The following is a 57,671-nucleotide window of genomic DNA, read 5'->3' as shown; positions in this document are numbered from 1 at the left end:
GCCTATGTCAGCAACCGCGACAGCGGCACCCTGAGTGTCATCGACATCCCGGAAATGCGCCTGGCCAAGACCATCAAGGTTGGCCCGCACCCGCTGTCGGTCAGTTATTCGGCGTTGTCCCAGGCGGTGTACGTGGTCGATGGCGAGGAGGGCAGCGTGCGCGTGTTCGATGCCCGCAACCACCAGCTGCGCCACACGGTCCAGGCCGCCCAGGGCCTGGGGCCGATGCGCTTCAGCAGCGATGGCCGCTACGGCATCGTGCTCAACACCCTGGAGAACCAGGCCCTGGTGATCGACGCCAGTACCGACAAGCTGATCCACCAGATCCCGGTGGCGGCCGAGCCGTACCAGCTGACCTTCACCAAGGGCTATGCCTACGTGCGCGGCCTGGCTTCGCCGAAGGTGAGCATGATCAACCTGGCCAGCCTGGGCGAAGGGCGTTCGCCGATCATCCAGGGCTTCGAGGCCGGCCCGGCGGCGCCACGCCAGGCCGGTGACCTGCCGCTGGCCCAGGGGCTGTCGGTGTCGCGTGACGACAATTCGGTGTTCGTGGTCAACCCGGTGGACAACACCACCTACTTCTACGCCGAAGGCATGAACGCACCGATGTCCGGCTACAACAACCGTGGCCACCAGGCCCGCGCCGCCATCGTCGTCGACCGCAGCCTGCGCGAACTGGCGCCGGGCGTGTACGGCTCGACGGTGAAGATGCCCGCCGCCGGCAAGTTCGACGTGGCCTTCCTGCTCAACCAGCCGCAGATCATCCACTGCTTCAGCACCGATGTGGCCGCAGCGCCGAGTGCCGGCAGGCGCAAGGGCGCCCACGCCGAGTTCATCGGCCTGGACCGGCCGTTGTCGCAGCACAGCGCCGTTACCGCGCGGGTGCGCATCGTCGGCGACGACGGCCAGCCGCGCCTGGGCCTGAGCGACCTGAGCCTGCGCTACTTCCTGGCGCCTTCGTCGATGCCGCAGAACCTGCAACTGGAGGAGGTGGGCGAGGGCATCTATCAGGCAGCCCTGACCCTGCCCGAAGCCGGCGCCTGGTACCTGCACGTGCAGTCGCCGTCGCTGGGGCGCAGGTTCGCCGAGGAAAACTACACCAGCCTGCGCGTCCTGCCGGCCGCAACGTCCACCGTTTCCGAGAATGACGTGAGGAACCTGCGATGAACGCCAAGCATGCTTGCAAACTATTGGCCCTGAGCCTGGCTTTTGCCGGCAACCTGGCCCAGGCCCATGGTGGCCACGACCACAACGGCCACGCCGAACAGCCACCGGCGGCGCGCCAGGAAAAGGCCAGCGTGCGCTTTGCCGATGTCTCGCTGCTGAACCAGGACGGCATGCCGGTACGCCTGGAAAAAGACCTGGTGGGCGACCACCTGGTGGTCATGGGCTTCATCTACACAAGCTGCACCACGGTGTGCCCGGTGGTGTCGTCGATAATGGGCAAGGTCCAGCAGCAGCTGGGTGGCCGGGTAGGGCAAGACATTCATCTGGTGTCGATCAGCGTCGACCCGCAACGTGACGATGCCAAGCGCCTGCAGGACTACGCCAAGGCCTTCCAGAAGGGGCCGGGCTGGAGCTGGCTGACCGGCACGCCGTACGCCATCAGCGAAACCCTCAAGGGCCTGGGCAGCTTCAGCGCCGATCTCAGGCAGCACCCGCCGCTGATCTTGGTGGGTGACGGGCGCACCGGGCACTGGACGCGCTACTACGGGTTCACCGACCCGGCAGTGCTGATCGACGAAATCAACCGCCTCGGCGCCCGCCGGGTGCATGCCAAGAGCACGGCCATTGCCGACCATCACGAGGTGCAACCATGAGCCAGGTAAGCAACCGCCGCGTTGCCATGCGCGGTTTTGACTGGCTGGTGCTGGGTGGCTGCCTGTGGATCCTCGCCTCGGTGGCGTTCGCCCATGAAGGCCATGCCCCGCAGGCGCCAGAACCGCAGCCGGCCCCGCAGGCGATGACCAGTGGCGGCGGCACCCGCGATGCCCAGACCTGGTTCACCGACACTGTGCTCAAGGACCAGAACGGCCGCGAGCTGCGCTTCTACAGCGATGTGCTCAAGGACAAGGTGGTGATGCTCAACGTGATCTTCACCCACTGCACCGACGCCTGCCCGCTGATTACCCGCAAGTTGCGTGAAGTGCGCGAGACCATGGGGCCGCAGCTGGCCAGCCAGGTGACCTTCGTGTCGATCAGCAGCGACCCGCTCAACGACACCCCCGAAGTGCTCAAGGCGTTTGCCGAGAAGCAGGGCGTGGATGGGCCCAACTGGGTGTTCCTGACGGGTGACAAGGCCAATGTCGACCTGGTGCTCGGCCGCATCGGCCAGTTTCTGCCCAGCCCCGAGCAGCATTCGACACAGCTGATTGCCGGCGACGTGGCCGGCAAGCGCTGGAGCAAGATCCGCCCGGATGCGCCGCCTGCGGCGATTGCCCAGCGCATGCAGTTGCTGGCACTGCCTTTGGCAGGGCGGTGAGCATCATGCGCAGTACTTCGCCAATGCCGGCGCCAAATTTGGCGCGAATCCCGGCGCGAATCCCTGTAGGAGCGGCCTTGTGTCGCGATCGGGCGCGCAGCGGCCGCAGGACCGGCGAATGTGTTTCATCAGGTACTCCGGGTATGCCGGTTTTACGGCCGCTGCGCGCCCGATCGCGACACAAGGCCGCTCCTACAGGGATTCGCGTCCGTATTGAAGCAGTGCTGCGCTATCTGGCATTCGCATTAGGCATTGCCATGTGCAGCGGTGCACTCGCCCTGGACCTGACCGAACATGAACAAGCCGGCAAACACCTCTACCGCCAGGGCGTCTCCAGCAGCGACGCACAACTGCAGGCCCGGGTCGGTGTCAGCGACATGACGGTCCCCGCCAGCGTGCTGCCCTGTGCCAGCTGCCACGGCAACGATGGCCGCGGCCGCGCCGAAGGGGGGGTACGCCCGCCCAGCCTCGACTGGCAGCGCCTGGCGCAAGGCCAGGGCGAACGCGAGGTCAACGGCCGCCGCTATCCGGCCTACACCGACAGCAGCCTGGCCCGGGCCATCCAGCATGGCGTCGACCCGGCCGGTAATCGCCTGGACCCGGCCATGCCACGCTTCGAGCTGACCCTGGCCGACCAGCGCAACCTCACGGCCTACCTCAAGCGCCTGGCCCAGGAGCGCGACCCCGGCGTGGAGGAGGGCGTGCTGCGCCTGGGCACCTTGCTGCCGGCATCCGGCCCGCTGGCCGAGGCCGGGCAGGTGGTGCGTGCGGTGCTGGAAGACGGCCTGACGCAACTCAACCAGCAGGGTGGCATCCACGGGCGACGCCTGGAACTGGTGGTGCTCGACCCGGGCGCCGACCCGGCCAGCGCCGAACGGGCACTGCAGCAGTTGCTGGAGCAGGAACGGGTGTTCGCCCTGATCGCGCCATTGGTACCCATGCTCGACCAGCGCCTGGCAACCTTGCTGGCGCCACACAATGTACCGCTGATCGGCAGCACCCCACGAAGCGGCGGCAGCCCACAGATTTTCGACCCGTTGCCCGGCTTGCCCGCGCAATTGCTGAGCCTGGCCGGCCACGCCCGCGCAGCGCTGGGCCTGGCAGCGGGCGACCTGCGTGTGGTGTATGCCGGCAATGAACATGCGGCGTTGGCCGAACAGGTGCGCGAACGCCTGCTGCAGCAGGGCTGGGCAACACCTGCGGCCCAGGCCTTTGCAGGAAAAGCCGTGGACGGGCAGGGCATTGTCTTCCTTGGCCGTGCCCAGGCCTTTGCCGAACTGGCTTCGGCGCTGCAGTCAGCCGGCCGCCAGCCATACCTGTTTGGCGCCTCCAGCCAGGTGACCGGCGCCGTGGCGCGCTTGCCCGAGTTCTGGTCGCAACGGGTGTTCCTGGCTTATCCCTACGTGCCCGAGGACTGGACCGAACAGGGCCTGGCGACCCTGGCCGGCCTGCAGCAGCGCCAGGGCCTCGACCCTCGCCAGGCGTCGTTGCAGGTAAACACCCTGTGCGCCCTGCGCCTGTTGAGCGAAGCGTTGAAGCAGACTGGCCGTGACACCAGCCGCGAGCAGCTGATTGCCGCGCTGGAGGGCCTGCATGATGTGTCCACCGGCCTGACCCCGGCCCTGGGCTTCGGCCCCGGTCGCCGCCAGGGCATGGCCGGTGCCCATGTGGTGGCGGTGGCCCTTCCCGGGCCGCGCTTTACCGCGGTCACCCCGTACCGGCCACTGCCGGACAGCCCTTGAGCGGAGGTTGCCATGCGTGTTCTGTTGTTGTGCCTGTTGCAGGTGCTGGCCAAGGCAAGCTGGGCCGATATGCCGGCGGCACGGGTCAACGGTGTGGAGATCGAGACGATGCGCCTGGAGCGCTATTTCAGCGAATACCTGGACGCCCAGGGCCGCGCGGTGGCCAGCATCCGCAACCCGAACCTGTACCAGCGCCTGCGCGATCAGGCCCTGGATGAACTGATCGACAAGGAGCTGTTGTGGCAGGAGGCCCAGCGCCTCGGCATAGCCATCAGCGACGAGCAGGTGTCGGCGCATGTGGGCGAGATCGAGGCCGCGCTTGGCAGCCCGGCAATTTTTGAGCGGCGGCTGGCGGAAGCGGGTTTCGATAGGGCACAGTACAATGAGTACACCCGGCGCGAGCTGGCCGCGCAGCAGGTGTACGCCCAGCTCAGCGCGGTCGCCGCGCCCAGCGAGGCCGAAGTGGAGGCATTCTATGATGCCAATTCGCAAAACCTGCAAGGAGTGCAGCAACAAAGTGACGAGCCTTCGGTCATACGCGAACAGGGCCTGGTCCTGGCCAGGGCCACGCTCATCGGGCAGCGGGAGGCGCAGGCGCGCCAGTCCGTGCGCCAACGTTTGCGTGCGTCCGCTACCGTGGAGATCGCCGACTGAGGCCCCTGATGGCGTTTCCCCAATGCTGGGGAATAACGAAATAGCAGTGTGCCATCGCTTTCCCCGCATGTGGGGAACGGGGCTGGTGCGCCTGCCCGCCGCGTTGCGGGTAGTGATCGGTGCCCCTGCAAAATCAATGAGTTACGGTTATTCAGCATGACTATTCACGCCTGGCACGAAGCCTGCTCAAGCCTGTACAGGGGCGCACTTCGCAGACCGGGTTACCGGGCAGTTCTTGGGAGTCGACCTTGGTGAACAGAGTATTGGTAGTCGATGACGAACAGACTCTTGCGCAGAACCTGCAAGCGTACCTGCAGGCGCAAGGCCTGGAAGTTCATGTTGCCCACGACGGTGCCAGTGGTATCGAGCAGGCTGCAAGCCTGGCACCGCAAGTGATCGTGCTGGATTACCGCTTGCCCGACATGGAGGGTTTTCAGGTTCTGGAGACCGTACGCAGGAACAGGCAGTGCCACTTCGTGCTGATTACCGCCCACCCCACCGTCGAAGTGCGTGAGCGGGCCGCCGAGCTGGGTGTGAGCCATGTCCTGTTCAAGCCGTTCCCGTTGGTGGAACTGGCCCGTGCAGTCTTCGACCTGATGGGCATCGAGCGCCGGCGCAGGGCCACGGACAACCCGGCTGAAGGGTTCGTCGAACGACGCCAGAACAGGAACGAATCGTTCCCCCTGCAGTTGTACGATGGAAGCTGGGTTTTGGCCGACCGCCGCCGTAACGGCGCCAAGCCCCCAGGGCCCGACGACGATCAACTGCTCACAGGGGAATAGCGGCGCCCGCACCCCTGGCCGAGCCAGCCTGCGACGCGCCCCTGAGCGGAGTCGCAGGCCATGCCAGAAGCATTCGATGCAACCCAGGACGCTCCACCGCCTGCACCGGCCTCTTCGCGGGTAAACCCGCTCCCACAGGGGCACTGCAATCCTGAAGATATCGAAAATCCTGTGGGAGCGGGTTTACCCGCGAAAGGGCCGGCACAGGTAAAAGCATATTCTGCCTACCCCCGCGACCTGCTGGCCCAGGCCCGCCTGCAAACCAGCGACGAACGCCTGCTCACCCGCCTGGAACAGCTGGCCGGCGACACCCCCGACACCTTCACCCAGCGCCTGGGCCTGACCCTGCATTACCCGGTGCTGGGCAGCCACACGCTGCTGGCGAGCACCCCACGCTTCGACAAGGTCAGCCTGGCGATGTGCCTGAAGCGTGAATTCGTGCTGATCGAGCAGGGCGGCCAACTGCTGGGCGTGTTCGCCGACCCCTTCGACCACGCCCGTCTGGCCTGGATCGACGACGTGCTGCAAGGCGCACCGCTGTACCTGGCCCACGCCGCCGACCTGGCCACCTTCCTGGCCCGCCACGAAGAAAGCTTCCACGCCGTGGACGCCCTTGACCACGACGCCGAAACCAGCAGCGAAAGCGACCCGCTGCAGCGCCTGTCGCTGGCCAGCATCAGCGAAGACCAGAGCCGCGTGGTCAAGCTGGTCAACTCCACGCTGTACGACGCCCTCAAGCTGCACGCCAGCGACATCCACCTGGGCATGACCGGCCAGGGCCTGACCATCAAGTACCGCATCGACGGTGTGCTAAACGGCGCCGGCAAGGCCAGCGGCAGCGCCTTCGCCGACCAGGTGATCTCGCGCATCAAGGTGATGGCCGAGCTGGACATCGGCGAAAAACGCGTGCCCCAGGACGGCCGTTTCAAGGTTGCCGTGGGCGACCGGCAAATCGACTTCCGGGTATCGATCATGCCCAGCATCTTCGGCGAAGACGCGGTGCTGCGGGTGCTCGACAAGCAGGACCTGTCCGACCGGGTCAGCGGCGTGCAGCTGCAGGCCCTGGGCTTTGCCGAGGAAACCCTGCGCGCCCTGCGCCGGCTGGCCGCCGAACCCTACGGCATGATCCTGGTCACCGGCCCCACCGGCAGCGGCAAGACCACCACCCTGTACGCCATGATCAGCGAGATCAACCACGGCGTGGACAAGATCATCACCATCGAGGACCCGGTCGAATACCAGCTGCCCGGCGTGCTGCAGATCCCGGTCAACGAGAAGAAGGGCCTGACGTTCGCCCGCGGCCTGCGCTCGATCCTGCGCCACGACCCGGACAAGATCCTGGTCGGTGAAATCCGCGATCCGGACACCGCGCAAATCGCCGTGCAGTCGGCGCTCACCGGCCACCTGGTGTTCACCACCATCCACGCCAACAACGTGTTCGATGTGATCGGCCGCTTCAGCCAGATGCAGGTCGACCCCTACAGCTTCGTCTCCGCGCTCAATGCGGTGCTGGCCCAGCGCCTGATCCGCCTGGCCTGCCCGCACTGCGCCACGCCGTGCGAAGTCGACGACGACACCCTGTACGGCGCGGGCCTGACCCGCGAGGGCGTGGCCGGCTGGAAGTTCGTCCGCGCCCAGGGTTGCGGCCAGTGCCGCGGCAGTGGCTACCGCGGCCGCAGCGCCATCGCCGAACTGCTGCACCTGGACGACGACCTGCGGCAGATGATCGTCGAGCGCCGCCCCCTGTCGCAAATAAAGAACCTCGCCTGCCAGCGCGGCCTGCGCCTGCTGCGGGCCTCGGCCCTGGACCTGGTCCGGGATGGCCGTACCACTCTCGAGGAGATCAACCGTGTCACATTCATCTGATCGTGGCGCTTACAGATACAGTGCCGTACTCGGCGCCGAAGGCGTGGGCCTGGGTAGCTGGCACGCCAATCACCACCAATGGCTGGGCAGCCGCGACTTTACCTGTGATGCCGCCCAACCGGCCTGGGAGGCTGCCGTCGATGCCCTGGCCACCCTGCTGGCCGAGCATGCCGTGCGCGGTGCCCAGTTGCGGGTGCTGCTGTCGGCCCGCTACAGCCGCTTCTGCCTGGTGCCCTGGAGTGATGCCATCAGCCACCCGCGCGAGCTGGACGCCTACGCCCGGGCCTGTTTCGAAAACCTCTACGGGCAGCCGCTGGACGACTGGCGCATCGTGCTGTCGCCCGAGCCGGCCGGCGCCGCGCGCATCGCCACGGCGCTGCCCGAAGCCCTGCTGCAGCGGCTGCAGGCGCTGGGCCGGGAAAGCCACCTGAGCCTGCGCTCGGTGCAGCCGTACCTGATGGCCGCCTACAACCGCTGCTCGGCACAGCTGGAGCAGGGCGACTTCCTGTTCGTCCTGGCCGAACCGCGCCGCAGCGTGCTGCTGCTGGCCGCCGGCGGGGCCTGGCAGCAAGTGCTGGCGCAAGGCTGCGCCGACAGCGACCAGGCCCTGCAAGCACTGATCGAGCGCACTTGCGAGCTGTACGGCGAACACCTGCCACGGGTCTACCTGCATGCCCCGGGCCGGGGCGAGGTGCCGCAACTGGCGGCGGTGCAGCTGTGCCAGCCGGCCAGCGACGCCGACCCGCTGTGCGCCATGTGGCGGGCGGTGGCCTGACATGCGCCGCCTCGACCTGGAATTCCAGCCCCGGCGCAACAGCCCGTTGGCCTGGTCGCTGCTGGCCGTGGCGAGTGCCATGGTCGCCGGCCTGGTGCTGCTGCAACAAAGCTTGCAGGCCGAGCAGGTCGAAGTGGAGGCCAGCGTGCACAGCCTGGAGCAGCAACTGGGCCGTCGCCCGGCCACTGTCGCACCGCTGGGCAGCGCCGCCAGCCGCGAACAGGCCGAGCGCCTGGCGCAGATGCAAAGCGTGTCGCAGCAGCTGCAACGGCCCTGGCAGCAGCTGTTCGCCATGCTTGAAGCGCAACCCCAGGACGACGTGGCGCTGCTCAGCCTGGCCCCCGACGCGCGCAAAGGCCAGCTGCGCATCACCGCCGAGGCGCGCAACCTGGAAGCGATGCTGCAGTACCACCAGCGCCTGGAAGCCAGTGCCGAGCTCAGCGATGTGTCGCTGCTCAACCACGAGGTGCTGGCCGCGCAGCCCGAGCACCCGGTGCGCTTCACCCTCACCGCCACCTGGGAGACCGGCCATGCGCGCCCGTGAATCGCTGAACAGCCTGATCCTCCAGGAACGCCTGCGTCGCGTCGGCCCGGTCGGCCTGGCTGCAATTGCGGTGGGCCTGCTGGCCGTGGGCGTGCTGTGCGCCGGGGTGTTGCCGCAATGGCAGAACCTGCGCGAACTGCGCGCCGCCGAAGCGGACGCCAGCGTGCAGGTCGAGCGGGTCAGGCGTGGCGAGCTGAAGATCGCCATCAAGCCCGAGCAGCAGGCCCTCGACAGCCTGCGCCAGCAACTGCCGGGGCAGCCCCGGGCCAGCGAGCTGATCGAGCGCCTGTACCACTTGGCCAGCGCCGAGCATATCAGCCTGGCGCGTGGCGAATATGCCCTGGGCATCGACCCCAGGACGCAACTGGCGCGTTACCAGATCGTGCTGCCGGTGCGCGGCAGCTACCCGCAGATTCGCGGCTTCCTCAGGGGCCTGCTCAAGCAGTTGCCGACCCTGGTGCTGGAAGACCTGGAGCTGCAACGCAAACGCATTGGCGACAGCGAGCTCAACGCGCGCCTGCGCATGACCCTTTACCTGTCGAGGTCGTGATGAACACACAACGTGCTGTCATCTGGGTTGGCTTCCTCGGCGTGAGCGCGGCGCTGGCCTGGGCCCCGGGCCATTGGTTCGGCCAGGAAGACAGTGTTGCCCCCTTCGCGGGCAAACCGACTCCCACAAAATCGGCGGTATCCACGGTCCCTGTGGGAGCGGGTTTACCCGCGAAAGGGCCGGAACAAGCCTCAAGAGATCTCTTCCCAACCCAGCAATGGACCAAACCCCAGGCCCTGGCCACCGTCACCGAACAACCCGTGGTCACCGCACCCGCCGTAGCCGCAGCCCCGACTGCACCGGCCCTGCCATTCCAGTTCATTGGCCGCATCGGCGACCGCGACGACCTGCAGATCTTCCTGCAGAGCGGCGAAAAACTCTACGTCGTGCGCCAGGGCGACGTGATCGAAGACACCTACCGCCTCGAACGGGTATCGGCCAGCGAGCTGCACCTGGTCTACCTGCCTTTGCATCAGTCGCAGACTTTGTCTGTAGGGAGCGCACCATGAAGTCGTCAAAGCTGTGCAAACCGGCTCCGTTCCTGCTAATGGCGCTGTGCGTGGCCATTGCCGGCTGCGGCTCCAGCGCGGTACGCAAGGACAGCGACCAGCTGATGAAGGAGGGCCAGTACGAAGCCGGCATCGCCCGCCTGGAAGAAGCCCTGCGCGAGGACCCGCGTGACACCGAGCTGAACATCGCCCTGGCCCACAGCCGCCAGGCTGCGGTCGAGGCGCTGCTGACCCAGGCCGACGCCGACCGCATCCGCCACGACTTCGCCAGCGCCCGCATGGGCTATGGCCGGGTGCTGACCCTGGAGCCGAACAACCGCCGCGCCCAGGAAGGCATCCGCCAGCTGGAGCTGATCCGCACCCTCGACGAGCGCGTGGCGCTGGGCCAGGCGGCGCTGCGCCAGGGCGACCTGTTCGGTGCCGAGCGCTACATGCGCGAAGTGCTGCGCCTGGACCCGCAGAACCAGAAGGGCATTGCCCTGCGCAGCGACATCGAGAACGTGCAGGCGCGCACCGCGCAGCCGTTCCCGCAGCTGCGCAGCAAGCTGGAGCGGCCGGTGACCCTGGAGTTTCGCGATGCCAACCTGAAGACCATCTTCGAGGTGCTGTCCCAGGTCGCCGGCATCAATTTCATCTTCGACAAGGACATGCGCCCGGACATGAAGGCCACCATCTTCGTGCGCGAGTTGCGCATCGAGGACGCCGTGGCGCTGCTGCTGGAACAGAACCAGCTGCGGCAGAAGATCGTCAACGAAAACACCCTGATGATCTACCCCGACTCGCCGCAGAAGACCAAGGACTACCAGGAACTGGTCATGCGCACCTTCTACCTGACCAGCATCGACTCCAACACCGCGCTGAACATGGTCAAGACCATGCTCAAGACCCGCGACGTGTTCGTCGACGAACGCCTCAACACCCTGACCATGCGCGACACCCCCGATGCCGTGCGCATGGCCGAGAAGCTGCTGCAGTCGCAGGACCAGTCCAACCCCGAGGTGGTGCTGGAAGTGGAGGTGATGGAAGTGGCCACTTCGCGCATCCTCGACCTCGGCCTGCAATGGCCCAACACCTTCGGCGTGCTGAGCTCCGACGGCCAGCCGGTGAGCGTGCTCGACCAGCTCAAGGGCATCGACTCCAGCCGCATCAGTATCGCGCCGGCACCGCAGGCCAAGATCAACGCCCAGGACAAGGACATCAACACCCTGGCCAGCCCGGTGATCCGCGTCAGCAACCGTGAGCAGGCGCGCATCCACATCGGCCAGCGGGTACCGATCATCAGCGCCACCTCGGTGCCGTCCACCCAGGGCCCGGTGATCACCGAAAGCGTCACCTACCTGGACGTGGGCCTGAAGCTCGAGGTGCAGCCCACCGTGCACCTGAACAACGAAGTGGCGATCAAGGTAGCCCTGGAGGTGAGCAACGCCACCCCGCTGGAAGCCACGCGCCAGGGCACCATCCCGGTCCAGGTCGACACCCGTAACGCCCAGACCACCCTGCGCCTGCACGATGGCGAAACCCAGGTGCTGGCCGGGCTGGTGCGCAACGACCACAACGCCAGCGGCAACAAGATCCCGGGCCTTGGCGACATCCCCGGCCTGGGCCGGCTGTTCGGCAGCAACAAGGACGACATGAGCAAGTCGGAGCTGGTGCTGGCGATCACCCCGCGCATCGTGCGCAACCTGCCGTACCAGAGCCCGTCGGACATGGAGTTCGCCACCGGCACCGAGTCGGCCATGCAGGTGCGGCAGATAGCGCCGTTGCCGCCGGCGGATGTGCCTGGCAATGCCCCGGCCACCGATGCCCCGGTGGTGGAAAGCCAGATGGCGATCGCCCCGGCCAAAGGGAGCCCGCGGCCATGATCGCGCAGCGCCGCATGCAGGGCTTCAGCCTGATCGAGGTGGTGCTGACCCTGGCACTGCTCGGGCTGCTTGCCAGCATGGCCGCGCCGCTGACCGAAACCGTGGTTCGCCGCGGCAAGGAACAGCAGCTGCGCGAGGCGCTGTACCAGATTCGCGACGCCATCGACGCCTACAAGCGCGCGTTCGATGCCGGCTATATCGAGAAGCGCCTGGACGCCAGTGGCTACCCGCCGAACCTGCAAGTGCTGGTGGACGGCGTGCGCGATGTGCGCAGCGCCAAGGGCGCCAAGTTCTACTTCCTGCGGCGCATCCCGCACGACCCGCTGGTGGCGGCCAAGGGTGAGGACGAAGGCGGGTGGGGGCTGCGCGCCTACGACAGCAGCCCCGACAACCCGCGCGAAGGCGAAGACGTGTTCGACGTGTATTCCAAGGCCCGCGGCAAAGGCCTGAACAACATCCCCTACGGGCAATGGTGACAGCCATGAAACGCAGCAAAGGCTTCACCCTGATCGAACTGCTGGTGGTGCTGGCGATCATCGCCACGCTGATGACCATTGCCATGCCGCGCTACTTCAACAGCCTGGAAAGCTCCCGCGAAGCCACCCTGCGCCAGAGCCTGGCGGTGCTGCGCGAGGCGCTGGACCACTACTACGGCGACACCGGCCACTACCCCGACTCGCTGGAGCAGTTGGTGGAACAGCGTTACCTGCGCAACACCCCGGTCGACCCGATCACCGAGCGCAGCGATGCCTGGCAGCTGGTGCCACCGCCCGAAGGCGTGGCCGGCGGCGTGGCCGATATCAAGAGCGGTGCCACAGGGAGGGCGCGCGATGGCAGCCTGTTCGCGGAATGGTAAGGCCGACGCCGGCTTCACCTACCTGGGCGTGTTGCTGCTGATTGCGGTCAGCAGCGTGGCCCTGGCCGCCACCGGCACGCTCTGGGCCAGTGCTGCCCAGCGTGACCGCGAACGCCAGCTGTTGTGGGTGGGCAGCCAGTATGCCCAGGCCCTGCGCAGCTACTACCGCGCCTCGCCGGGGCTGGCCCAGTATCCGCAGGAACTGGCCGACCTGCTGCAGGACAACCGCTTCCCGCAGGCCAGGCGGCACATTCGCCGGCTGTACCCAGACCCCATCACCAACAGTGACGATTGGGGCCTGCTGCGCTCGATCGATGGCCGCATCACCGGCGTGCACAGCCGCTCGGACGCCACCCCGTTCAAGCGCAGTGGCTTCAGCGCCGAATGGAGCGGTTTCGATGGGCTGGAACATTACAGCGACTGGCAGTTCGTCGCCGAGCAGGCCTTTACCGAAAGTGCCGGTGGTGTGCAGACCCATGCCGGCCCGGGAGACACGCCGTGAGCCGCCTGGCCGCGCTGTGCCTGGGCCTGCTGCTGGTGGCAGTGCTGGCCACCTCGGCCAGGGCCGGGGACGAGGACGAGATGCAAGGCTTCATCGTCGACAACACCATCTCGCACATCGGCCACGACTTTTACTACTACTTCGCCGACCGCCTGCGCGCCACCAGCCGGCTTGATTTCAACCTGGTGGTGCGCGAACGCCCGGATGCCCGTTGGGGCAGCCTGGTCACCGTGGAATTCGAGCGTGAGGTGGTGTACCGCCGCTTCCTGCCGCCGAACACCACCGAGCTCAAGGACGAGGCCGTTGCAGCAGCCGACCTGGTCAAGCAACAAATCATCCAACGCAAGTTGCAACGCCTGCTGCAGGACACCACCGATCTGGAGAGGGACGAGCTATGAAGTACCACATACCCCGTTGCATCGCCGCCTGCCTGTTTGCCAGCGCATGTGCCGCCCAGGCCACCGAGCTGGTGTACACCCCGGTCAACCCGGCCTTTGGCGGCAACCCGCTCAATGGCACCTGGCTGCTGAACAACGCCCAGGCGCAGAACGACTACGACGACCCCGACCTCAAGGACCGTTCCTCGGCCTTTACCGGCACCACGGCCCTGGAGCGCTTCAGCAACCAGCTGGAGTCGCGGATGTTGTCGCAGTTGCTGGACAACATCAGTAACGGCAACACCGGCAGCATGGCGACCGATGCGTTTCTCATCGACGTCATCGACGATTCCGGGGCCTTGAGTATCAAGGTCACCGATCGCGCCACAGGAGAAATTTCGATCATTGAGGTCAGCGGCCTGAACCCTTGAGGGGGCAAGGCTATTTGTTGGGGAGAGAACACCATGAAACGTCTGCTGAGCACGCTGCTGATCCTCACCGCCCTGGGTCTGCACGGTTGTGGCCTGCGCGAACCGATGCCCGCCGAACAGGACTCGGAAACCCCGACCCTGACCCCGCGTGCCTCGACCTACTACGACCTGATCAACATGCCACGGCCCAAGGGCCGGTTGATGGCGGTGGTGTATGGTTTCCGCGACCAGACCGGGCAGTACAAGCCGACCCCGGCCAGCTCGTTCTCCACCAGCGTCACCCAGGGCGCGGCAAGCATGCTGATGGACGCCCTGAACGCCAGCGGCTGGTTCGTGGTGCTGGAGCGTGAAGGCCTGCAGAACCTGCTGACCGAGCGCAAGATCATCCGTGCTTCGCAGAAAAAGCCCGACGTGCCGGAAAACATCATGGGCGAGCTGCCACCGCTGCAGGCCGCCAACCTGATGCTGGAGGGCGGCATCATTGCCTACGACACCAACGTGCGCAGCGGCGGCGAGGGGGCGCGCTACCTGGGTATAGACATCTCCCGCGAGTACCGGGTCGACCAGGTGACCGTGAACCTGCGCGCGGTGGACGTGCGCACCGGGCAGGTGCTGGCCAACGTGATGACCAGCAAGACCATCTATTCGGTTGGGCGCAGTGCGGGGGTGTTCAAGTTCATCGAGTTCAAGAAGCTGCTCGAGGCCGAGGTGGGGTACACCACCAACGAACCGGCGCAGCTGTGCGTGCTGTCGGCGATTGAGGCGGCAGTGGGGCACTTGCTGGCGCAGGGGATCGAGCGGCGGCTGTGGCAGGTGGCGGGGGATGCGGGGGAAGGGCAGGCTACGGTGGACAAGTACCTGAGCCAGAATCAGCAGCCTGATTGAGCTTGAGGGCCTCTTCGCGGGTGAACCCGCTCTCACAGGGCAACACATAAATCATTGATTTAGCACGGTTCTGTGGGAGCGGGCGTGCCCGCGAACACCGGCGGAGCCGGTGCCATACACCGCGTTGGCCGCTTCGCGGGCACGCCCGCTCCCACAAGGGAAGGTGACACGCTTTCGAACATTGTTCCCTGTGCGACAGCGCAGTCCCAAGGGCTGGGCAATCTCTCACAGGGACAGCGCTGGCATCGGGCTTGGAGGTCAGATTGGTCCGCTGAACGCCAATTCAAGGTCGGGCTGGATCATGGTCGTGCGGATTCAAGTTACGACAATGTTTGCATGGAGCGGGACAAAATGCTTCTACCCGTTCTAGGCTCTGTACGAAATCCCGAGAAACTCAAGCGGCGCCCTTCGGAAGCTTAAATTCTGCAGGTTCCCGGCCAAAAGAACTTTCGGACGAGACCTGGACTTTGGTCGCCGACCTCCTCACTGAAACCAGCGCCGGGGGCAGCCCCGCCTGAGCGACCGCCTGATGCTTGATGGCGTGCTCTGGGTACTCTGTCCCGGCGCTGCGTGGCGAGATATGCCGGAGCGCTTCGGCCATGGCCAACGGGTACCAACGGTTCCTATTGAGCAGCGGTTATCAGCGATTTATTGTTTCTCGAAGCAATAATACCTGCTGTGATAGGGTGCCATGTACTGTGTGAGCGCGCTTGGGGGGAATGCCCTCTGTTATTAGGAGTACTTCGGGTTTTAGATCGAGTGCCCGAGCTGTTGACCATGTGTTAAGTTCTTTAGATGTGATTTGCGTTTTTTTTGATTTTTCATGCCATTCTCTCATGGCACTTACATCGACATGCGTGAAGGGTTCTGAGGGTGTCCTACGAATGTGGGCGTGACTGACAGGTGGGTTGAATACCTGCTCTATTTGCTCGGCTGTTAGCTCTGGAGCGGCGGTTGGGTCTAATTGCCCTGCGCGGTCTACTTTACCGGCATCTGAAGGGCGCTTCCTGGTCATGAGGTCTTTGACAAGCTCGAACTCCGTGTCGAATTTTTCATTCGTTCTTGGTGTTGGTTTGTGTTTCTTTTCTATTGTTTTTTGAGGAGCACGCAGGGTGGGCGTGCTCATATTTTTTTTTCGGGTGCGGCCCGATTGATCTGAATAGTTTATGGGGTCATTACCGCAGTAGGCGTAAGCATTGATCCCGCCCGCCGCAAATGGGCTTAGTGCGTCAGGTGAGCAAAGGCGCATCAGAATGGTAATATAGGCACGGTATCCATTTCCCATCAGGTACATTGGAGCAGCTGATGTCCTGGGTTGCCCGGTAAAACCTGTTGATGTGAGAGGGGGGGCTGCCTGTCGGTTGTAACCGTACGGAGTGAAAACCTGCTGTATAGGGGTGCAACGCACACTGCCTGTTATGGGAGAGTTGGCCATGTCTGAACCGACGAGTGTGGTAGCTGCCCGACCGGTTTCGTATAAAGATTCGGCCACTACCACAGACCCATTGCGGATGCACGTCGTGCTGCCCAAGCTTGTCATCACATGTTGTAAGTGCGCACCCATGTAAAAGTAGAGTAGATGGTCTTGGTTGAACATCTGGACTATCCGGTTTTGGAGTTTGGGGTAATGTGATCTGAAAATTCGTGATGTGCTACTGGCAGTTTTGATAGTTGACATACTTTCAGTGGCGTCGAACCTGCGCAACCAACGAACCGGTGCCAGAATCAGCAACCGTGATTGGCTTCGAGGGCCTCTTCGCGGGTGAACCCGCTCCCACAGGGACAGCGCTGGCCTCGGGCTTGGAGGTCAGATTGATTCACCGAACACCAACTCAAGGTCGGCCTGGATCATGGTCGTACGGATTCACGTTACGGCAATGGTTGCGTGGAGTGGGACAAAATGCTTCTACCCGTTTTAGCAGCTTGCGGATTGCGTCGCTACTGACATTTTTGACAGCTGTCATATTTAACTGAGTCTGATTCAGTTGTGTTTCAACCAGAATTGGCTCGGGATCGAAAAATGAAGCGTTTACTGACCACCTTCGTGACATCCGCTGCTTTTTTGTTTGCCGAGCTGGGTGTTTGCGCGCCAATCCGAAGCCCGGAACAAGACGAAGCGACGGTATTGGCTTTCTGGACGCCGGAAAACATGAAATTGGCCGAGTCAGCGTTCGGTGGCCCAGCCAATCCAGTCAATGAGGTGCTAACAAAAGACGGGGATAGATTTGGCTTCATCGAGGTAACTCAAGCACATACAGACAAACTGGGTCGTCGTGCGGGAGTTCTGTTCTACGTTTCCACAGACGGCGTGCCCCAGCACTGCTCGGCCACGGTGCTTGACTCTCCGAAGGGTGACCTGGTGCTTACTGCCGCGCATTGCGTTGTCGAGAGGGGATGCAACTGGAAGGGCATGGCACTTTTTGTACCAAGTTATGATGGCACAGCAGCAGAGTCTCAGCGCGCGCCCTTGGGACGCTGGCCTGTTCACTATAAATACATTCCGGTTGAAGACGCCTATTCAAGCGTAGATAGCGACCTGGCAATTGTCAGTGTCTTTCCTCAGCAAGGCATGTCGTTGCAGTCCAAGCTTGGTGGTGCGAGCAAGCCATATATATCGGAAGCGGAGGAAAAATTACCTAACGGCGAGATCTGGAGTTACCCCGGGGTATACTACAGTGGCGGTGAAATGCAAAGATGCTTGTCAAGGCTGGAACCCATAGTGCATACGAGCGGTATAAGCACACCTAATTGCGCGACCATGTCTGGCAGCAGCGGAAGCGGTTTCAGAATTGTGGAAGAAGACAGCGATTGGGTCGCCGGGGTTGTACATGGCACTGGTATTTCATCGCGACTGCGCGAAAGCACTTTCGATGGCCTCTATAAATTGGCAAGCGGTGCCAGTGACCAGGCTTCTGAATGTTCAGCCCCATGAGTGCTGAGCATTTGAGGGAAAGTAAAAGGGCCTCTTCGCGGGTGAGCCCGCTCCCACAGGTTCAGCGTCAACTCGAAGCCTGCGCAGTACCTCTAGGAGCGGGCGCGCCCGCGAAGCAGGCGACGCGGTGGATGGCACCGGCTTTGCCGGTGTTCGCGGGCATGCCCGCTCCCACAGGTACCGCGTAATCTCAAGTGCGACACCGTCCCTGTGGGAGCGGGTTTACCCGCGAAGAGGCCGGTGCAGGCGACACAACATGGTGATCACTGCTGATTGGCCGGCCGGTGATGAGTGAGAGGCGGCAATGGAAGTGTTACTGCACATTCCCTTCGCTTGAAACGCTTCCCCGACACCGGTAGTCTTTGCCCGCTGCTGTAAGTCCAGCAGCCGGGTTTGGTAGCCCGCGATCAATCAAGGCGCACAAGCGCCCGCTCTGCGATACAGTTGGCCCTTTTTTGTGCCCGGCTGTTTCGTTTTATGGCGGCTGTGCGTAGGGCGCCTCCGTGCGCGCCGGTTTCCTTGATTCCCGGTCTACCAACCTGCGTACAGCCGTCACCATCTCGTTTGGTAGCGATTTGTGGCGGCTCCAGTGAATCAAGGAGCGACACAATGACAAAAGGCTTACCCGATCCTCCCGTACGCGCCACCACGGCGTCCTCCAGTTTCTCCACGTGCGAATGCAGCCATCCACCGTTGTTTGCCGTGCGTTCAGGGGTGGACTACGAAGATGCGCTGGTGCATCTGTCCACGCTGCTCAAAGGGGCGTTTGCGACCAATCTCAAGGCACTGGAACTGGCCAAGGGGACCTGTCGTGATCTGTTGTTGAGCAACGACCATGGGCTGGATTCGGCCAAGGCGGTGGTGGAGGCGTTGCTGGATGGGGTGGAGAGACAGCAACTGGTTGGGCGGAAGACGGTGCCAGGTGTCTAACTGGCGTTTGGGCTTTGTCGGACTCAAGCGGCAGCCGTGACTGACCTCGAGGGCCCCTTCGCGGGTGAACCCGCTCCCACAGGTACAGCGCCAACTCGAAGCCCGCGCAGTACCTGTGAAGGCGGGAGCGCCCGCGAAACAGACAACGCGTGCGCTGTTCAAATCGTGCAAGCCCGCGAAGAGGTCGATGCATGAAACCACGATCTTCAGGTCGTTCAGCCCTCTTTGGCATAAGGTCCCGAACAGGTAGATGAAACCTTGCACCCACAAGCAAGCTCTGCAGGCTCGAACACTAACGAAATACCGTTGAACAAGACACTACCGTCACCGCCAGAGACCAACGCAAATGTCCCTCCATGAAGCGCGCATGGCGCACGATCTCCGAGAACGCATTGTTGCCGCCCGTTGACAAGAACTCCGCTTCCTTCCCCCATCCGACCACCCCCGCTGTGGGGATCGCCTTTTCGAATCGCACCTTGTCGGGACATCGCTCAATCCTTTGCGCTGTTTTGCAGGATTGCTTCGTAAAGGCCGGCCGGCACGGCATCAGGATCGTATTTGCAGGCGGCAGCCAGGAAGCGCATCAGCAGTTCATCCGGCTCGAAGCGCATGCCAGGCGGGCAGGTCAGCCTGGCGTAGGGTGTTTTCATCAATGGGTGGTCGATGGAAGGGTTCGGCAGGCCCAGCGAACGGCGCAGGTTGAGAATGGCCAGGATCTCGGCGGGGTAGACGGCCTCGAAGGGGGAGCCGAATTCGAAATTGCCGGAGTCGAGTTCCCGGGATGTCAGGGCGATGCGTTGGACATGGGTATCGCAGGCCACCACCAGAATAGGCGCCAGTTTATCGGGATCAGGTTCGCGCCAATGAGCTACCAATTGACCCCAGGCTGGGTCGCGGGGCAGGGCATGTTTGTCGAGGTCGAGCGGTTTGCCCAGCCAGTCGCCGATGATGGTCAGACCGAAGGCGGCGTAGCGTAAGGTGGTACCGATTGGCAGGTTGTGGCCATCGCTGACACCGTAGCCATTCTGAATACCCGTGAAAATAGCTTGGTGAAAGGGCTCAATCAGTTCTAACCGGCCAGTAGCCAGTGCGCACAACATTAGGTGAGTGGTCCCATCTAAATCGCCGGTGCTACTTTCTTTAGTGCCCGCAAGTTTTTGTATTAAGATTGCTTCAGCGATTAACATCTGTGTAATGCCAGAAACGAAACCCAATGACGCTGGCCCGTATGGGTGCTGCGGTGCAAGCTGTAGGCCTTTTCCAATATTGTTCATGCCAATTCTGAATATCTGATTGCAAGCGATACCGATGGTTTCGCCAGTCATGATGTATGACGTCAGCATGTCGCACCTTACGAGTAGGTCCTCTCTCGCCCATTCGTGTATTTTTTTCAAGCTGACTTTGAGTCGATCTTTTGTCTGTCTATTCATGTTGGTTCCAGAGATTAATTTGTATTCCGCTTCGGTCACCGACAATAGTGTTAGGATGACCTTTCGAGTCAAAGAATACTTGTGCATGTAGGAATGAAACTTTTCGCGAGTCCAAACTGTCCTCTATTGCTTGGTGCTTTGTAATAAAGGCTGGGTCAGTTTTTGTAAGGGCTTCTCCCCATCCTTGTCTTTTTCTGCGAATCAAGTCCTGTATGCGCTGAAGGTTGGCTTTGCCTCCTGCTTTCTGGGTGCTGATGAAACCAGGCGTCTTGCTTTTCCCTAGAGTCGTCTTCACCTCGATCACTAACAACGTCCCAGCCTCGAACTTCAACTCTTCCACGGGTGCCGTCCCCTTCAGCCCATCAATGTGATGCCGCATTTCCAGCGTCGTCGGATTACGCACCGTCATCGAGGGCGGTGGTGGTACGTACACCAGCATGTCGATCCCCTGGTCGCTCTTGTTCTTCAAACCGAACTGGCTGGGCCGGGAAGGGTGGGTGCTCAGGCCGAGGATGTTCTCCGGCTTGACCTTCCAGTGGCTGACCAGGGCCGCCGCCAGGGCTTCTTCGCCGGCATCGGCGACGACCCGGGTCAGGCTGCCGCCCATGCGCATCGGCCCGATGGAGTGCTGAATCATGGCCACCAGCCGGTCGCGCAGGGTGGTGGCCATGTAGGCGTAGTCGGCCTTGCCGCCAGCCACATCGAGCGCGACCAGGCTGGCATTGCGCTCCACCGAGTGCAGTTCACGGGCGGTGACCGGCAGCTCACCCTCACGGGGGCGTCGCTGGATGCGGGTTTCCAGTACGGTGACTTCGCCGGCGCTGCGGTTGCCAAGGCGCCGGACTTCCTCTTGCGACAGCGCGGCGTTGTCGAGGCGTACGGTGGTCATGCTGCCGGGCCGCAACTTGTGCATCAGCCAACGGGCGCCGCCGATGGCGGCCGGCAGCAGCAGGGCCAGGTTGATGGCCATGAATACCTGCTTGCCACGTGCCTCGGCAGTGTCGGGGTTGGCCAGGCGCGCCAGGTCGGTGAAGAACTGCTCGCCGATACTCAGGCCTTCGCCAGTGATCATGCGGCTGCTGCCGTCGACCATGGCATCGGCGGCCAGCGCGGCTTCCAGGGCGACGAAGGCATAGCGGCCTAGCGATACGGTGCCCTTGATGCCGCGCACCACCGGTATGAATGCCAGCACGCCGAGGGCGAATTCGGCCGCGCCAATGACGCCTTGCCAGAAGCGAGCCCGGGCCTTGGCTTCGGCGTAGTGCCGGGCCAGCTGTTCACAGGCGTGTTCGATCGGGTACAGGCCACTGGGCGTGTGCCAGGTGTAGGGCGGGCTGATACGCTGGGTGCCGTGCTCGTCGACGTACTCTTCCCGTTGCGCCTCGGCCCACTGCACATGGGTGAAGGTGGCGAAATAGATCTTGTGGTCGGTGAACAAGAAATTGCTGTGCAGGGCAAAGGCATAACCGTGCTGGCTGCGCTCGCCCATGTGGTCGAGTACGGGTGGGGGCAGTTCGTCGAGGCGGATCTCGTCGTCGATGCAAACCAACTGCAGCTTTTCGCTGGCGGCAAAGGCATGAAACTCAGCCAGCCAGGCATTGCCCAGCGTGTCGCCGGCATGCTCCAGCACCTGCTGGAGGAAGGTATCGCGGTGGTTGCGCGCCTGGTCGCGGATCCAGGGGTTGTTGCGAAACCAGGCAGGGCCGACGCCGTTCTGGGAGGGGATGCCCAGCAGCTGGTCGCAGCCGTCACCACCGTCGAGAGAGAACAGCGCGCCGGGAAGGGAGCAGGGTACGCAAATGTCGGGTGGAACAGGCAGCGCCCCGTTGAGTGCGGCTTGCCCCAGCGTTTGTAAAGCAGATGCTTCAACCATGCGGGCTCGGCTCCTTGAGTGCTTGTTGGTGGGCTGCCAATTGACTTGCCAACACCCGGCAGCGCTCTCGGGGAGAGTCGGTGGCTTCAAGCAACTTCACCCAAGGGGTGAACAATGGGTTGAGGTAAAAGTGTCGACCGAACGCGATCGCCAGGAGCACATGCATCAGCACTTGGCTGCGGGGCAACGGGGGCAGCTTGTACAGGTCATCGGACGGCTGAGGTAGCCGTTTTCCGTAATAGCGGTAGGCGAGGATCTCGTTCCCGTTCAGCTCCTTGTGATTGATGGCGGGCAGCGCATAGCGGCGGCTGGCATCCGACTCATAGCAGCAGTAACAAGACTGCTGCGCGTCAGCCGGTATGCCGCGCAGGGTCATCAGTTGCTCCAGTGATCGCCACTGCCGGTCGTGGTCGCAATCGTTACCCGTCCCGAGGATGTTCCCCTGCTGGTAGCCAATGCGGGGGCCCTGGTCAGCAACAGGGGCTACACCTGCGGCAAGGAATACAGCTTGCTGGTGCTGAGCCATTTCTTGCTGGGTCTGGGCTGGTGGAACGACCCCGCAAGCGTATCGGTGTGGTCAATCCACCAGGTTCCCGGCCTTACCCAGGATGAGCGACTCGACATGCTGACCGTGCGGGCAGTAGCCCACCGTATGCAGTGGGAGGGTCAACTTACCCTTATGCATGACGTTACACGGCAGATTTTGCGCTTGCCCGATGATCACCACCGCTGTTGGCGCGGTACAGCACCTGGACGGGGCCGACGTCGTCCTCTTCAGGAAGCCCTTCATCGTCGTCTTCGCTCTTGATCGCGCCTCGGCTGATCTGCCCCAGCGCCAGCAGTCGGTCGGTGATGACCAGCAGGTGTTGTTTTGGCGTGTGCTCGAAGCGATAGATGAAACCCTCTTCATCCGCCAGGCGGGCGATGAAGTCGAGGTCTGTTTCACCGGCCTGTACGCAGAACTCGCGCACCTGATGGTCGCCAAAAATGTGCAACTCGAAATGAAGGATGCACTGGCGCTTGAGCATGATTTCGAGAATCTGCGGCACGGTTTTCTGCTGGAAGATTCGCCAGTTCGAACGCAACCCGCCGCGGGCCAGGAGGGGCTCGACCAAGGCATGGTAACGGGTGCGATAAAAGCCCGTTTCACCTTGGCTGAAGCTGCTTGTCACGCCGTGCACGTAGCGCAGTGGGCGTTCGTGCTGCCAGATCGTGAACAGTACCGGCTTGTCGAGCAACTTACCGAAGTCGACTTCATCTTCGTGACTGATCAGCTCCAGCTTCAACTGGAATGGTGCGCTGATGGCTTCGTCGAGTTCGAATGAAATCACCTCGAATTGAATGTCGCCAGCCAAGGGTTGAAAGCTGAAGCGCAGATCAGATTGTCGGTACATGGCGTGTTTTCCCTTGTTAAGAATTGCTCCGGTATCAGCCGTAGTCTTGGTGCAGATTGGGCCTGGGGTAAGGTTGATGGCGAGGGCGGACTTGCAGGGTAGGCGGCCTGCGGCGGGATTTAAATAAACAGGGTGTTGTTGTTTTTGGTTATAAGTAGGAACTTTCTGAAACTTGTAACTTAGTGTTTTTTCTTAGTTGTTGGGTTGGCCATGTAGTTGAGAACAAGTTGTACGCTGTTCCTGCAGGAGCGGCCTTATGCCCAGTTATTTCGTTTTATGGTGGCTAAGACAGCGCAGTACCTGTGGGAGCGGGCGCGCCCGCGAAGCAGACGACGTGGTGGATGGCACCGGCTTTGCCGGTGTTCGCGGGCATGCCCGCTCCCACAGGTACCGCGTGATCTCAAGTGCGATGCCATCCCTGTGGGAGCGGGTTTACCCGCGAATGGGGCGGTGCCGGGTGTCTGGCGGGCACCTGGGCTTTTTTGAAATCAAGCGGCAGCCGTGATCGAACTCGAGGGCCTCTTCGCGGGTGAACCCGCTCCCACAAAGCTTGCGCAAGCTTTCAGATCTTGAGCAAGGCGGTGCTCCTGCGTGTCCCTTTACGTAAACGTCACCATATGCCACCTTCTACCTCAGCCTGATGACGGCCAGGGATTTCTCCCGCACACTGCGGAAAATTCCCAAGCCCGTTCCCCGCCATCTAGCGGGGCACAGCCGGAGTAGAAAATGGCGCGACAACTAATAACAAACGCCCACGACCCGCTGCACGAATCCCGCCAGGCCCGCCTGAAGCTGGCCAGCGAAGGCGAGCTGCCACTGGGCATGCTGCGCGACGAGATCGATGCCTCCTGGCGCCGCAGCCTGGGCCATGGCCTGGACTGCCTGCAGGGCGAGCAGGTCGGCCTGGGCCTGGAGCAGGGCCACGACCTGCGCATGCTGCTGGAGCGCAACCGCCTGCTGGTCGACGCCGTTACCCCGGAACTGGACTACCTGGTCGCGCGCCAGGGCAAGGCCGGCATCGTCATCCTCGGCGACGCCCAGGCCAACGTCCTGGCCATCGAAGGGCAGAAGCACGTGCTGCAACGCGAAGGCCTGCGCGACCTGCACCCAGGCAGTTGCTGGAGCGAGTCATTGCGCGGTACCAACGCCATCGGCACGGCAGTGGTGGAAGGCCGGCCGACGCTGATCAACTGCGGCGAACACTATCTCGACCGTCTCAGCCCGTTCTCCTGCACTTCGGTACCCCTGCGCGACCCGCGCGGCGAGGTGATCGGCGTGCTCGACATCACCCGTGAAGGGGTGATGGCGCAACCACAGGACAGCCTGTCGACGCTGATGCTGGCGGCCGGCAACATCGAAAGCCGTATGTTTGGCCTGTGCCACCCGGAGCAATTGGTGCTGGCCTTCCACAGCCGCCCGCAATACCTCAACAGTGCCTGGCATGGCCTGCTGGCGCTGAGCCTGGACGGTGAAGTGCTGGCTGCCAACGACAGTGCCTGCCAGCTGTTGCAGGTGCCGCGCCATGAGCTGTTGGGCCGGCGCAGCAGCGACCTGCTGGGTGAACGGTCACCGGCCTTCATCGCCCGCCTGTGGCAGGGCGGGGTGAGCAGTGTGCAAACGGCCAAGGGCGAGTTCTACTTCCGCGCGCTGCAGTTGCCGCGCCACGGCCGGGTCAACGGCAGCACGCCGGTGAGCAAGCCGGCGCCGGGCAAGCAGTCGCCGGCGCTCGACGCCCTGGCCGGTGGCGACCCGCGCCTGGCGCGCAACCTGCGCATGGCCCGCCAGGGGCTGGGCAATGGCCTGCCGGTGCTGCTGCTGGGCGAGACCGGTACCGGCAAGGAAGTCGTCGCCCGGGCCCTGCACCAGGCCAGCCCGCGCGCCGACAAACCGTTCGTGGCCGTCAACTGTGCGGCCATCCCCGAAGGGCTGATCGAGTCCGAACTGTTCGGCTACCGTGAAGGCGCGTTCACCGGTTCGCGCCGGGGCGGCATGGTCGGCCGGCTGATGCAGGCCCATGGCGGCACGCTGTTCCTCGACGAAATCGGCGACATGCCGCTGGCGCTGCAGGCGCGCTTGTTGCGGGTACTGCAGGAACGGCGAGTGGCACCGCTGGGGGCGGGCGACGAGCAGGACATCGACGTGGCATTGATCTGTGCCACGCACCGCGACCTCAAGCGCCTGGTGCAGGAGCAGCACTTCCGCGAAGACCTTTACTACCGGGTCAACGGCGTGTCGCTGCGCCTGCCGGCACTGCGCGAGCGCGATGACCTGGCGGCGATCATCCAGGGGCTGCTGGACAAGTCCGATGCCCGGGGCGTGACCTTGGCCCCGGCCCTGACCGCGTTGCTCGAAGGCTTCGACTGGCCGGGCAACATCCGCCAGCTGGAAATGGTCGTGCGCACCGCGCTGGCCATGCGCGAGGACGGCGAGCAGGTGCTGACCCTCGACCACCTCACCGACTGCCTGCTGGACGAACTGGCCTGCGGCACCGCGCCTTCCGGCAGCCTCAAGGACAACGAGCTGGAGCTGATCCGTGGGGCCTTGGCGCGCCATCAGGGCAACGTGTCCGCGGCGGCCGAGGCGCTGGGTATCAGCCGAGCGACGCTGTACCGCAAGCTCAAACAGTTGCGCGGCTGACGTGGGCGGCCTGTTCGCCCGGCTGGTGGAATCCAGCGACCCTGTGCTCATGCGCCAGGCGTTGGCCTGGCTGTATGGTTTCGTGCGCCCCCATCGACGTGCCATCGGCCTGTTGCTCGGTTTGTCGCTGGGCGCCTCGTTGCTGGCGCTGGCGCAACCCTGGCTGGTCAAGACGCTGATCGACGAGGGGCTGCTGGCCAAGGACTACCAGACCCTCTGGCACATGGCCGCGATCATGATCGGCGCGGGCCTGCTGGGTACCGTGCTGGCCGGGGTCAACCGTTACCTGCACACGCGCTTGTCGGGGCGCATCCTGTTTGCCCTGCGCGACGACCTTTACCGCCACCTGCAGCAGCTGTCGCCGACGTTCTACGGGCGGCGGCGCATCGGCGACATCCTTTCGCGGCTGGATGGCGATGTGGCGGAAATCCAGCGCTTTGCCGTGGATTCGCTGTTTTCGGCGGTGTCGGCGGTGATCGGCCTGGTAGGCGCGGTGGTGTTGATGCTGATGCTGTCGTGGCAACTGTCGCTGCTGCTGGCGCTGCTGGTGCCGATCGAAGTGCTGTGGCTGCGCTGGATGCGGCGCAAGGTGGAGCGCGAAGTACGCAACCTGCGCGAACGCTCGGCGGATGTGTCGTCGTTCCTGGTCGAAACCCTGCCGGCGATGAAGTTCATCCAGGCCGCCGGCCAGCAAGGCCGCGAGGCGGGGCGCCTGGACCAGTTGGGCCAGGGCTACATGCGCCAGCTGCTCAAGGTACAGGTGACCGAATTCTTCACCCAGGCCATCCCCGGCACGCTGACCTCCTGGTGCCGCGCCTGCGCGTTCCTGGTCGGCGGTTGGTGGGTGATTCAGGGTACCTGGCAGTTGGGTGCGCTGATCGCCTTTTCCACCTACATGGGCATGGCGGTAGGGCCGGTGCAGAGCCTGCTGGGCCTGTACGTGGCGGTGCAGCGCATGGCGGTGAGCCTGGGGCGGGTGATGGAACTGAAGCAGGAGGCCGTGGCCGTGCGCCCGGCAGCCAACCCGCAGCCGGTGCCCGACGGCCCGGGCGAATTGCGCCTCGAGGGGGTGAGCTTTGCCCATGAAGGGCGCCAGGGCGCGGTGCTGAACGACGTGCAGGTGTGCGTGCCGGGAGGCCTGAAGGTGGCCATCAGCGGTGCCTCGGGGGTGGGCAAGTCGACCCTGATCGACCTGCTGCAGCGCTTCTACGACCCGGACGCCGGGCGCATTCTGCTGGACGGCACCGACCTGCGCGAACTGGACCTGGCCGCGTTGCGCCGGCGCATTGCGGTGGTCAGCCAGGATATCGTGCTGTTCCGCGGCACCCTGGCACAGAACCTGGCCTACGGCGTGCCCGAGGCCAGCCGTGAGGAGCTGGAGCGGGTGGTGCGCCTGGCGCGGCTGGACAGCCTGGTCGACAGCCTGCCGCTGGGCCTGGACGGCCTGCTGGGTGAGCGTGGCCAGCAGTTGTCGGGCGGGCAGAAACAACGCATTGCCATCGCCCGCGCGGTGCTGCAGGCGCCGGCGATCCTGGTGCTGGACGAGGCCACCTCGGCGGTGGACGAAGCTACCGAGCGCGAAGTGATCGCGGCCATCGACCAGTTGTTCGCCGGCCGCACGCGCATCCTGATCAGCCACCGTGCTTCGACCCTGGCCGATGCCGACCTGCACCTGCAGCTGCACGCCGGCCAGTTGCAGGTGCTGCCCGAGGAGGTGATCAAGCATGGGCACTGACGTGCGTGTTGGCGTGATCGACAGTGGTTGCACGCCGGAGCAGGCCAGCGCCTTGCTGGGCGCGCGCCGCTTCTGGCTGGAGGACGGCCAGTTGCGCGAAGGTGACATGCTGGCCGACCAGCTTGGGCACGGTAGCGCGGTGCTCGCCGGCTTGCAGCGGGAGGCCGGGCCGGTGCCCGTGCTGCTGGCCCAGGTTTTCGGCGCCCAGGCCAGCACCAGTGCCTTGCAGGTGGCGGCCGCGCTGCTGTGGCTGGTGGAGGCGGGGGTTACGCTGGTCAACCTCAGCCTTGGCCTGCAGCAGGACCGGCCTGTGCTGCACCAGGCCTGTGCCGAGGCTTTGGCCGCGGGTGTGCTGTTGTGCGCCTCCAGCCCGGCCCAGGGCGGGCCCGTGTACCCGGCCAGCTACCCCGGGGTGATCCGGGTTACCGGCGATGCCCGCTGTGCACCGGGCCAGTGGTCCTGGCTGGGTACCCGGCAGGCGGACTTTGGCGGTTATGTGGGGGCGGGCGGCAGGGCGGGCGCGAGCCTGGGCTGTGCGGCCCTGAGTGGCAGGATCGCTGCGTTGCTGCGTGATGAGCCGGGCATGGGCCACCAGCAGGTTCATGATTGGTTGCGCCACCACGCGGCGTTTACCGGTCCCGAGCGACGAGGTGCCGGCCATGGCTGAGCCACGCATCGTGGTGCTGGGGGCAGGCCCTGCGGGTGCGGCCTCGGCCATTGGCTTGCGGCGGCTGGGCTATGCGGTGACGGTGGTGTCCGAGTGGCGCCGGTTCGCCGCGGTCGAAGGGGTTTCGCAGCGGGTGCTGGATGGTCTGCGCCACGCCGGCCTTGGCGGGGCGTTGAGCCAGGCGGCGATGCCGGCGACTCGGCAAGTGCACTGGAACGGCCAGCAGCTGCACCTGAATCAGGAGTTTCTGCTGGATCGGCAAAGGTTTGACCGGGCGCTGCGCGACGACCTTCAGCGTGCGGGTGTGAGCGTGGTCGAGGGGCGGGTGCGTGAGGTGGTTCGCGAAGTCGGTCATGGCATTCGCCTGGATGACGGGCAGGTACTGCAGGCCGATTTCCTGGTCGAAGCCCGAGGCCGCCAGGCCCCGCTGGCTGCCGACCGACTGCGCGGGCCGGAGACGGTCAGCTTGCTGAATGTCTGGCAGGCCGCCCCCGGGGCGCCCGCGTCGGCGGTGGAGAGCCTGGCGGATGGCTGGGCGTGGATGGCGCGCCTGGAAGACGGCCGCTGCTACTGGCAAGTCACCCTGGACGCCGCAGGGCTGCCGGGCAAGGCCGGGTTGGCGGATTATTGCGCGGCGCGGCGAGCCGACAGCGCGCTGGTGGCCGAGCTGTTCGATGCCAGGGCATTGGCGCCGGCAGAGGTGCATGCGCGCAGCAGTACCGCGATTCTGGCCGGTGAGTGCGTCGGGCAGGACTGGATACGCGTGGGCGATGCCGCGATGGCCGTTGACCCACTGTCGGGCAACGGGATCTTCCAGTCGCTGTCTTCGGCGCTGCAGGCGCCGGTGGTGATCAATACCTTGCTGCGCAGGCCCGAGCGGGCCGGGTTGGCGCGGCAGTTTCACCAGCAGCGGATCGAACAGCTGTTTTTGCGTTTTGCCCGGATCGGGCGGGATTTCTATGGGCAAGAGCAGGGGCGGGTGGGGCAGCCGTTCTGGGCGCGGCGGCAGGGGTGGCCGGACATGCAGGCATTGCACGTGGCGCCGGACTGGAGCGCGGTGAGGGTCGAGCGGCGGCCGGTGTTGCGTGACGGGCTGGTAGATGAGGCCGAGGTGGTGGTGACGGCGGATCAGCCGTTGGGGGTGTGGCATTTGCAGGGGGTGGAGCTGGCGCCGGTGGTGCGGAGGCTGCGTAGCGGCCGACCTCTCGAGGCAGTGTTGTCAGGCCTGCCAGGGGAGCAGCAGATGATGGTGCGGCGGTGGTTGTTGGAGCAGGGCTTGGCTTGAGATTGCCGGGGCCGCTTTGCGGCCCTTTCGCGACACAAGGCCGCTCCCACAGGTCTGCACAAACCTTGATGGCAGCGCGGTACCTGTAGGAGCGGCCTTGTGTCGCGATGGGCTGCGCAGCAGCCCCAGGATTTCGAATCAGAAAAAAGTCCCGACGATCAGTCCCGGTATTCCCGCAGGGGGGAGCAGCAGATGATGGTGCGGCGGTGGTTGTTGGAGCAGGGCTTGGTTTGAGATTGCCGGGGCCGCTTTGCGGCCCTTTCGCGACACAAGGCCGCTCCCACAGGTCTGCACAAACCTTGATGGCAGCGCGGTACCTGTAGGAGCGGCCTTGTGTCGCGATGGGCTGCGCAGCAGCCCCAGGATTTCGAATCAGAAAAAAGTCCCGACGATCAGTCCCGGTATTCCCGCAGGGGGGAGCAGCAGATGATGGTGCGGCGGTGGTTGTTGGAGCAGGGCTTGGTTTGAGATTGCCGGGGCCGCTTTGCGGCCCTTTCGCGACACAAGGCCGCTCCCACAGGTCTGCACAAACCTTGATGGCAGCGCGGTACCTGTAGGAGCGGCCTTGTGTCGCGATGGGCTGCGCAGCAGCCCCGAGATCTCGAATCAGAAGAAAGTCCCGACGATCAGCTGCATATAGGTCCCGGTATCCCGCCCGCCCAGCTGCGTCCCACCATTGGCCGCGCTGCGTTCCGGCTTGTAGAACCCTACCAGCGGGCTGATCAGCAGGTGGTCGTTGACCATCCATTCCAAATACAGGTCCAGCTCCCGCCCGCCCAGGTTGCCCTGGTCGGTGTCCAGCGTATCGAAGTCGAAGTACAGCGCGCCGACGGTCAGGTTGTCCCGTGGCTTGCCCTTCAGCGCCACGTGGTGCACCTGGCTGTTGCTGTTGAACGGCCCGGCATAGTTGGCTGCCACCTCACCCTGGAACCAGGTGCCATAGCCACGGCTCAGGCCATAGAACAGCGGGTCGAAGTCTTCGGAAAAGCGGCTGTAGCGGTAGGTGGCGGTGGGGGACCAGGGCAGTTCGGAAAAGGTCCAGTTGCCTTCCAGGTACCAGGCGTTCTCCCGCCCGCCGGTTTTGTCCTGGGTCACGTACTCGGCGGCCAGCTCCAGGTCTTTCACCCCCAGGTTGCCACGCCCGCGCAGGCTGGCGGTGTCCATGCCGTCGCGGTGTTCCAGGCCCATGATCTGCGCGTAGCGCTGGTCCACGTCGAGGCCGCGGATCCAGCTCAGGCCGACGGTGCCCGCGTCGGCGACGTGCTCCAGGTTGGCCACCGCCAGCGAGGTGTCGGCCTGGTAGTGGTTGTCGGACTTCAGCCACATCAGGTCGCTGCGCCAGCCTTGCTTGCCGCCCAGGCGCAGCACGGCGGTGCGGTCGAAGGCCTTGCGTGCGGCCAGGTAGTAGGCGCCGCCGCGGTCGAAGTTGGCGCCCAGGTCGACCTTGCCCAGGTTCACCGGGTCGCCCTGGATCAGGAAGCCGTCGCCCAGGGTCACCACCTGGCGGCCGCCGGAAATGTCCACGCCGTCTTCGCCCAGGGCCGGGAACAGGTTGGCCGAGCGCCAGCCCAGGTACAGGTCTTCGATGGCGGTGCGGCGCTCGTCACCCAGGGTCAGGCCGGCGGCATCGCCGTCGCCCCAGGTGGCGGAGCTGAGCAGGTTGAAGGCGCCGTAGAGCGCGCCGCTGTCGGCCAGGGCCTGGCTGCCGCTGAGGCCATATTTGACGTAGCCTTCCTGCCAGGCGGTACTGCCGGGCTTGCGGTTGCCGGCCAGGTTGAAACTTTCGTCGCTGTGGAAGGCGCCGAACAGGGCTTCGAGGTCGGCGTTGAGGGTGGTGCCGTCGTGGTTGTACAGCTCGTAGGCCTGGGTGACCGGGGCGGCGAACAGCAGGGCCAATGTGCAGGCGAGTTTGTGCCTCATGGTGTGCTCCATGTTTTTGTTGTTGTTTTCGGGTTGCCTGTGCCGGCCTCTTCGCGGGTGAACCCGCTCCCACAGGGACCCCACAGTGTTCAGGCCTGTGGTGATCCTGTGGGAGCGGGTTTACCCGCGAAAGGGCCGGTACAGGCTGAAGATCAGAGCTTGATCAACACCGACTTCAGCTCGGTGTAGTGCTCGATGGCAGCCGCCCCCATCTCACGGCCGACGCCGGACATCTTGTAGCCGCCAAAGGGCAAGGCAGGGTCGAGGGCGCTGTGGCAGTTGACCCACACCGACCCCGACTTGATGCGTGGGATCATCCGGTGCACGGCGGCCAGGTCGTTGGACCAGATGCTCGCACCCAGGCCATAGGGGTTGTCGTTGGCCATGCCGATCACTTCGTCGATGTCATCGAACGGCATCGCCACCAGCACCGGCCCGAAGATCTCTTCCTGCACCAGGCGGTGGCGCTGGTCGACATCGACGATCACTGTCGGCTTGACGAAATAGCCCGGCCCGAAGCCTTCGCCACCGCAGGCAATGGTCGCGCCCAGCTCGCGGCCAAGCTCGATGTAGCCGGTGACGCGGTCCTGCTGCTTGGCCGAGATCAGCGGGCCCATCTGCACCGCCGGGTCCAGGCCGCTGCCCAGCTTCATGCCGTTGGCGATGCCGGCGATGTCGGCCACCACGTTGTCGAAGTGCTTGCGGTGCACGTACAGGCGGGACCCGGCACAGCACACCTGGCCCTGGTTGAAGAAGATCGCCGTAGCCGCGCCGGCGGCGGCTTCCTGCAGGTTGGCGTCGGGCATGACGATGGTCGGCGACTTGCCGCCGAGCTCCAGGGTGACGCGGGTCATGTTGTCCATGGCCGCCTTGCCGATCAGCTTGCCGACCTCGGTGGAGCCGGTGAAGGTCAGCTTGTCCACGCCGGGGTGGCGGCTGAGTGCGGCACCAGCGTTCAGGCCGGTGCCGGTGACCACGTTGAACACGCCAGCCGGGTAGCCGGCTTCGTCCACCAGCTCAGCCAGCTTGAGCACGCTCAGCGGTGTTTCGTCGGCGGGCTTGAGCACTACGGTGCAACCGGTAGCCAGGGCCGGGCCGAGCTTCCAGCAGGCCAGCAGCAACGGGAAGTTCCAGGCGACGATGGCGCCGACCACGCCCACTGCCTCGCGCCGCACGAAACCATGGAACTGGTCGTTGGGCATCAACGGCATCGAGGCTTCGACGGTGCTACCCTCGATCTTGGTGGCCCAGCCGGCCATGTAGCGCAGGAAGTCGATGGCCAGTTGCACGTCCATCACCTGGGCAACGGCGGCGCTCTTGCCGTTGTTCAGGCATTCCAGTTCGGCCAGCTGGCGGGCGTCGCGCTCCATCAGGTCGGCCAGGCGCCACAGCAGGTTCTGCCGATCGCGTGGGCGCAGGCGGCTCCACGGCGAATCATCGAAGGCCTGGCGCGCGGCGCGCACGGCGCGGTCGACATCTTCGGCCTCGGCGGCGGGCACTTCACCCAGTACCTCGCCAGTGGCCGGGTTGCGGAACGACAGGGTGCGACCGCTGGCGGCGTCCTGCCAGTCGGCGCCGATGCGCATCTTCAGCTTGCGTTCGAGAAAGGCGCGGGTGGCGGGCAGGATGGGCAGTTCGGAAAGCATGGGACGGTGCCTCTTGTCATTGGATGTGACAGGCATAGGCGCAATGGGCGTGCCAAGGTCGATAGATGGCCGCAAACCCTTGAGCGGGTTGGGTTTTGTCCTGGTGCAAGGTTGGAATTGCAGGGTTGCGCTGTTGCACATTGAGACGGTGTGAGACGGTGGTGAAACAGTAAAAGCGGGGGCCGCTGTGCGGCCCTTTCGCGACACAAGGCCGCTCCTACAGGCCGTACGCGATCCCTTGTAGGAGCGGCCTTGTGTCGCGAAAGGCCTGCGCAGCAGGCCCAGTGTCTCAAGGTGAAACACTCAGTCGCGGAATGGGACGCTCAAAGAAGCTGTCCTTGCATTGCCATTATCCGGTAATTGACCTCAATGGCCTGATTTAAAACACTTTTACATCACCTGGCACAGTTCCTGTATCACAACCGTCACATGCACACCTGCTGTACCAAAGCGTGCGAAAACGATAAGAACAACAACCGTGGAGGTCTGACCTTGAAGACGACTCGACTCCGGCGGCATGCGGGCAAACTGGCGCTGGTCGCCGCCGCGCTGCTGAGCACCCAGGCCATGGCGGCCGAGCAGGGCCCGAGCCTGTTGCAGAACAAGTGCATGGGGTGCCATATCCCCGAAGGCAACGACACCTACAGCCGTATCAGCCACCAGCGCAAGACGCCGGAAGGCTGGCTGATGAGCATCGCCCGCATGCAGGTGATGCATGGCCTGCAGATCAGCGACGACGACCGCCGCACCCTGGTCAAGTACCTGGCCGACAAGCAGGGCCTGGCACCCAGCGAAACCGATGGCGTGCGTTATGCCATGGAGCGCCGGCTGAACACCGTCGAGCAGTTCGACACCCAGCTCAGCGAAACCTGTGGCCGTTGCCACTCCGGTGCCCGTGTCGCCTTGCAGCGGCGCCCGGCCAAGGAGTGGGAGCACCTGGTCAACTTCCATCTCGGCCAGTGGCCGTCCCTCGAATACCAGGCCCAGGCGCGTGACCGCGACTGGCTGCCGATCGCCCTACAGCAAGTGGTGCCCGACCTGGCCAAGCGCTACCCGCTGGAAAGCGCGGCGTGGGCCGAATGGCAGAAGGCCAGGCCCAAGGCCGATGCGCTGCCGGGCCAGTGGGCATTCAGCGGCCACATGCTGGCCAAGGGCGATGTACGCGGGGTGATGAGTGTCACGCCTGACCAGGGCGATACCTTCAAGGTCGAGGTCAAGGGCGCTTATGCCGACGGCACGCCGTTCAATGGCAGCGGTTCGGCGATCCTCTACAACGGCTATGAATGGCGTGGCAACGTCAAGGTCGGCGACGCCAACCTGCGCCAGGTGTTCGCCGCGCTGGATGGCGAAATGAAGGGCCGCATGTTCGAGGCCGAGCACGATGAGCGTGGCCTGGACTTCACTGCGGTGAAGGAGGGCAAGGCGCGCCTGCTGGCGGTACAACCGGCATTCATCAAGGCCGGTGGCGAAAGCGAGATCACCCTGGTCGGCAGCGGCCTGGCCGGCAAACCGGACCTGGGCGCTGGCGTGGAAGTGACCGAGGTGCTGGAGCAGACCCCAACCCTGGTACGGGTGAAGGCCCGCGCCGCGGCCGATGCCAAACCCGGCCAGCGCGAAGTCGCCGTAGGGGCGCTCAAGGGCGTCAACCTGGCGGTGTACGACAAGGTCGAGGAAGTGAAAGTGGTGCCGACGTTCTCCATCGCCCGCATCGGCGAGAACGGCGCCTCGGTGCCCAAGGTGCAGGGCCGCTTCGAGGCCGAAGCCTGGGGCAAGGACGCCAATGGCCAGCCGCTGCGCATCGGCTACCTGCCGGCCAGCTGGAAGGTCGAGCCGTTCAACGAGCGTGCGGTCGAGGACGAAGACGTCAAGTTCGCCGGGAAGATGCAGGCCGATGGCGTGTTCGTGCCAGGCGGTGCCGGCCCCAACCCGGAGCGCAAGATGATGACCAACAACGCCGGCAACCTGAAGGTCATCGCCACCCTGGCCGACGGTGGCCAGACTGGCGAAGGGCACATGATCGTCACCGTACAGCGCTGGAACAACCCGCCGCTGCCATAACGGCAGGTGGCGTACGGTTTTCCAACGGATCGATTATCGGGAGGTCGCCATGGGCGCGCTACTGAACCTGGTCGAACGCAACCTGCATGAAGTGCAGGTCGACGCCGACCGCATGCTGTTCCATATCCCCAGCAGTTCGCTGTTCACCGCCGACGCGGTGACCGGCGGCATCATCGACACCCTGCGCCAGCAAGGCTGCTCGGCCGAGGAGCTGATGCAGCGCCTTGGCCAGCAGTTTGCCGGCAGCGATATCCAGGACACCCTGCGCGAGCTGATCGCGCTGGAGCTGGTCAGCGACGGCTCGCCGCTGACCCCGGAAATCGCCCTCAAGCAGGTCGAGCGCACGGCGCTGAACACCGTGGTGCTCAACGTCAACACCGGCTGCAACCTCAGCTGCACCTACTGCTACAAGGAAGACTTGGACAAACCGTCCGCGGGCAAGAAGATGAGTACCGCCACCGCCGAGGCTTCGGTGGAGATGCTGCTCAAGGAGTCGCCCGACGAGCAGCGCTACAGCGTGGTGTTCTTTGGTGGCGAGCCGCTGTCCAACCGGCCACTGATCGAGCACATGGTCGCCTACTGCGAGCGGCGCTTCGCCGAGGCCGGCAAGCAGGTGGAGTTCATCATGACCACCAATGCCACCTTGCTCACCGAAGAGATCATCGACTGGCTCAATGCCCACCGCTTCGGCCTGTCGATCAGCATCGACGGCCCCAAGACCGTGCACGACCGCAACCGCATCACCGTGGGCGGGCAGGGCACCTATGACGTGGTGCGTCGCAAGGTCGACATGCTGCTGTCGCGCTACCACAGCCGCCCGGTGGGCGCGCGGGTCACGCTGACCCGTGGCATCACCGACGTCGAGACCATCTGGAACCACCTGTTCAACGAACTGGGCTTCGCTGAAGTCGGCTTTGCCCCGGTCACCTCCGGTGACATGGCCAACTTCAACCTCACCGGCGAAGAACTGGTGCAGGTGTTCGCCAACATGAAGGCGCTGGGCCGGCGCTACCTGGAGGCTGCGCTGGAGCACCGCAACATCGGCTTCTCCAACCTGCACCAGCTGATCACCGACATCCACGAAGGCCACAAGAAGGCCCTGCCGTGCGGCGCCGGGCTGAAGATGCTGGCCGTGGACCATGAGGGCGAGCTGAACCTGTGCCACCGCTTCACCGGCTCCAGCCTGCCGACCTTCGGCAATGTGCACCAGGGCGTGAAGCAGGCGCAGCTCAACGACTTCCTGTCGCAGCGCCTGGACCGCAGCAATACCGGCTGCGACAGCTGCCGCATCCGCAACCTGTGCTCCGGCGGCTGCTACCACGAAAGCTATGCCCGCTATGGCGACCCGCAGCACCCGACCTACCACTATTGCGAACTGATGCGCGACTGGGTCGACTTCGGCATCGAAGTCTACAGCCGCATCATGGCCGCCAACCCGGCCTTCATCGATCGCTACATCACCCCGCGGAAGGCGCACTGACATGAAGCACTTGAAGCCCCTGAACAACAAGGCGCGCATCCTCGAGCAGGCCGCCGCCGAAGACCGCGTCGAAGAAGTCATGGCCATGAGCGCAGTGGCGGGCTGCACCGCCACCACCGACCCGGGTTGGGAAGTGGACGCCTTTGGTGGCGTGAGCTCGCTGTGCCAGCCGATGGAGGCCGACCTGTATGGCTGCTCCGACCCTTGCTGGTGGCCGGCCCAGGTGCCGGACATGATGAGCACCTACCAGGACTGGAACGCCCAGGCGAGCAACTCGGCGGAAGACTGGCGCAACCTCGGCACCGTGTTCCCGAAAGACAAGTGACCGGCCCAACAAGAATGACAAGGGGAAACCGCATGAAAGCTGGACGCTGCGCGTCACTCGCGCTCACCATCGCCGCCACGGCCTGTGCCGGGCTGGTACAGGCCGCCGACACCGGGCCGGCGCTGAAGGCTGGCCACGAATACATGATCGTGACCAACTACCCGAACAACCTGCACGTGGTCGATGTGGCCAGTGACACGGTGTACAAGAGCTGCGTGATGCCCGACAAGTTCGGCCCCGGCACCGCGATGATGGCGCCGGACAACCGCACCGCCTACGTGCTCAACAACCACTACGGCGACATCTACGGCATCGACCTGGACACCTGCAAGAACACCTTCCACGCCAACCTGTCCAGTGTGCCGGGTGAGGTGGGCCGGTCGATGTACTCGTTCGCCATCAGCCCGGACGGCAAGGAAGTGTACGCCACGGTCAACCCGACCCAGCGCCTGAACGACCACTACGTGGTCAAGCCACCGCGGCTGGAAGTGTTCAGTACCGCCGATGGCCTGGAGGCCAAGCCGGTGCGCACCTTCCCGATGCCGCGCCAGGTGTACCTGATGCGTGCGGCGGACGATGGCAGCCTGTACGTCGCCGGGCCGGACATCTACAAGATGGACGTGAAGACCGGCAAGTACACAGTGGCCTTGCCGCTGCGCAACTGGAACCGCAAAGGCTACAGCGCCCCGGACGTGCTGTACTTCTGGCCGCACCAGAGCCCGCGCCACGAGTTCTCGATGCTGTACACCATTGCCAGGTTCAAGGATGACAAGCAGGACCCGGCCACCGCCGATCTGCTGTATGGCTACCTGAGCGTCGACCTGAAGACCGGCAAGACCCACACCCAGGAATTTGCCGACCTGACCGAGCTGTACTTCACCGGGCTGCGTTCGCCAAAAGACCCGAACCAGATCTACGGCGTGCTCAACCGCCTGGCCAAGTACGACCTCAAACAGCGCAAGCTGATCAAGGCGGCGAATCTGGACCACACTTACTACTGCGTGGCCTTCGACAAGAAAGGCGACAAGCTGTACTTGGGCGGCACCTTCAATGACCTGGCGGTGTTCAACCCGGATACGCTGGAGAAAGTGAAGAACATCAAGTTGCCGGGTGGGGACATGTCCACCACTACGCCGCAGGTGTTCATCCGTTAAACCGGTGTTGCTTTCTTCGCGGGTAAACCCGCTCCCACAAGGACCTCCACAGGGGCTTAATGTGGTGCGGTCCCTGTGGGAGCGGGTTTACCCGCGAAGAGGCCCGCTCAATCAACACAAGAACAACAAGAGACCGCCCATGCCCCAGCCAAGCTACTCCCAGGGCAACCAGGACAAACCCCTGCTTACCCAGTGCATCGGCGACGCCTTCGACACCACCGTCGCCCGCTTCCCCGACCGTGACGCCCTGGTCGTCCGCCACCAGGCCCTGCGCTACACCTGGCAGCAACTGGCCGAAGCCGTCGACCAGCATGCCCGTGCGCTGATGGCCCTGGGCGTGCAGCCCGGTGACCGCCTCGGTATCTGGGCACCCAACTGCGCAGAGTGGTGCATCACCCAGTTCGCCAGCGCCAAGGTGGGCGCGATCCTGGTCAACATCAACCCGGCCTACCGCTCCAGCGAACTGGACTACGCCCTCGGCCAGTCCGGCTGCCGCTGGGTGATCTGCGCCGACGCGTTCAAGACCTCTGACTACCACGCCATGCTGCTGGGGCTGGTCCCGGGCCTGGCCGGCGGCCAGCCGGGCGCCCTGATCTGCGAACGCTTCCCCGAACTGCGCGGTGTGGTCAGCCTGGCCGTCGCGCCACCGCCGGGCTTCCTCGCCTGGCACGACCTGCAGGCCCGTGCCACGGCCGTCAGCCGCGAAGCCCTTGCCGAGCGCCAGGCACAGCTGCGCTGCGACGACCCGATCAACATCCAGTACACCTCGGGCACCACCGGTTTTCCGAAGGGCGCCACCCTCAGCCACAGCAACATCCTCAACAACGGCTACATGGTCGGTGAAAGCCTGGGCCTGACCGAGCATGACCGGCTGGTGGTGCCGGTGCCGCTGTACCACTGCTTTGGCATGGTCATGGCCAACCTCGGCTGCATGACCCACGGCAGCACCCTGATCTACCCCAACGACGCCTTCGACCCGCTGGCCACCCTGCGTGCGGTGGCGGAAGAAAAGGCCACGGCGTTGTATGGTGTGCCGACCATGTTCATCGCCGAACTGGACCACCCCCAGCGCGGCGAGTTCGACCTGTCGAGCCTGCGCACCGGGATCATGGCCGGTGCCACCTGCCCGATCGAAGTGATGCGCCGCGTTATCGGCGAGATGCACATGGCCGAGGTGCAGATTGCCTATGGCATGACCGAAACCAGCCCGGTGTCGCTGCAGACCGGCGCCAGCGACGACCTGGAGCGCCGCGTGACCAGCGTCGGGCGCACCCAGCCGCGGCTGGAGAACAAAGTGATCGATGCCGATGGCAACAGCGTGCCGCGTGGCGAGATCGGCGAGCTGTGCACGCGGGGTTACAGCGTGATGCTGGGCTACTGGAACAACCCCAAGGCCACGGCCGAGAGCATCGATGAGGAAGGCTGGATGCACACCGGCGACCTGGCGGTGATGGACGAGCAGGGGTATGTGCGTATTGTCGGGCGCAGCAAGGACATGATCATTCGCGGCGGCGAGAACATCTACCCGCGCGAGCTAGAGGAGTTCTTCTTCACCCACCCGGCGGTGGCCGATGTGCAGGTGATTGGCGTGCCGTGCAGCAAGTACGGTGAAGAGATTGTGGCCTGGGTGCGGCTGCACCCGGGGCATACGGCCAGTGCGGAGGAACTGCGCGAGTGGGCGAAGGCGCGGATAGCGCACTTCAAGGTGCCGCGGTACTTCCGCTTTGTCGATGAATTCCCGATGACGGTGACCGGCAAGGTGCAGAAGTTCCGCATGCGCGAGATCAGTGTCGAGGAGCTGTCTGCCGGGTAAATCACCAGCTGAAGGGAAATGGGGCCCCTGTAGGAGCGGCCTTGTGTCGCGAAAGGGCCGCAGAGCAGCCCCGGCAATTCATGCATTGCTGCTGAAATCCCGGGGCCGCTTTGCGGCCCTTTCGCGACACAAGGCCGCTCCTACAAGGACCGTGCAGGCCTGATGGTCAGGTAACACCCAGATGACGAAGGTGCATGCGCGAGATCAGTGTCGAGGAGCTGTCTGCCGGGTGATGTGTTGCCTGTGTTGGCCTCTTCGCGGGTAAACCCGCTCCCACAGGTACTGCACAGGCTTCAAGGGCAGTGGAGAACCTGTGGGAGCGGGTTTACCCGCGAAGAGGCCAACACAGGCAGCAGATGACCTCAGCCTTGCAGCAACTCCGGGCTGTTGAAGTTGCTCAACCTGCGATCATCGTCGGCACATTCAAGCCCTTGCACCGCTTCACGCAGCAGGGCCTTCTGCAAACTCCGCTCGCCCGCCGCCCAGGCCTGCTCCAGCACCGGCAACACCCGGCGTGGCAGCACGCTGAACATCGGCTGCCAGTACCCACCCTGGCGCACCATGGCCGCACTGTCGCTGGTCACCGCCAGCCGCAGCAGGTCCTCGATCAATCCCCGGTCAACCAGCGGTGCATCACAGGCCAGCAGCACCACCCATTCATGCCGCGCCACCTTGAGCCCGGCAATCACCCCCGCCAACGGCCCGGGGTAGTCCGCCTCGGCATCGCCGACCAACTGGTCGGCATACGCCCGGTAGGCCTGCTGGTTACGGTTGCAGGAAATCACCAGGTCATCGCTGAGTGGCCGTACCACGCGCTGCACGTGCGCCACCAGCGGTTCGCCCTGCCAGTCGACCAGGCCCTTGTCGCGGCCGCCCATGCGCTGGCCGCGGCCACCGGCGAGAATGAGGATGGAGCAGGGGGGGAGGGCATCAGGCATGAAAAAGGGTTCCGGGCAGTCATTGCCGGGAACCCTCCCATTTCACGCGGGGCTTGTCCAGTCAGCTCTCGCTGGTCACGGCCTGCGTGTCGGCATTACCCGCCTGGCGTCGCCCGGCAACGCGCATCACCACCACGAAGAACACCGGCACGAACACCACCGCCAGTGTGGCGCTGAGCATGCCGCCGATCACCCCGGTGCCGATCGCCTGCTGGCTGGCCGAACTGGCGCCGCTGGCAATTGCCAGGGGCACCACGCCGAGGATGAACGCCAGCGAGGTCATCACGATCGGCCGCAGGCGCAGGCGCGCGGCCTGCACGGCGGCGTCGGCGGCATCGACGCCCTGGTCGACCAGGCTCTTGGCAAACTCGATGATCAGGATGGCGTTCTTCGCCGACAGGCCGATCAGCGTGATCAGGCCGACCTTGAAGAACACGTCGTTGGGCATGCCGCGCAGGGTTACCGCCAGCACCGCACCGAGCACGCCCAGCGGTACTACCAGCAGAACTGCGGTGGGGATCGACCAGCTTTCGTACAGCGCTGCCAGGCACAGGAACACCACCAGCAACGACAGCGCCATCAGCATTGGTGCCTGGCTGCCGGACAGCCGCTCCTGCAGCGACAGGCCAGTCCATTCCAGGCCGGCGCCGGCCGGCAGCTGGGCTACCAGGCGCTCGATCTCGGCCATGGCTTCGCCCGAACTGTAGCCGGCCGCCGGTTCGCCGGAAATCGACACCGCCGGGTAGCCGTTGTAGCGGGTCAGCTGCACCGGGCCGCTGACCCACCTGGCCTGGACGAAGGCACCCAGTGGCACCATCTTGCCGCTGTCGTTGCGCACGTGGATCTTCAGCAGGTCTTCGACCTGGCTGCGCTGGTCGCCTTCGGCCTGCACCACCACCCGCTGCATGCGGCCCTGGTTGGGGAAGTCGTTGACGTAGCTGGAACCCACGGCCACGTCCAGCACCGAGCCGATATCGGCAAACGACACGCCAAGGGCATTGGCCTGGCGGCGGTCGATTTCCAGCTGCACCTGCGGGCTTTCCGCCAGCGAGGCTTCGCGCACGTTGGTCAGCACCTTGCTCTTGCCGGCATTGGCCAGCAGCTCGTCGCGGGCGGCCATCAGCTCGGCGTGGCCCATGCCGCCGCGGTCCTGCAGGCGGAACTCGAAGCCGGTCGACTCGCCAAGGCCGTCGATCGGCGGCGGCAGCACGGCGTAGGCCACGGCGTCCTTGAGCTGGGTGAAGGCCATGGTCGCGCGGTCGGCAATCGACTGGGCGCTGTCGTCGGCGCCGCGTTCGGACCAGTCCTTGAGCGTGGTAAAGGCCAGTGCCGCGTTCTGCCCGCTGCCCGAGAAGCTGAAACCCAGGATCAAGGTGGTGTTACCCACGCCGGGCTCTTCGGCGTTATGCGCCTCGATCTGTGCCGCCACCTGTTCGGTGCGCATGCGGCTGGCGCCCGGCGGCAGCTGGATATCGGTGATGGTGTAGCCCTGGTCTTCGGTGGGCAGGAACGCCGTGGGCAGCTGGCTGAAGCCATAACCCAGCACCGCCAGCAGCAGCGCGTATACCAGCAGGTAGCGGCCGCTGCGCTTGAGCGCCTGCATCACCCAGCGCTGGTAGCCGTTGCTCATGCCCTCGAAGCGGCGGTTGAACCAGCCGAAGAAGCCCTTGCGTTCGTGGTGCTCGCCCTTGGCCACCGGCTTGAGCAGGGTGGCACACAGCGCCGGGGTCAGGCTGAGGGCGAGGAACGCCGAGAACAGGATCGACACTGCCATCGACAGCGAGAACTGCTGGTAGATCACACCCACCGAGCCTTGCATGAAGGCCATGGGCAGGAACACCGCCACCAGCACCAGGGTAATGCCGACGATCGCGCCGCTGATCTGGCCCATGGCCTTGCGCGTGGCCTCCTTGGGCGGCAGGCCTTCCTCGGCCATGATCCGCTCGACGTTTTCCACCACCACGATGGCATCGTCGACCAGGATGCCGATGGCCAGCACCATGCCGAACAGGGTCAGCACGTTGACCGAGAAGCCCATGGCCAGCATCACGGCGAAGGTGCCCATCAGGGCCACCGGCACTACCAGGGTCGGGATCAGGGTGTAGCGCAGGTTCTGCAGGAACAGGAACATCACCGCGAACACCAGCAGCATGGCTTCGAACAGGGTATTGATGACCTGCTCGATCGACACCTTGACGAATGGCGAGGTGTCGTAGGGGATGTCGTACTTGACGCCTTCGGGGAAGTAGCGCGCCAGGTCCTGCATCTTCGCCCGCACCAGGGTGGCGGTTTCCATGGCGTTGGCGCCCGGCGACAGCTGCACGCTGAAGGCGGTGGCCGGCTTGCCGTTCAGGCGTGTGCCGTACTGGTATTCCTGGGCACCGATCTCGACCCGGGCGACATCGCCGATGGTCACCGTGGAACCGTCCGGGTTGGCACGCAGGACAATCCCGGCGAATTCCTCGGGGGTGCTCAGCTGGCCCTTGACCACCACGTTGGCGGTGATTTCCTGGGTGCCACGGGTGGGCAGGTCACCAATGCTGCCGGGGGCCACCTGGGCGTTCTGCGCGGCGATGGCCTCGGCCACGTCGTTGGGCGTGAGGTTGAAGCCGATCAGCTTGCGCGGGTCGATCCAGATGCGCATGGCACGCTCCGAACCGTACAGCTGGGCCTTGCCGACGCCCTTGAGGCGGCGGATCTCGTCCATCACGTTGCGCGCAAGGATATCCGACAGGGCGGTTTCGTCGAGCTTGCCGTCTTCGGAGGTGAGGGTGGCCAGCAGCAGGAAGCCGGTGGAGACCTTTTCCACCTGCAGGCCTTGCTGGGTCACCGGGCGCGGCAGGCGCGACTCGACCACCTTCAGGCGGTTCTGCACGTCGACCTGGGCCAGGTCCGGGTTGGTGCCCGGGGCGAAGGTGGCGGTGATGGTGGCGCTGCCCAGGCTGCTCTGCGACTCGAAGTACAGCAGGTTGTCGGCGCCGTTGAGCTCCTGCTCGATCAGGCTGACCACGCTCTCGTCCATGGTCGCCGCCGAGGCGCCCGGGTACACGGCGTAGATTTCCACCTGCGGCGGGGCCACGTTGGGGTACTGGGCCACCGGCAGCTGCGGGATGGCGAGGGCACCGGCCAGCAGGATGAACAGGGCAACCACCCAGGCGAATACCGGGCGGTCGATGAAGAATTGCGGCATGAATCAGGCCCTCACTGGCCAGTGTGCTGTGCGATGGGCGATGCCCCTGATGCATTGTCGACCTGCACCTGGTCACCAGCCTTGACGTGTTGCAGGCCCTCGACCACCACCCGCTCGCCGGGGGCCAGGCCTTCGCTGACGATCCAGCGGTCGCCCTGGGCGCTGCCCAGTACCACCTGGCGGTCGCTGACCCGGGCCTGCGGGTCGACCACCAGCACCTTGGGCACGCCAGCGCTGTCACGCAGGATGGCGCGCTGCGGTACGCTCAGGCCCTTGGGCTGCACGGCCTGCTCCAGGCGCACGCGCACGTAGCTGCCGGGCAGCAGGTCGAGGTCCGGGTTGGGGAACTCGCTGCGCAGGGTGATCTGGTTGGTGCTGGGGTCGACGCTGATGTCGGAGAACAGCAGTTTGCCCGGCAGCGGGTAGGTGCTGCCATCGTCCTGGATCAGCGTGGCCCGGGCCTGGCCGTCACCGACCTGCTGCAGCTCGCCGGCACGCAGGGCACGGCGCAGGGCGTTGAGCTCGCGGGTCGACTGGGTGACATCGGCGTGGATCGGGTCCAGCTGCTGGATGGTCGCCAGTGGCGTGGTCTCGTTCTGCCCGACCAGCGCACCTTCGGTGACCTGGGCGCGGCCGATACGGCCGGAAATCGGCGCGGTCACGGTGGCGTAGCCGAGGTTGAGGCGGGCGCGCTCCAGGGCGGCCCTGGCCTCGGCCACTGCGGCATCGGCCTGCAGGTAGCTGGCCTTGGCGTTGTCGTATTCCTGGCGGCTGACCGCCTTGTCGTCGACCAGCTCGCGGTAGCGCTGCTCCTGCAGGCGTGCCTGGTACAGGGTGGCTTCGGCCTTGGCCAGGGTGGCGCGGGCGCTGTCGTGGTCGGCCTTGAACGGTGCCGGGTCGATCAGGAACAGCACATCGCCCTGCTTGACGTCGCTGCCTTCGCGGTACACCCGCTTGAGCACCACGCCCGCGACGCGCGCACGCACCTCTGCGGTGCGCGGCGCCAGGATACGGCCGCTGAGCTCACTGCTGATGGCCAGTGGCTGCAGTTGCAGGGTTTCCACCCGCACTTGCGGGGTGGGGGCCTGTTCTTCCTGTTCGGCGCTGTCGTCGCAGCCGGCCAGGGACAGGCTCAGGAACGCCAGAAGCGCCAACGGGCACAAGCGTGGGGGGAGGGTAGTAGACATGCGGATCTTCCGATGATGACCACCGGTATGCTACGGCAGGCGTTCCTTGGGTGGCTGTTAATACCTGTAGGACGAGTGTGAAAAAGTGTGAAGAACAATCCTGCCGACCTGTAGGGTTCTATATTCTGCGTGTACCGGTACCGGCCTCTTCGCGGGTAAACCCGCTCCCACAGGGACCGCACAGCATCTGGAACCTGTGCAGTCCCTGTGGGAGCGGGTTTACCCGCGAAGAGGCCGGCAAGGCCTACCACAACCCAGACTTACAAGCACCTATGCCGAATATTTTCCTGGTCGAAGACGACAGCGCCCTGTCCGAGCTGATCGCCAGCTACCTGCAACGCAACGACTTCCATGTCCAGGTGATCGCCCGCGGCGATCATGTGCTGGACGAGTACCGCCGGCAAAAGCCCGACCTGGTCATCCTCGACCTGATGCTGCCGGGCATCGATGGCCTGCAGCTGTGCCGCCTGCTGCGCCAGGAGTCGCAGGGCCTGCCGATCCTGATGCTGACCGCCCGCGACGACAGCCACGACCAGGTCCTGGGCCTGGAAATGGGCGCCGACGACTACGTGACCAAACCCTGCGAGCCGCGTGTGCTGCTGGCCCGCGTGCGTACCCTGCTGCGCCGCAGCAGCGTCAACGAGCCGCGCCTGGACAACGACCTGATCCTGATCGGCGGCCTGCGCATCGACCTGGCCGAGCGCACCGTGAGCTGGCGCGGCGAAGAGGTGGAGCTGTCCAGCGGCGAGTACAACCTGCTGGTGGTACTGGCGCGCAATGCCGGCGAAGTGCTGAACCGCGACCGCATCCTGCAGCAACTGCGGGGTATCGAGTTCAACGGCACCGACCGCTCGGTGGATGTGGCCATCTCCAAGCTGCGGCGCAAGTTCGACGATAACGCCGGCGAAGCGCGCAAGATCAAGACCGTGTGGGGCAAGGGCTACCTGTTCAGCCGTGTCGAGTGGGAGTGCTGACCGCCCATGCTGAAGATTCTGGTGCGGCTGTACCTGGTGATCATCGTTGCCTATGCCGGTGCACTGTTGTTCATCCCCGACACCATCGTCGGCCTGTTCCAGGACCGCTTCATGGCCTACAACCTGGATCAGGCCAAGGGCGTGCAGTCGCTGATCGTACGCCAGTTCCGTCAGGCCCCGCGTGAGCAGTGGCCGGCGGTGGAGCAAGAGCTGGCCAGTGATTTCGCGCCGTTGGAACTGCAACTGCTGCGCATGGACCAGGCCGACCTGAGCGAGGACGAGCAGGCGCGCCTGGAGCACGGCCTGTACGCCGTGCGCATCGCCGAATGGGGCTACTACGAGACGGTGCTGGCGCCGCTGGACAAGGAATGGCTGGTGCGCCTGCACTCACCGCCAGACCCGCTGGATATCAACGTGCTGTCGTGGGGCGTGACCGTACTGATCGGTGCAGCCATGCTCGGTTGCCTGCTGCTGTGGGTATGGCCGCACTGGCGCGACCTGGAGCGCCTCAAGGAGACCGCCCGGCGCCTGGGCCAGGGGCAGATGGCCGAGCGTACGCACATCTCGCCGCACTCCAACATCGGTGAGCTGGCCGGGGTGTTCGACACCATGGCCAGTGACCTGGAGCGCCACGTCAACCAGCAGCGCGAGCTGCTCAATGCGGTGTCGCACGAGTTGCGCACGCCGCTGACCCGGCTGGATTTCGGCCTGGTGCTGCTGTTCGACGAAGTGCCGCCGGCCAGCCGCAAGCGCCTGCTGGAGCTGGTGGGGCATGTGCGTGAGCTGGATGAGCTGGTGCTGGAGCTGTTGTCCTACAGCCGGCTGTACAACGCCGACCAGGCCCGCGAGCGGGTCGAGGTGTCGTTGCTGGAGCTGGTCGACAGCGTGCTCGGCGGCTTTGCCGAGGAGCTCGATGGCCGGGGTATCCAGTGGGAGGTGCGGGCCGAGGGGGATCTGCCGCGTTTTGTGCTGGACCCACGGCTGACGGCACGGGCGGTGCAGAACCTGGTGCGCAATGCCATGCGTTACTGCGACGAAAGCCTGTTGCTGCGCTTGCGCCTGGAAGACGATGGCGCCTGCCTGGTCACGGTGGAGGATGACGGGATTGGTATTCCGGTGGAGGAGCGCGAGCGGATTTTCCAGCCGTTCTACCGCCTGGACCGTAGCCGTGACCGCAATACCGGCGGGTTTGGCCTGGGCTTGGCGATCAGCCGACGGGCGATCGAGGGGCAGGGTGGCACCTTGACCGTGGCGCAGTCGGCGCTGGGTGGTGCACAGTTCCGGATTCGCTTGCCTGCCGGGTGATAGGCTGCCTGTACCGGCCCTTTCGCGGGTAAACCCGCTCCCACAAGGACCGCACAGATTTCAAACACTGTAGAGAACCTGTGGGAGCGGGTTTACCCGCGAAAGGGCCGGGCCTGCTAACCCTGGTCCTCCACAGGGGCCGCACAGATTTCAAACACTGTGGAGAACTTGTGGGAGCGGGCGAGCCCGCGAAGAGGCCGGGCCTGCTAATCACTTTCTGCCAGCCGGGCAGACCACAGCACAAACCGGTCCTTGCCACTGTGCTTGGCCTCGTACAGCGCCTGGTCGGCGCGCACCAGCGCCGTGGTCAGGCTGTCGCCCTGGTCCACCCGGGCCAGGCCGATGCTGACAGTTACCGGATGCTCGCCAACGTCTTCGCGCACCCGTTGGCACAGCGCCGCCACCCGTTGCTCGGCGCCTTGCTGGTCCAGCCCCTGGAAAAAGATCGCGAATTCCTCACCACCCAGTCGGGCAAACTCGTAACCGGCCATGCTCGCCTTGATATGCAGGGCCACGCGCTTGAGTACTTCATCGCCCACGTCATGGCCAAAACGGTCATTCACCCGCTTGAAGTTGTCGATGTCGATCATCGCCAGGTACTGCTCGGCCGTGGCCAGGCGCAGCTGGTGGCCGGCCTGGGCCATGAACGAGCGGCGATTGGGGATTTCGGTCAGGGCATCGACATAGGCCTGGTCCAGCAGCACCTTGGACAGGTAGAAGTTGTGCAGCTTGGCCTTGCGCATCTGCAGGTAGCTGTAGATGACCAGGCCGCTGAGGAACACCGCGTAGCTGATCAGCATGGCGCCTTCGAGTTCGTCCGGCCCGATACGGGTGTGGTAGAACGGGTTGAGCACCACCCAGGTGATGGCCATGGCGCAGAAGAACGACCAGCGCCGCACCGGCAGCACCGACACGGCATACAGCACGGTGGAGACCCCGAGCACCAGCCACACCGGGCGCAGGGCCACCGGGATGCCTTCGATCACCAGGCGCATGCCCAGGGTGATGGAGGCGATGAACAGCAGGTTGAGCACATCGAAATGATGGCTGCGACGGGTGAACCGCAGCACCACGGTGAGGGCGCCGAGCAGGGTGATGAACAGATAGGACAGCCAGGTGAAACCCTGGCCGCCGAGGAAGCTGACGATCAGGTCGAAGACCAGCCAGATCAGGATGCTGACGCAGAATACCAACAGGCAGAATGGGCGCATGGCCTCGAATTCGTGCTGGCGGAATTCGGCGCGCAGGGCGGCTGGGGCGACCTGTTTGCGAACGTGGGCTTCGATGGTCTTGAACATCGCTGGGCTCCTGAGAGTACTGCTTTACCAGGCCTGGCCCTTTCGCGGGTAAACCCGCTCCCACAGGCCTCCCACAGCACTGGAAATCTGTGCGGTCCCTGTGGGAGCGGGTTTACCCGCGAAGAGGCCGGGCCTGGAGACTCAATTGGTGGGCAGAATACCCCGGGCCCATGGCCGGTAACGCAGGTCGAACACCGCCTCGGCATGGCACCCGGCGCCCAGCTTCGGCTGGGCAGGCTCAGCCCGAAACGCCTGGCCTGGCGCGCTCACCTGGCGGAACGCCTCGCGCACCACGCCCACCCGGCATGGCAAGGCCTGCTCGTAGCCCTGGCGCACCAACGCGGGCAAGCGCCCGGTCCCGGTGCCATCCTGCCACCACACAGTCAAGCCCAACCCGGCCAGTTGATCCAGCCATGCGGCATTGACCCGCGGTGAGAGTTTGCCAGCGCTGAAAGCGCTGATATGCAAAGGCTTGTCCAACTGCCGGTTGAAGGCCTGCAACTGTTTGTAGAGGGCATCCCGGCGCTCGGCCTCGCGAAAATGATGGTCGTCCAGCTCCATGGGCAGGTACCAGCCGTCCACCGGCAACTGCCACGCCTGGCGCAGTTGCTGGTACTGGCTGAGCGAGCGCCCCAGCTGCGCCTTCCAGTAACTGTTCAGGCCTTCACCGTCCAGCTCGTCGATGCGTTGGTAATAGGCCGGGTCCATGTACAGCCCCAGCACCAGTTGCAGGCCTTGGGCACGCGCGCTGCGCAGGCTGTCGGCCAGCCAGCCTTGGGCACCGCCGAAATCGCTGTCGCCATAGGCGCTCCACTGCACGATCAGGGTCTTGCCGCCCTGGGCCACGGTGGCGTGCCACAGTTGCTGCCACTGGGCGGAGGTGACATTGGCGTCGCGGTTGAGGGGTTGGTAGAACAGGCGCTGGTCGGCGCTGGCTGGCAGGCACAGGGCAAGCAGGCAGAGGGCCAGGAACGTACGCATCAGAAGGTCATCTCCGCACCGACCAGCACGCCGTTGGCGCGCTCGTATAGATTGCCGCCCAGCGATTGCTGGTATTCGGCACGCACTTTCAGCGAACCGCGGTAGGCGTTGTAGCGGTCGTCATCGAACCACCATTGCCAGCGCACACCAACCCCGGCCCGGGCGTCCTGGCGCCAGTTGTTGCTCGGGTCCTGGCTGGAAAACTCGACAAAGCCATAGGGCATGATGGTTTGCGGCGAGCTGCCCGGCAGCTTCCAGGCGTGGCCCTGCTGGTAGCGCGACAGCCAGGCGTGGTCGCCGGCACGGGTCCACCAGGCGACGTCGAGGTAGAGGAAGCGCTCGTTCCAGTCGTCTTCATCGACCCGCCAGTCGTTGCGCCAGTCGCCCTGGTCGAGGAACGAGGCGGTGGCACGCAACAGCAGGTCGTTGCTCGATTCGGCGTGGTGACGCAGGTCGCCCCAGTTGCCGCCGACCTTGGCCGGGCTCAGCAGCTGGCCCAGGCTCAGGCCGCGGTAGTGCTCTTCGTCGATCTGACGCTGGTGGTACAGCTCGGCATACAGGTTGAGGTTGGCCTGGCCGAATGGCTTGTAGCGCAGGCCGACACCGGTGCCCATGCTTTGCGCGTAGTCGGTGCGGCTTTGCCCACCGAACAGTACCCGGCCATACACCGACAGGGTGCTGCCGTTGCGGCTGGGCTCTTCGCCCAGGGCGTGGTCCCACATGGCCAGTTGCACGTTCTGCGATTGCGCGCGGCGAGAAGTGCCGCTGCGCTGGCCATTGTCGAGGAACTTGTCGTTGGTCGAGGTGCCGGCCGGAGACCAGGTGCTGGCCAGGGTGATGGTGTCGCGCCGCGACAGGCTTTCGTGGGCGCGGCGCTGGCGGTACTTGCGGGCTTCCAGGCTGCCGTATTCGTCGTCGCCGTCGACCAGGTCCTGCTCCACATCGAGGATGCGGCGCAGTTCGCGGCGCGCCGAAGCACTGTCTTCGGCTTCGTCGTAGCGCAAGGCCAGCGTCTCGCCAAGGCGGTAGTCCTCGGGGAAGTCGTGGGTGGCGCGCTCCAGGTAGGGGATCGACTGGCGGCGCTGGGCCTTGTCCGTCGAGCCGGCCAGGCGCATGCCGTAGTCGGCGCGGTAGCGTGGCTGGTCGGGGGCCAGGCGCACGGCTTCGGCCAGCCAGGCGCTGCTCTGGGCACTGTCGCCAGCCAGTTGCGCGGTGCTGGAGGCAGCGTAGTAGTGGTCGGCCCGCGGGTTGTGTGCCAGGGCCTGGCGCTGGAAGCCCAGCGCGGCCTGGTAATCGCCTTGGCGCTGGGCGATGGCGGCACCCAGGGCCCAGTCGTCGGCGCTATCGTGCGCGGCGGCGTCCCAATAGCGCCGGGCCGCTTGTGCGTCGCCGGCGTTCAGCGCGCCACGGGCGGCGGTGAGGCGGGCGTTGTCGGTCCAGGCGCTGTCCGGCTGGGTGCGCCAGATGGGCAGGGCCGCTTCGGAGTCGCCAGCGGCTTCCAGGGCATAGGCCAGGGGCAAGCGGCTCCCGCTGTCGCCCAGGCGCTCGGCGGCCTGGTAGTAGACCACCGCTTCGCCGGGCTGGTCGGGCATGGCGCAGCGGCCCAGGGCGCGGTACTGGCCGGGCTCGCTCGGGGTGGCCGGTACGGCCTGGCGCACGGCATCGCACTGGCCAGCCTCGGCCAGGCGGCCGAGCAGCTGGGCCCGGGTACTGGCGTCGACCCGAGGGATCAGGCCGAGCATGCGGCGGCTGTCCAGCGGCCCGTCGTTGCGCGCATACAGGTTGCCCAGGCGCTGCAGCAGCGACGGTGCAAGGCGGCCCTGGTGGCGGTCGTAGGCCTGTTCCAGCAGTTGCCGGGCGTGTTCGCCATGGCCCTGTTGCATCAGCAGGAAGGTGGCTTGCTCCAGTGCGGCCATATCGCCGCTCTGCCGATAGCGTTGCTCCCATTCGGCTGCGGTGCGTGGTTGCGGGGGCTGGGGCGGGTCGCCGTACAGGCGTTGCCTGAGCACGGCATAGGCCCTGGGGTCGGTGCTGGCGGTGCAGCCCTTGAACTGTGCGCGCGCCAGCTCCGGGTCGCGGCGCGACAGCCAGTCGACGGTTTCCAGGCAGGGGCGTTGCAGTTCGTTGCTCAGGCGCTGTACCAGCGGCGCGTCGTCGCCTTCGCGGGCCAGCTCCCACAGTTGCTGGCGCTGCTCGGGCTGGTTCAGCTGCGCGGCGGGCAGTGCCTGCAGCCAATGCCGGGCCTGCTGGTTCTGGCCGACGGCGATGGCGCGGTTGGCCATGGCCAGGCGGGCCTGGTTGGCTGCTTCGGGGGAAGGGGCGCTGGGCAGCAGCGCGTTCAGCCCTTTTTCATCCACCTGCTGGATATAGGCATTGGCCAGGCGCTGCCAGTCTTGCGCAGGCAACTGGCCTTGGTCGGCCAACGGCTGCAGCTGTTCGATGGTTTCCTTCCAGTTGCGCAGTTGCTCGGCGAAGTTGGCCCGGGCCAGACGCAGCACTTGGCCGTCCCCCTGAGGCGGCAGATGGTTGAGCCAGTCCAGCGCCTTGGCGGCACCAGCGAATTTGGCCAGGCTCAGGCTATAGGCCTGCCACAGGCGCACCCGGTGGGTGCCGTCGCTGCTGGCCAGCCACTGTTCCACCTGGCTGGCCGGCGGCGGGTCTTGTTCGATCCAGGTCAGGCGCAGTTCAAGCAGGGCGTTGGCGTATTCGGGGCTGTCGCCCAACTGTTCGGCAAGGGCCTCGGCCTCCTTGTAGCGGCGCTGGTGAGCCAGGGCCTCGACCAGCAGCGCACGGGCTTCGTCGTTGTTCGGCACCCGGCCCAGCACGTGGCGGGTCAGGCGTTCGACCTCGGGCCAGTTGTCCTTCTTCGCTTCGCGGTAGCTGCGCTCCATGAACGGGTAGCTGGTGAACCGCTGAAAGTCGGTCATCGGCGCCGAAGCGGCGCAGGGCAGGGCGGCGGAGCACAGCAACAAGCCAGTGAAGGTGAGGGAAAAGCGCGGCTTCATGCCACCTCCCGGGTCAGGTCAAAGGCGGCCTGCTGTTCGCTGGCCTGTTCGATCAGGGCCTGCTGCAGCACCTGCTCGGTGATGATGCCGCGGGCAATCAGGTGCTCGCCGAGGCTCTGGTGTTCCGGGTCGAAGTCGATCAGCGCCTGGTTGAACAAAGTGACCGGGACCATGCCGCGCACCTGTAGCAGGGCGCCGAGCATCACCTGGTGGTGGCTGACCTGTTCCAGCAGCACTTCGTCGTCCTGGTGGCGCTCGAGGATGGCCAGCATGTCGCGGGTTTCCGGCTTCTGCCAGGGGCTTGGGTAGTGGTAGCGCAGGCCCAGGGTCACCCGGCCCTGGGGCGCCAGGCGGGCGCTGACCGGGCGCTTCAGGTGGCGGCTGATTACCCCCAGCGATACCTGGCTGACCGGGCTTTCGCTGGCCAGCACCAGCGTGTCGCCGTCTTCGGCCACCGGCAGTACGCCATAGTGCGTCGCCAGCTTGCGCGGCAGTTTGGCGATCAGCTGCGGGTCGAGCTTGAACGGGTTGAGCGGTGCCCAGGGCAGGTCCATCTGCTCGGCCAGGGTCGCGACCAGCTGTTCGCTGTTCAGCCAGCCGCGCAGCAGCAGCTCGCGGCCCAGGCGCCGGCGTACCGGGCTGGTGATCGCCTGTTGCAGCTGTTCGTCGCTGATCAGGCCCTTGGCCACCAGGCGTTGGCCCAGCGGCGTGCGGGCGGGGGCGGCGATGGCGGGGAATTCGTGAGTGGTCTTGTCCCAGGCCACGCGCCGCGAGTCACCCATTTCCATCACCTGACGCAGGGCGCGCAGGTTGGCGAAGAAGTTGACGAAGTTGCTCCACATCATCCGCGGTGCCGACAGCAGCCCTTCGCCGATGCCATAGAAGCGGGTGACGAACCAGGCGCGCTGGAACAGGCGGTTGAACAGCATCAGCCCGTTCAGCCACAGCAAGGTGGTCAGCAGCCAGCTGTCGCTGAGGATCGACATGAAGCGCCACGACTCCGGCGCAATCACCGTGACCAGCCACATGGCCAGCAACACCAGCAGCAACAGGTTGACCAGAAAACTCAGCAGGTAGGCGAACAGGCCGCGGCGGTCACGCCAGAGGAAGTAGTTGAGCGCGCCCTTGCGGCTCCAGCCAAGGTTGCTGGTGCCCTGGAACACGATGCCGACGATCCACCGCGACTTTTGCCGGATGGCATGCTGCCAGTCGCGCGGGAAGTGCTCGCGCACGCAGATCACCTGGGAGAATTCGCGGCTCATGCCCGGGCGCCATTCCTGCTTCAGGGTCAGCGTCGGGTCGGTGATGGAGTAGCGGGCGAAAATGCACTTCATGCCCTTCTGCTTCAGGCGGAAGCCGATGTCGTAGTCTTCGGTGAGGCTCTGTACGTCGAAGGCGATGCCATCGCCGTCCTCGAGCAGCGCACTGATGGCGCGGCGGCTGAAGCAGGTGCCGACCCCGGCGCTGGGCACCTGGCCGGTCAGGGCCTCGCGCACGATCACGTCCTTGCCGTGGTTTTCGGCGAACTCGTCGACATAGTGGCCGGCGGTGAAGCCTTTCCATTCCGGTGCGTAGGGGTACACCGGGATCTGGATCATGTCCTTGTTCGGCAGCAGGTAGTTGAACAGGCGCAGCTCCATGGGCGAGATCACGTCTTCGGCGTCGTGCAGGATGAAGCCGGCGAACTGGATGCCGGCGTCCTGCTGGAAGCGCAGCAGCGCGTCGATGATGTTGTTCAGGCAGTCGGCCTTGCTGGTGGGGCCGGGGCGAGCGCAGACCACCTTGTGCACGTTGGGATAGTGCAGGCACACCGCGTCGACGTCGGCCTGGGTTTGCGGGTCGTTGGGGTAGGTGCCGACGAAGATCTGGTAGTTCTCGTAGTCGATGGTCGAGGCTGCCAGGCGCGCCATCTCACCGACCACGCCTACTTCGTTCCAGGCCGGGACCATGATGGCCAGGGGCTTTTCCGGTACCTCGAACAGGCGTTTTTCGTCGGCTTTTTCGTACTTGTCGTAGATGCGAAAGCGCCGGATCAGCTTGCGGCCCCAGTAGCAAAGGTCGATGAACAGGTCATCCAGGCCCAGCAGGAACATCAGCGTGGCCAGGACGATCGCGAGTATCTTCAGGCCGAACAGCACATAGGTGAGAAAATCGATGAATGCCAGGCTCATGTGCCGGTCACCGGCAGGAAGGGGTGGGCCATCGTCTATATCCTCGTTCGATTCCCTGGACGAAGTTGTACGACTTGTCGCCGTTTGTACTGGATAGATACAAGCAGCCGAACGCGGGGTTGTCCAAATTTCAGGCTTTTTCTTGTGGGCCACTTCTTGTAGTTTTACAGGTCGTTTACCCAGGGAGCTGAACATGCAAGGCAAGGCACGCAAGATCGTCCAGGCCATTCTTTACGAAGCCATCGCCGTCGCTTGCGTGGCGCCCGCGCTGGAGCTGGCGTTCGGTGCCGGCATGGCGCAGTCGACCGTGCTGTCGGTGCTGATGTCGGGCATCGCGATGAGCTGGAACATGGCCTACAACTGGGTGTTCGAACGCTGGGAAGCGCGCCAGCACCGGCGTGAGCGCACTTTCCTGCGGCGCCTGCTGCATGCGCTGGGCTTCGAGGGCGGGCTGGTGCTGATCCTGCTGCCGCTGGTGGCGTACTGGCTGGATGTCAGCCTGTGGGCAGCGTTGCTGACCAACCTGGCGTTGTTCGTGTTCTTCTTCGCTTACGCGTTTGTCTTCCAGTGGGGCTTCGACAAGGTGTTCGATGTGCCGCTTTCGGCGCAGCAGGCGAAGTGTTGACTTTGTGCCGCACTACCGGCTAAGTTCCTACCCCATGAATACTTTCCAGCACGTCAACGCCATTATTATTACCGCCATTATCAGCTTGGCGGGCTAGCGCGTACGTGCACCGAACCCGCCCTGGAGGCGGGTTTCTTCTCTCTGACTCCTGGGCAACGTGAACACAGCCAAGGAGTCATCGATGACCAGCTTCGTCAGCCCTCGTTCTACCGTCACCCCCCAGCAACTGCTGTCGGAGCAGGTGCGGCGCATTCTTGCCGCCCCGGTGTACGACCTGGCCATCGAAACGCCCTTGCAAGCTGCGCCTGCGTTGTCTGCCAGCCTGGGCAACCAGGTGTTGCTCAAGCGGGAAGACCTGCAGCCTACTTTCTCGTTCAAGATCCGCGGTGCGTACACCCGCCTGTCACGCCTGAGTACCGTGCAGCGCGAGCGCGGCGTGATCACCGCCTCCGCGGGCAACCATGCCCAAGGTGTGGCCCTGGCGGCATCGCACCTGGGCATGAAGGCCACCATCGTCATGCCTACCACCACGCCGTCGCTGAAGGTGGAAGGGGTACGTTCGCGCGGTGGCCATGTAGTGCTGCACGGCGAGAGCTTCCCCCATGCCTTGGCCCATGCGCTGAAACTGGCCGACAGCGAAGGTGCCACCTTCGTGCCACCGTTCGACGACCCGGATGTGATCGCCGGGCAGGGCACTGTGGCCATGGAGATCCTGCGCCAGCGCCCGGGGGCGCTGGACGCCATCTTCGTGCCGGTGGGTGGCGGTGGGCTGATCGCTGGCATTGCCGCCTATGTGAAGTACCTGCGCCCTGAGGTGAAGGTGATCGGCGTCGAGCCGGAGGACTCCAACTGCCTGCAGGCTGCCATGGCCGCTGGTGAGCGGGTGATCCTGCCGCAGGTCGGCACCTTCGCCGATGGTGTGGCGGTGGCGCAGATCGGCGCCCATTGCTTCGAGCTGTGCCGGCACTTCGTTGACGAAGTGGTGACGGTGAGCAGCGACGAGCTGTGCGCGGCGATCAAGGACATCTATGACGATACCCGCTCGATCACCGAACCGTCCGGGGCCCTGGCCGTGGCCGGGATCAAGAAGTACGTGGCGCGCGACGGCGTGCAGGGGCAGACCCTGGTGGCGATCGATTCCGGGGCCAACGTCAATTTCGACCGCCTGCGCCATGTGGCCGAGCGTGCCGAACTGGGCGAGCAGCGCGAGGCGATCATCGCTGTCACCATTCCGGAACAGCCGGGCAGCTTCCGCGCCTTTTGCCAGGCACTGGGCAAGCGACAGATCACCGAGTTCAACTACCGCTATTACCCCGGCAAGGAGGCGCGGCTGTTCGTGGGTGTGCAGACACACCCGCTGCACGACCCGCGCGATCAGTTGCTGGCCAGCCTGCGCGAGCAGGGCTACAGCGTACTGGACCTGACCGACAACGAACTGGCCAAGCTGCATGTGCGCCATACCGTTGGCGGGCATGCCGCGCCCGGCGCTGACGAGCGGGTGCTGCGCTTCGAATTCCCCGAGCGCCCGGGGGCCTTGCTGGGCTTTCTGGAGCGGCTTGGCAAGCGCTGGAACATCAGCCTGTTCCATTACCGCAACCATGGTGCGGCGGAGGCACGGGTATTTGCGGCGCTGGAAGTACCGGGGGATGAATTGGCGGGGTTGCCGTTGGCGCTGGATGAGATGGGGTACCGGTACTGGGATGAGACCGACAACCCGGCGTACAAGCTGTTTCTGGGTTGATACGCAAACCTCATGCAGCCTGTACGGGCTTCTTCGCCGGCAAGCCAGCTCCCACGGGTGTAGCGTTGATCTCGAGGTTGTCGCTGTACCTGTGGGAGCGGCCTTGTGTCGCGAAAGGGCCGCAACGCGGCCCCAGGATTGATGCGCAATAGTTGAAATT

The 57,671-nt window shown here is 64.9% G+C and carries 47 protein-coding genes and 2 pseudogenes (1 of these 49 running past the window's edge); 34 read left to right on the top strand and 15 right to left on the bottom strand.

Features of this window, described 5'->3' with window-relative positions; genetic code table 11:
• The 19 genes and pseudogenes from CAG00_RS24680 to CAG00_RS29170 form a co-directional block, all read left to right on the top strand.
• Positions 1 to 1,167, top strand: partial view of a cytochrome D1 domain-containing protein gene (locus tag CAG00_RS24680; RefSeq protein ID WP_085665555.1) — the 3' portion only. The gene continues 810 nt to the left of window position 1, outside the view; the window shows 1,167 of its 1,977 coding nt (coding positions 811–1,977); its start codon lies off the left edge, out of view; the stop codon is at positions 1,165 to 1,167.
• On the top strand, positions 1,164 to 1,820 hold the full coding sequence (locus CAG00_RS24675; RefSeq protein WP_085665554.1) for an SCO family protein: 657 nt from the start codon (positions 1,164 to 1,166) through the stop codon (positions 1,818 to 1,820). Before CAG00_RS24680 ends, CAG00_RS24675 begins: the two co-directional genes overlap by 4 nt.
• A complete protein-coding gene (locus CAG00_RS24670) occupies positions 1,817 to 2,482 on the top strand; it encodes an SCO family protein (RefSeq protein ID WP_085665553.1) in 666 nt (221 codons plus the stop codon). The genes CAG00_RS24675 and CAG00_RS24670 overlap by 4 nt, the downstream gene beginning before the upstream one ends.
• 257 nt (positions 2,483 to 2,739) lie before the next feature.
• Complete coding sequence (locus tag CAG00_RS24665) at positions 2,740 to 4,224, top strand: ABC transporter substrate-binding protein (RefSeq protein ID WP_256579150.1); 1,485 nt, start codon at positions 2,740 to 2,742, stop codon at positions 4,222 to 4,224.
• Between the two features lie 12 nt (positions 4,225 to 4,236).
• Entirely contained in the window at positions 4,237 to 4,878 is a 642-nt protein-coding gene (locus CAG00_RS24660) for a SurA N-terminal domain-containing protein (protein ID WP_085588441.1), read from the top strand.
• Between the two features lie 248 nt (positions 4,879 to 5,126).
• On the top strand, positions 5,127 to 5,660 hold the full coding sequence (locus CAG00_RS24655) for a response regulator (protein ID WP_031325917.1): 534 nt from the start codon (positions 5,127 to 5,129) through the stop codon (positions 5,658 to 5,660).
• A 60-nt stretch (positions 5,661 to 5,720) separates the two neighbouring features.
• Positions 5,721 to 7,526, top strand: coding sequence for a GspE/PulE family protein (locus CAG00_RS24650; RefSeq protein WP_256573529.1), 1,806 nt, complete (start codon positions 5,721 to 5,723; stop codon positions 7,524 to 7,526).
• Positions 7,510 to 8,301 carry a hypothetical protein gene (locus tag CAG00_RS24645; protein ID WP_025339369.1) on the top strand — a complete coding sequence of 264 codons (792 nt, stop codon included), beginning with the start codon at positions 7,510 to 7,512 and terminating at the stop codon, positions 8,299 to 8,301. Before CAG00_RS24650 ends, CAG00_RS24645 begins: the two co-directional genes overlap by 17 nt.
• A gap of 1 nt (position 8,302) precedes the next feature.
• On the top strand, positions 8,303 to 8,845 hold the full coding sequence (locus tag CAG00_RS24640; protein WP_075045046.1) for a PilN domain-containing protein: 543 nt from the start codon (positions 8,303 to 8,305) through the stop codon (positions 8,843 to 8,845).
• Positions 8,832 to 9,395, top strand: a complete 564-nt coding sequence (locus tag CAG00_RS24635; RefSeq protein WP_025339367.1) for a GspMb/PilO family protein — start codon at positions 8,832 to 8,834, stop codon at positions 9,393 to 9,395. Before CAG00_RS24640 ends, CAG00_RS24635 begins: the two co-directional genes overlap by 14 nt.
• Complete coding sequence (locus CAG00_RS24630) at positions 9,395 to 9,904, top strand: hypothetical protein (protein WP_075045048.1); 510 nt, start codon at positions 9,395 to 9,397, stop codon at positions 9,902 to 9,904. The genes CAG00_RS24635 and CAG00_RS24630 overlap by 1 nt, the downstream gene beginning before the upstream one ends.
• Entirely contained in the window at positions 9,901 to 11,766 is a 1,866-nt protein-coding gene (locus tag CAG00_RS24625; RefSeq protein WP_085665552.1) for a secretin N-terminal domain-containing protein, read from the top strand. The genes CAG00_RS24630 and CAG00_RS24625 overlap by 4 nt, the downstream gene beginning before the upstream one ends.
• Complete coding sequence (locus CAG00_RS24620) at positions 11,763 to 12,242, top strand: type II secretion system protein (protein WP_015270589.1); 480 nt, start codon at positions 11,763 to 11,765, stop codon at positions 12,240 to 12,242. Before CAG00_RS24625 ends, CAG00_RS24620 begins: the two co-directional genes overlap by 4 nt.
• Positions 12,243 to 12,247: 5 nt before the next feature.
• Positions 12,248 to 12,622 carry a type II secretion system protein gene (locus CAG00_RS24615; RefSeq protein WP_013972857.1) on the top strand — a complete coding sequence of 125 codons (375 nt, stop codon included), beginning with the start codon at positions 12,248 to 12,250 and terminating at the stop codon, positions 12,620 to 12,622.
• Positions 12,597 to 13,124: a type II secretion system protein gene (locus CAG00_RS24610; RefSeq protein WP_013972856.1), complete on the top strand. Its 528-nt coding sequence runs from the start codon at positions 12,597 to 12,599 to the stop codon at positions 13,122 to 13,124. The genes CAG00_RS24615 and CAG00_RS24610 overlap by 26 nt, the downstream gene beginning before the upstream one ends.
• Positions 13,121 to 13,522, top strand: a complete 402-nt coding sequence (csgE, locus tag CAG00_RS24605) for a curli production assembly/transport protein CsgE (RefSeq protein WP_013972855.1) — start codon at positions 13,121 to 13,123, stop codon at positions 13,520 to 13,522. The genes CAG00_RS24610 and csgE overlap by 4 nt, the downstream gene beginning before the upstream one ends.
• Positions 13,519 to 13,932 (top strand): curli assembly protein CsgF, encoded by a 414-nt coding sequence (locus CAG00_RS24600; protein ID WP_025339362.1) that lies wholly within the window; start codon positions 13,519 to 13,521, stop codon positions 13,930 to 13,932. Before csgE ends, CAG00_RS24600 begins: the two co-directional genes overlap by 4 nt.
• Positions 13,933 to 13,965: 33 nt before the next feature.
• Complete coding sequence (locus CAG00_RS24595) at positions 13,966 to 14,817, top strand: CsgG/HfaB family protein (RefSeq protein ID WP_085615427.1); 852 nt, start codon at positions 13,966 to 13,968, stop codon at positions 14,815 to 14,817.
• A gap of 467 nt (positions 14,818 to 15,284) precedes the next feature.
• Positions 15,285 to 15,415: pseudogene (locus tag CAG00_RS29170) on the top strand (transposase); the annotation flags it as partial.
• 42 nt (positions 15,416 to 15,457) lie between these two features.
• Here the strand turns inward: CAG00_RS29170 and CAG00_RS24585 are convergent.
• On the bottom strand, positions 15,458 to 16,414 hold the full coding sequence (locus CAG00_RS24585) for an RHS repeat-associated core domain-containing protein (protein ID WP_139832834.1): 957 nt from the start codon (positions 16,412 to 16,414) through the stop codon (positions 15,458 to 15,460).
• Between the two features lie 423 nt (positions 16,415 to 16,837).
• Here CAG00_RS24585 and CAG00_RS28580 point away from each other — a divergent pair, with 423 nt between their 5' ends.
• Together CAG00_RS28580 and CAG00_RS24575 are read left to right on the top strand one after the other, a co-directional pair.
• Positions 16,838 to 17,749, top strand: a complete 912-nt coding sequence (locus CAG00_RS28580; protein ID WP_139832833.1) for a serine protease — start codon at positions 16,838 to 16,840, stop codon at positions 17,747 to 17,749.
• Between the two features lie 693 nt (positions 17,750 to 18,442).
• Entirely contained in the window at positions 18,443 to 18,679 is a 237-nt protein-coding gene (locus CAG00_RS24575; RefSeq protein ID WP_015270586.1) for a hypothetical protein, read from the top strand.
• A 215-nt stretch (positions 18,680 to 18,894) separates the two neighbouring features.
• Here the strand turns inward: CAG00_RS24575 and CAG00_RS24570 are convergent, their stop codons facing one another.
• The 5 genes and pseudogenes from CAG00_RS24570 to CAG00_RS24545 form a co-directional block, all read right to left on the bottom strand.
• Positions 18,895 to 19,167 (bottom strand): PAAR domain-containing protein, encoded by a 273-nt coding sequence (locus CAG00_RS24570; protein WP_080604882.1) that lies wholly within the window; start codon positions 19,165 to 19,167, stop codon positions 18,895 to 18,897.
• Between the two features lie 3 nt (positions 19,168 to 19,170).
• Positions 19,171 to 20,022, bottom strand: coding sequence for a hypothetical protein (locus CAG00_RS24565; protein ID WP_238066407.1), 852 nt, complete (start codon positions 20,020 to 20,022; stop codon positions 19,171 to 19,173).
• A gap of 79 nt (positions 20,023 to 20,101) precedes the next feature.
• Positions 20,102 to 21,982, bottom strand: a complete 1,881-nt coding sequence (locus CAG00_RS29165) for a hypothetical protein (RefSeq protein WP_256579147.1) — start codon at positions 21,980 to 21,982, stop codon at positions 20,102 to 20,104.
• Positions 21,975 to 22,358 carry a hypothetical protein gene (locus CAG00_RS24555; RefSeq protein WP_176240914.1) on the bottom strand — a complete coding sequence of 128 codons (384 nt, stop codon included), beginning with the start codon at positions 22,356 to 22,358 and terminating at the stop codon, positions 21,975 to 21,977. Before CAG00_RS24555 ends, CAG00_RS29165 begins: the two co-directional genes overlap by 8 nt.
• Before the next feature lie 343 nt (positions 22,359 to 22,701).
• Positions 22,702 to 23,376, bottom strand: a pseudogene (locus CAG00_RS24545) (type VI secretion system Vgr family protein); the annotation flags it as partial.
• A 726-nt stretch (positions 23,377 to 24,102) separates the two neighbouring features.
• Between CAG00_RS24545 and CAG00_RS24540 the strand changes: the two are divergent.
• Genes CAG00_RS24540 through CAG00_RS24525 form a run of 4 tightly spaced genes read left to right on the top strand, consistent with a single transcriptional unit; the run spans position 24,103 to position 29,700 of the window.
• Entirely contained in the window at positions 24,103 to 26,013 is a 1,911-nt protein-coding gene (locus CAG00_RS24540) for a sigma-54-dependent Fis family transcriptional regulator (RefSeq protein WP_085665548.1), read from the top strand.
• A gap of 1 nt (position 26,014) precedes the next feature.
• The gene (locus CAG00_RS24535) at positions 26,015 to 27,748 is read left to right on the top strand and encodes an ABC transporter ATP-binding protein (RefSeq protein ID WP_085665547.1); all 1,734 of its coding nucleotides are present in this window, start codon (positions 26,015 to 26,017) and stop codon (positions 27,746 to 27,748) included.
• Positions 27,738 to 28,415: a peptidase S8 and S53 subtilisin kexin sedolisin gene (locus tag CAG00_RS24530; RefSeq protein WP_085665546.1), complete on the top strand. Its 678-nt coding sequence runs from the start codon at positions 27,738 to 27,740 to the stop codon at positions 28,413 to 28,415. Before CAG00_RS24535 ends, CAG00_RS24530 begins: the two co-directional genes overlap by 11 nt.
• Entirely contained in the window at positions 28,408 to 29,700 is a 1,293-nt protein-coding gene (locus CAG00_RS24525; protein ID WP_085665545.1) for an NAD(P)/FAD-dependent oxidoreductase, read from the top strand. The genes CAG00_RS24530 and CAG00_RS24525 overlap by 8 nt, the downstream gene beginning before the upstream one ends.
• Before the next feature lie 606 nt (positions 29,701 to 30,306).
• Here the strand turns inward: CAG00_RS24525 and CAG00_RS24520 are convergent.
• Complete coding sequence (locus CAG00_RS24520; RefSeq protein ID WP_085665544.1) at positions 30,307 to 31,620, bottom strand: hypothetical protein; 1,314 nt, start codon at positions 31,618 to 31,620, stop codon at positions 30,307 to 30,309.
• 152 nt (positions 31,621 to 31,772) lie between these two features.
• On the bottom strand, positions 31,773 to 33,266 hold the full coding sequence (locus CAG00_RS24515) for an aldehyde dehydrogenase (RefSeq protein WP_085665543.1): 1,494 nt from the start codon (positions 33,264 to 33,266) through the stop codon (positions 31,773 to 31,775).
• Positions 33,267 to 33,758: 492 nt separating this feature from the next.
• Between CAG00_RS24515 and peaA the strand changes: the two genes are divergently transcribed.
• From peaA to CAG00_RS24490, 5 genes are all read left to right on the top strand, one after another.
• Entirely contained in the window at positions 33,759 to 35,324 is a 1,566-nt protein-coding gene (gene peaA / locus CAG00_RS24510) for a quinohemoprotein amine dehydrogenase subunit alpha (protein WP_085665542.1), read from the top strand.
• A 49-nt stretch (positions 35,325 to 35,373) separates the two neighbouring features.
• A complete protein-coding gene (gene peaB, locus CAG00_RS24505; RefSeq protein WP_013972844.1) occupies positions 35,374 to 36,804 on the top strand; it encodes a quinohemoprotein amine dehydrogenase maturation protein in 1,431 nt (476 codons plus the stop codon).
• A 1-nt stretch (position 36,805) separates the two neighbouring features.
• Positions 36,806 to 37,129: a quinohemoprotein amine dehydrogenase subunit gamma gene (gene qhpC, locus CAG00_RS24500; RefSeq protein WP_004375838.1), complete on the top strand. Its 324-nt coding sequence runs from the start codon at positions 36,806 to 36,808 to the stop codon at positions 37,127 to 37,129.
• A gap of 32 nt (positions 37,130 to 37,161) precedes the next feature.
• Entirely contained in the window at positions 37,162 to 38,283 is a 1,122-nt protein-coding gene (peaD, locus tag CAG00_RS24495; RefSeq protein WP_015270567.1) for a quinohemoprotein amine dehydrogenase subunit beta, read from the top strand.
• Positions 38,284 to 38,422: 139 nt separating this feature from the next.
• Positions 38,423 to 40,096, top strand: a complete 1,674-nt coding sequence (locus CAG00_RS24490) for a fatty acid CoA ligase family protein (protein ID WP_085665541.1) — start codon at positions 38,423 to 38,425, stop codon at positions 40,094 to 40,096.
• A 362-nt stretch (positions 40,097 to 40,458) separates the two neighbouring features.
• Here the strand turns inward: CAG00_RS24490 and mobA are convergent, their stop codons facing one another.
• The 3 genes from mobA to CAG00_RS24470 all read right to left on the bottom strand — a co-directional run bounded on the left by mobA (position 40,459) and on the right by CAG00_RS24470 (position 45,411).
• On the bottom strand, positions 40,459 to 41,034 hold the full coding sequence (mobA, locus tag CAG00_RS24480) for a molybdenum cofactor guanylyltransferase MobA (protein WP_085665539.1): 576 nt from the start codon (positions 41,032 to 41,034) through the stop codon (positions 40,459 to 40,461).
• A gap of 61 nt (positions 41,035 to 41,095) precedes the next feature.
• A complete protein-coding gene (locus CAG00_RS24475; protein ID WP_085665538.1) occupies positions 41,096 to 44,224 on the bottom strand; it encodes an efflux RND transporter permease subunit in 3,129 nt (1,042 codons plus the stop codon).
• 11 nt (positions 44,225 to 44,235) lie between these two features.
• On the bottom strand, positions 44,236 to 45,411 hold the full coding sequence (locus CAG00_RS24470; protein WP_085665537.1) for an efflux RND transporter periplasmic adaptor subunit: 1,176 nt from the start codon (positions 45,409 to 45,411) through the stop codon (positions 44,236 to 44,238).
• 272 nt (positions 45,412 to 45,683) lie between these two features.
• Here CAG00_RS24470 and CAG00_RS24465 point away from each other — a divergent pair, with 272 nt between their 5' ends.
• Both CAG00_RS24465 and CAG00_RS24460 read left to right on the top strand, forming a co-directional pair.
• Positions 45,684 to 46,385 carry a response regulator transcription factor gene (locus CAG00_RS24465; RefSeq protein WP_003259958.1) on the top strand — a complete coding sequence of 234 codons (702 nt, stop codon included), beginning with the start codon at positions 45,684 to 45,686 and terminating at the stop codon, positions 46,383 to 46,385.
• Between the two features lie 6 nt (positions 46,386 to 46,391).
• On the top strand, positions 46,392 to 47,690 hold the full coding sequence (locus CAG00_RS24460) for an ATP-binding protein (RefSeq protein WP_013972839.1): 1,299 nt from the start codon (positions 46,392 to 46,394) through the stop codon (positions 47,688 to 47,690).
• Between the two features lie 206 nt (positions 47,691 to 47,896).
• On the opposite strand, the gene CAG00_RS24455 is transcribed toward CAG00_RS24460, so the two are convergent.
• From CAG00_RS24455 to nrfB, 4 genes are all read right to left on the bottom strand, one after another.
• Entirely contained in the window at positions 47,897 to 48,988 is a 1,092-nt protein-coding gene (locus CAG00_RS24455) for a diguanylate cyclase (RefSeq protein ID WP_085665536.1), read from the bottom strand.
• Between the two features lie 141 nt (positions 48,989 to 49,129).
• Entirely contained in the window at positions 49,130 to 49,969 is an 840-nt protein-coding gene (locus tag CAG00_RS24450) for a DUF4434 family protein (RefSeq protein ID WP_085665534.1), read from the bottom strand.
• Positions 49,969 to 52,974 carry a phage receptor gene (locus CAG00_RS24445; protein ID WP_085665532.1) on the bottom strand — a complete coding sequence of 1,002 codons (3,006 nt, stop codon included), beginning with the start codon at positions 52,972 to 52,974 and terminating at the stop codon, positions 49,969 to 49,971. The genes CAG00_RS24450 and CAG00_RS24445 overlap by 1 nt, the downstream gene beginning before the upstream one ends.
• Complete coding sequence (gene nrfB / locus CAG00_RS24440) at positions 52,971 to 55,145, bottom strand: cyclic di-3',5'-guanylate-activated glycosyltransferase NrfB (RefSeq protein WP_085665531.1); 2,175 nt, start codon at positions 55,143 to 55,145, stop codon at positions 52,971 to 52,973. Before nrfB ends, CAG00_RS24445 begins: the two co-directional genes overlap by 4 nt.
• A gap of 193 nt (positions 55,146 to 55,338) precedes the next feature.
• Between nrfB and CAG00_RS24435 the strand changes: the two genes are divergently transcribed.
• Together CAG00_RS24435 and ilvA are read left to right on the top strand one after the other, a co-directional pair.
• Entirely contained in the window at positions 55,339 to 55,770 is a 432-nt protein-coding gene (locus CAG00_RS24435) for a PACE efflux transporter (RefSeq protein WP_025339342.1), read from the top strand.
• Between the two features lie 181 nt (positions 55,771 to 55,951).
• Positions 55,952 to 57,511: a threonine ammonia-lyase, biosynthetic gene (ilvA, locus tag CAG00_RS24430; RefSeq protein ID WP_085615464.1), complete on the top strand. Its 1,560-nt coding sequence runs from the start codon at positions 55,952 to 55,954 to the stop codon at positions 57,509 to 57,511.
• Positions 57,512 to 57,671: the final 160 nt, after the last annotated feature.

The sequence above is a fragment of the Pseudomonas sp. B5(2017) genome (genome assembly GCF_002112825.1).
In the GTDB taxonomy this organism is placed as follows: domain Bacteria; phylum Pseudomonadota; class Gammaproteobacteria; order Pseudomonadales; family Pseudomonadaceae; genus Aquipseudomonas; species Aquipseudomonas putida_Z.
This window is presented reverse-complemented; position numbering and strand designations above follow the sequence as displayed.

Coding starts and splice junctions, on each gene's coding strand:
- CAG00_RS24675 (WP_085665554.1), top strand. CDS start 1,164: ATGAACGCCAAGCATGCTTGCAAACTATTGGCCCTGAGCCTGGCTTTT.
- CAG00_RS24670 (WP_085665553.1), top strand. CDS start 1,817: ATGAGCCAGGTAAGCAACCGCCGCGTTGCCATGCGCGGTTTTGACTGG.
- CAG00_RS24665 (WP_256579150.1), top strand. CDS start 2,740: ATGTGCAGCGGTGCACTCGCCCTGGACCTGACCGAACATGAACAAGCC.
- CAG00_RS24660 (WP_085588441.1), top strand. CDS start 4,237: ATGCGTGTTCTGTTGTTGTGCCTGTTGCAGGTGCTGGCCAAGGCAAGC.
- CAG00_RS24650 (WP_256573529.1), top strand. CDS start 5,721: ATGCCAGAAGCATTCGATGCAACCCAGGACGCTCCACCGCCTGCACCG.
- CAG00_RS24640 (WP_075045046.1), top strand. CDS start 8,303: ATGCGCCGCCTCGACCTGGAATTCCAGCCCCGGCGCAACAGCCCGTTG.
- CAG00_RS24635 (WP_025339367.1), top strand. CDS start 8,832: ATGCGCGCCCGTGAATCGCTGAACAGCCTGATCCTCCAGGAACGCCTG.
- CAG00_RS24630 (WP_075045048.1), top strand. CDS start 9,395: ATGAACACACAACGTGCTGTCATCTGGGTTGGCTTCCTCGGCGTGAGC.
- CAG00_RS24625 (WP_085665552.1), top strand. CDS start 9,901: ATGAAGTCGTCAAAGCTGTGCAAACCGGCTCCGTTCCTGCTAATGGCG.
- CAG00_RS24620 (WP_015270589.1), top strand. CDS start 11,763: ATGATCGCGCAGCGCCGCATGCAGGGCTTCAGCCTGATCGAGGTGGTG.
- CAG00_RS24615 (WP_013972857.1), top strand. CDS start 12,248: ATGAAACGCAGCAAAGGCTTCACCCTGATCGAACTGCTGGTGGTGCTG.
- CAG00_RS24610 (WP_013972856.1), top strand. CDS start 12,597: ATGGCAGCCTGTTCGCGGAATGGTAAGGCCGACGCCGGCTTCACCTAC.
- CAG00_RS24600 (WP_025339362.1), top strand. CDS start 13,519: ATGAAGTACCACATACCCCGTTGCATCGCCGCCTGCCTGTTTGCCAGC.
- CAG00_RS24595 (WP_085615427.1), top strand. CDS start 13,966: ATGAAACGTCTGCTGAGCACGCTGCTGATCCTCACCGCCCTGGGTCTG.
- CAG00_RS24585 (WP_139832834.1), bottom strand. CDS start 16,414: ATGTTCAACCAAGACCATCTACTCTACTTTTACATGGGTGCGCACTTA.
- CAG00_RS28580 (WP_139832833.1), top strand. CDS start 16,838: ATGAAGCGTTTACTGACCACCTTCGTGACATCCGCTGCTTTTTTGTTT.
- CAG00_RS24570 (WP_080604882.1), bottom strand. CDS start 19,167: ATGTCCCGACAAGGTGCGATTCGAAAAGGCGATCCCCACAGCGGGGGT.
- CAG00_RS24565 (WP_238066407.1), bottom strand. CDS start 20,022: ATGCTGACGTCATACATCATGACTGGCGAAACCATCGGTATCGCTTGC.
- CAG00_RS29165 (WP_256579147.1), bottom strand. CDS start 21,982: ATGGTTGAAGCATCTGCTTTACAAACGCTGGGGCAAGCCGCACTCAAC.
- CAG00_RS24555 (WP_176240914.1), bottom strand. CDS start 22,358: ATGACCCTGCGCGGCATACCGGCTGACGCGCAGCAGTCTTGTTACTGC.
- CAG00_RS24540 (WP_085665548.1), top strand. CDS start 24,103: ATGGCGCGACAACTAATAACAAACGCCCACGACCCGCTGCACGAATCC.
- CAG00_RS24530 (WP_085665546.1), top strand. CDS start 27,738: ATGGGCACTGACGTGCGTGTTGGCGTGATCGACAGTGGTTGCACGCCG.
- CAG00_RS24525 (WP_085665545.1), top strand. CDS start 28,408: ATGGCTGAGCCACGCATCGTGGTGCTGGGGGCAGGCCCTGCGGGTGCG.
- CAG00_RS24520 (WP_085665544.1), bottom strand. CDS start 31,620: ATGAGGCACAAACTCGCCTGCACATTGGCCCTGCTGTTCGCCGCCCCG.
- CAG00_RS24515 (WP_085665543.1), bottom strand. CDS start 33,266: ATGCTTTCCGAACTGCCCATCCTGCCCGCCACCCGCGCCTTTCTCGAA.
- peaB (WP_013972844.1), top strand. CDS start 35,374: ATGGGCGCGCTACTGAACCTGGTCGAACGCAACCTGCATGAAGTGCAG.
- qhpC (WP_004375838.1), top strand. CDS start 36,806: ATGAAGCACTTGAAGCCCCTGAACAACAAGGCGCGCATCCTCGAGCAG.
- peaD (WP_015270567.1), top strand. CDS start 37,162: ATGAAAGCTGGACGCTGCGCGTCACTCGCGCTCACCATCGCCGCCACG.
- CAG00_RS24490 (WP_085665541.1), top strand. CDS start 38,423: ATGCCCCAGCCAAGCTACTCCCAGGGCAACCAGGACAAACCCCTGCTT.
- mobA (WP_085665539.1), bottom strand. CDS start 41,034: ATGCCTGATGCCCTCCCCCCCTGCTCCATCCTCATTCTCGCCGGTGGC.
- CAG00_RS24475 (WP_085665538.1), bottom strand. CDS start 44,224: ATGCCGCAATTCTTCATCGACCGCCCGGTATTCGCCTGGGTGGTTGCC.
- CAG00_RS24470 (WP_085665537.1), bottom strand. CDS start 45,411: ATGTCTACTACCCTCCCCCCACGCTTGTGCCCGTTGGCGCTTCTGGCG.
- CAG00_RS24465 (WP_003259958.1), top strand. CDS start 45,684: ATGCCGAATATTTTCCTGGTCGAAGACGACAGCGCCCTGTCCGAGCTG.
- CAG00_RS24460 (WP_013972839.1), top strand. CDS start 46,392: ATGCTGAAGATTCTGGTGCGGCTGTACCTGGTGATCATCGTTGCCTAT.
- CAG00_RS24455 (WP_085665536.1), bottom strand. CDS start 48,988: ATGTTCAAGACCATCGAAGCCCACGTTCGCAAACAGGTCGCCCCAGCC.
- CAG00_RS24450 (WP_085665534.1), bottom strand. CDS start 49,969: ATGCGTACGTTCCTGGCCCTCTGCCTGCTTGCCCTGTGCCTGCCAGCC.
- CAG00_RS24445 (WP_085665532.1), bottom strand. CDS start 52,974: ATGAAGCCGCGCTTTTCCCTCACCTTCACTGGCTTGTTGCTGTGCTCC.
- nrfB (WP_085665531.1), bottom strand. CDS start 55,145: ATGAGCCTGGCATTCATCGATTTTCTCACCTATGTGCTGTTCGGCCTG.
- CAG00_RS24435 (WP_025339342.1), top strand. CDS start 55,339: ATGCAAGGCAAGGCACGCAAGATCGTCCAGGCCATTCTTTACGAAGCC.
- ilvA (WP_085615464.1), top strand. CDS start 55,952: ATGACCAGCTTCGTCAGCCCTCGTTCTACCGTCACCCCCCAGCAACTG.